This is a genomic window from Kineosporia sp. A_224 (assembly GCF_002198655.1).
In the GTDB taxonomy this organism is placed as follows: Bacteria; Actinomycetota; Actinomycetes; order Actinomycetales; family Kineosporiaceae; genus R-H-3.
This window is the reverse complement of record NZ_MWLN01000032.1, coordinates 1-56,981: the sequence shown is the minus strand read 5'-3', so window position 1 is coordinate 56,981 and position 56,981 is coordinate 1. Positions and strand designations below refer to the sequence as shown.

The 56,981-nt window shown below is 73.1% G+C and carries 51 protein-coding genes, 4 tRNA genes and 1 pseudogene; 18 read left to right on the top strand and 38 right to left on the bottom strand.

Translation table 11 applies throughout. The features are described from left to right. From ruvC to EDJALFJO_RS01540, 5 genes are all read right to left on the bottom strand, one after another. Positions 1-600, bottom strand: a 600-nt coding sequence (ruvC, locus tag EDJALFJO_RS01560) for a crossover junction endodeoxyribonuclease RuvC (protein ID WP_088281505.1), incomplete at its 3' end; no start/stop codon positions are given. A gap of 4 nt (positions 601-604) precedes the next feature. After that, entirely contained in the window at positions 605-1,252 is a 648-nt protein-coding gene (locus tag EDJALFJO_RS01555) for a rhomboid-like protein (RefSeq protein ID WP_088281503.1), read from the bottom strand. Between the two features lie 16 nt (positions 1,253-1,268). After that, positions 1,269-2,024: a YebC/PmpR family DNA-binding transcriptional regulator gene (locus EDJALFJO_RS01550; protein ID WP_088281501.1), complete on the bottom strand. Its 756-nt coding sequence runs from the start codon at positions 2,022-2,024 to the stop codon at positions 1,269-1,271. A 78-nt stretch (positions 2,025-2,102) separates the two neighbouring features. Further along, a complete protein-coding gene (pdxT, locus tag EDJALFJO_RS01545; RefSeq protein ID WP_198949908.1) occupies positions 2,103-2,711 on the bottom strand; it encodes a pyridoxal 5'-phosphate synthase glutaminase subunit PdxT in 609 nt (202 codons plus the stop codon). An 11-nt stretch (positions 2,712-2,722) separates the two neighbouring features. Further along, a complete protein-coding gene (locus tag EDJALFJO_RS01540) occupies positions 2,723-3,649 on the bottom strand; it encodes an ABC transporter substrate-binding protein (protein ID WP_088281523.1) in 927 nt (308 codons plus the stop codon). Between EDJALFJO_RS01540 and kynU the strand changes: the two genes are divergently transcribed. Next, the gene (kynU, locus tag EDJALFJO_RS01535; protein WP_088281497.1) at positions 3,639-4,955 is read left to right on the top strand and encodes a kynureninase; all 1,317 of its coding nucleotides are present in this window, start codon (positions 3,639-3,641) and stop codon (positions 4,953-4,955) included. The genes EDJALFJO_RS01540 and kynU overlap by 11 nt on opposite strands. A 229-nt stretch (positions 4,956-5,184) precedes the next feature. Then, on the top strand, positions 5,185-5,553 hold the full coding sequence (locus tag EDJALFJO_RS33170; RefSeq protein ID WP_143448225.1) for a hypothetical protein: 369 nt from the start codon (positions 5,185-5,187) through the stop codon (positions 5,551-5,553). Positions 5,554-5,745: 192 nt separating this feature from the next. On the opposite strand, the gene EDJALFJO_RS01530 is transcribed toward EDJALFJO_RS33170, so the two are convergent. Further along, positions 5,746-6,732, bottom strand: a complete 987-nt coding sequence (locus EDJALFJO_RS01530) for a matrixin family metalloprotease (RefSeq protein WP_088281495.1) — start codon at positions 6,730-6,732, stop codon at positions 5,746-5,748. Positions 6,733-6,855: 123 nt separating this feature from the next. Then, positions 6,856-7,788 carry a pyridoxal 5'-phosphate synthase lyase subunit PdxS gene (pdxS, locus tag EDJALFJO_RS01525; RefSeq protein WP_088281493.1) on the bottom strand — a complete coding sequence of 311 codons (933 nt, stop codon included), beginning with the start codon at positions 7,786-7,788 and terminating at the stop codon, positions 6,856-6,858. 83 nt (positions 7,789-7,871) lie between these two features. On the opposite strand from pdxS, the pseudogene EDJALFJO_RS36230 reads away from it, so the two are divergent. The 3 genes and pseudogenes from EDJALFJO_RS36230 to EDJALFJO_RS01515 all read left to right on the top strand — a co-directional run. Beyond that, a pseudogene (locus tag EDJALFJO_RS36230) lies at positions 7,872-8,214 on the top strand (GntR family transcriptional regulator); the annotation flags it as partial. 1 nt (position 8,215) lies between these two features. Then, positions 8,216-9,343, top strand: a 1,128-nt coding sequence (locus tag EDJALFJO_RS01520) for a PLP-dependent aminotransferase family protein (protein WP_233149617.1), incomplete at its 5' end; no start/stop codon positions are given. Between the two features lie 209 nt (positions 9,344-9,552). Then, positions 9,553-11,958, top strand: coding sequence for an immune inhibitor A domain-containing protein (locus tag EDJALFJO_RS01515; RefSeq protein ID WP_088281489.1), 2,406 nt, complete (start codon positions 9,553-9,555; stop codon positions 11,956-11,958). 58 nt (positions 11,959-12,016) lie between these two features. Here EDJALFJO_RS01515 and EDJALFJO_RS01510 read toward each other — a convergent pair whose 3' ends face one another. From EDJALFJO_RS01510 to pgsA, 5 genes are all read right to left on the bottom strand, one after another. Beyond that, positions 12,017-12,586 (bottom strand): VanZ family protein, encoded by a 570-nt coding sequence (locus tag EDJALFJO_RS01510; protein ID WP_088281487.1) that lies wholly within the window; start codon positions 12,584-12,586, stop codon positions 12,017-12,019. 88 nt (positions 12,587-12,674) lie between these two features. Next, a complete protein-coding gene (locus EDJALFJO_RS01505; protein WP_198949905.1) occupies positions 12,675-13,271 on the bottom strand; it encodes an NUDIX hydrolase in 597 nt (198 codons plus the stop codon). Then, positions 13,261-14,439, bottom strand: coding sequence for a glycosyltransferase family 4 protein (locus EDJALFJO_RS01500; protein ID WP_088281485.1), 1,179 nt, complete (start codon positions 14,437-14,439; stop codon positions 13,261-13,263). Before EDJALFJO_RS01500 ends, EDJALFJO_RS01505 begins: the two co-directional genes overlap by 11 nt. A gap of 23 nt (positions 14,440-14,462) precedes the next feature. Beyond that, positions 14,463-15,443 (bottom strand): phosphatidylinositol mannoside acyltransferase, encoded by a 981-nt coding sequence (locus tag EDJALFJO_RS01495; protein WP_088281519.1) that lies wholly within the window; start codon positions 15,441-15,443, stop codon positions 14,463-14,465. After that, the gene (pgsA, locus tag EDJALFJO_RS01490; protein WP_088281483.1) at positions 15,436-16,116 is read right to left on the bottom strand and encodes a phosphatidylinositol phosphate synthase; all 681 of its coding nucleotides are present in this window, start codon (positions 16,114-16,116) and stop codon (positions 15,436-15,438) included. The genes EDJALFJO_RS01495 and pgsA overlap by 8 nt, the downstream gene beginning before the upstream one ends. A gap of 130 nt (positions 16,117-16,246) precedes the next feature. Between pgsA and EDJALFJO_RS01485 the strand changes: the two genes are divergently transcribed. Beyond that, a complete protein-coding gene (locus EDJALFJO_RS01485) occupies positions 16,247-18,412 on the top strand; it encodes an elongation factor G-like protein EF-G2 (protein ID WP_088281481.1) in 2,166 nt (721 codons plus the stop codon). Positions 18,413-18,516: 104 nt separating this feature from the next. Here EDJALFJO_RS01485 and EDJALFJO_RS01480 read toward each other — a convergent pair whose 3' ends face one another. From EDJALFJO_RS01480 to EDJALFJO_RS01465, 4 genes are all read right to left on the bottom strand, one after another. Next, entirely contained in the window at positions 18,517-18,990 is a 474-nt protein-coding gene (locus tag EDJALFJO_RS01480; RefSeq protein ID WP_088281517.1) for an HIT domain-containing protein, read from the bottom strand. A gap of 114 nt (positions 18,991-19,104) precedes the next feature. Beyond that, positions 19,105-19,536 carry a thiol-disulfide oxidoreductase DCC family protein gene (locus tag EDJALFJO_RS01475; protein ID WP_198949904.1) on the bottom strand — a complete coding sequence of 144 codons (432 nt, stop codon included), beginning with the start codon at positions 19,534-19,536 and terminating at the stop codon, positions 19,105-19,107. A gap of 95 nt (positions 19,537-19,631) precedes the next feature. Next, positions 19,632-21,647, bottom strand: a complete 2,016-nt coding sequence (thrS, locus tag EDJALFJO_RS01470; protein WP_088281513.1) for a threonine--tRNA ligase — start codon at positions 21,645-21,647, stop codon at positions 19,632-19,634. Between the two features lie 138 nt (positions 21,648-21,785). Next, positions 21,786-22,442: an MOSC N-terminal beta barrel domain-containing protein gene (locus EDJALFJO_RS01465; protein WP_088281479.1), complete on the bottom strand. Its 657-nt coding sequence runs from the start codon at positions 22,440-22,442 to the stop codon at positions 21,786-21,788. A 378-nt stretch (positions 22,443-22,820) separates the two neighbouring features. On the opposite strand from EDJALFJO_RS01465, the gene EDJALFJO_RS01460 reads away from it, so the two are divergent. Together EDJALFJO_RS01460 and EDJALFJO_RS01455 are read left to right on the top strand one after the other, a co-directional pair. Continuing rightward, positions 22,821-24,782 (top strand): DUF1800 domain-containing protein, encoded by a 1,962-nt coding sequence (locus EDJALFJO_RS01460; protein ID WP_158220253.1) that lies wholly within the window; start codon positions 22,821-22,823, stop codon positions 24,780-24,782. Positions 24,783-24,901: 119 nt separating this feature from the next. Beyond that, positions 24,902-26,242 (top strand): DUF1501 domain-containing protein, encoded by a 1,341-nt coding sequence (locus tag EDJALFJO_RS01455; protein WP_088281475.1) that lies wholly within the window; start codon positions 24,902-24,904, stop codon positions 26,240-26,242. 102 nt (positions 26,243-26,344) lie between these two features. Here the strand turns inward: EDJALFJO_RS01455 and EDJALFJO_RS01450 are convergent, their stop codons facing one another. The 4 genes from EDJALFJO_RS01450 to EDJALFJO_RS36225 all read right to left on the bottom strand — a co-directional run bounded on the left by EDJALFJO_RS01450 (position 26,345) and on the right by EDJALFJO_RS36225 (position 32,040). Beyond that, on the bottom strand, positions 26,345-27,967 hold the full coding sequence (locus EDJALFJO_RS01450; protein ID WP_198949902.1) for an alkaline phosphatase: 1,623 nt from the start codon (positions 27,965-27,967) through the stop codon (positions 26,345-26,347). A 78-nt stretch (positions 27,968-28,045) separates the two neighbouring features. Then, on the bottom strand, positions 28,046-29,689 hold the full coding sequence (locus tag EDJALFJO_RS01445) for an alkaline phosphatase (protein WP_088281473.1): 1,644 nt from the start codon (positions 29,687-29,689) through the stop codon (positions 28,046-28,048). Positions 29,690-29,878: 189 nt separating this feature from the next. Further along, a complete protein-coding gene (locus tag EDJALFJO_RS01440; RefSeq protein WP_198949901.1) occupies positions 29,879-30,676 on the bottom strand; it encodes a class I SAM-dependent methyltransferase in 798 nt (265 codons plus the stop codon). Beyond that, positions 30,673-32,040 (bottom strand): sulfatase-like hydrolase/transferase, encoded by a 1,368-nt coding sequence (locus EDJALFJO_RS36225; RefSeq protein WP_369812476.1) that lies wholly within the window; start codon positions 32,038-32,040, stop codon positions 30,673-30,675. Before EDJALFJO_RS36225 ends, EDJALFJO_RS01440 begins: the two co-directional genes overlap by 4 nt. 469 nt (positions 32,041-32,509) lie before the next feature. Between EDJALFJO_RS36225 and EDJALFJO_RS01430 the strand changes: the two genes are divergently transcribed. Next, positions 32,510-33,376: a cyclopropane-fatty-acyl-phospholipid synthase family protein gene (locus tag EDJALFJO_RS01430; protein WP_088281469.1), complete on the top strand. Its 867-nt coding sequence runs from the start codon at positions 32,510-32,512 to the stop codon at positions 33,374-33,376. 16 nt (positions 33,377-33,392) lie between these two features. Here EDJALFJO_RS01430 and EDJALFJO_RS01425 read toward each other — a convergent pair whose 3' ends face one another. Beyond that, positions 33,393-34,043 carry a type VI secretion system tube protein Hcp gene (locus tag EDJALFJO_RS01425; protein WP_088281467.1) on the bottom strand — a complete coding sequence of 217 codons (651 nt, stop codon included), beginning with the start codon at positions 34,041-34,043 and terminating at the stop codon, positions 33,393-33,395. A gap of 226 nt (positions 34,044-34,269) precedes the next feature. Here EDJALFJO_RS01425 and EDJALFJO_RS01420 point away from each other — a divergent pair, with 226 nt between their 5' ends. Next, on the top strand, positions 34,270-35,505 hold the full coding sequence (locus tag EDJALFJO_RS01420) for a PP2C family protein-serine/threonine phosphatase (protein WP_088281465.1): 1,236 nt from the start codon (positions 34,270-34,272) through the stop codon (positions 35,503-35,505). A gap of 118 nt (positions 35,506-35,623) precedes the next feature. Continuing rightward, the gene (locus EDJALFJO_RS01415; RefSeq protein ID WP_088281463.1) at positions 35,624-37,408 is read left to right on the top strand and encodes a GAF domain-containing SpoIIE family protein phosphatase; all 1,785 of its coding nucleotides are present in this window, start codon (positions 35,624-35,626) and stop codon (positions 37,406-37,408) included. A 33-nt stretch (positions 37,409-37,441) separates the two neighbouring features. Here the strand turns inward: EDJALFJO_RS01415 and EDJALFJO_RS01410 are convergent, their stop codons facing one another. From EDJALFJO_RS01410 to EDJALFJO_RS01395, 4 genes are all read right to left on the bottom strand, one after another. Then, positions 37,442-40,078 (bottom strand): EAL domain-containing protein, encoded by a 2,637-nt coding sequence (locus EDJALFJO_RS01410; protein ID WP_143448223.1) that lies wholly within the window; start codon positions 40,076-40,078, stop codon positions 37,442-37,444. A gap of 153 nt (positions 40,079-40,231) precedes the next feature. Beyond that, positions 40,232-40,507: a hypothetical protein gene (locus EDJALFJO_RS01405; protein ID WP_088281459.1), complete on the bottom strand. Its 276-nt coding sequence runs from the start codon at positions 40,505-40,507 to the stop codon at positions 40,232-40,234. A 69-nt stretch (positions 40,508-40,576) separates the two neighbouring features. Next, a complete protein-coding gene (locus EDJALFJO_RS01400) occupies positions 40,577-42,364 on the bottom strand; it encodes a S8 family serine peptidase (RefSeq protein ID WP_088281457.1) in 1,788 nt (595 codons plus the stop codon). 223 nt (positions 42,365-42,587) lie between these two features. After that, positions 42,588-43,277 carry a hypothetical protein gene (locus EDJALFJO_RS01395; protein WP_143448222.1) on the bottom strand — a complete coding sequence of 230 codons (690 nt, stop codon included), beginning with the start codon at positions 43,275-43,277 and terminating at the stop codon, positions 42,588-42,590. 62 nt (positions 43,278-43,339) lie between these two features. Here EDJALFJO_RS01395 and EDJALFJO_RS01390 point away from each other — a divergent pair, with 62 nt between their 5' ends. Then, positions 43,340-43,792, top strand: coding sequence for a hypothetical protein (locus tag EDJALFJO_RS01390; RefSeq protein WP_088281453.1), 453 nt, complete (start codon positions 43,340-43,342; stop codon positions 43,790-43,792). Between the two features lie 111 nt (positions 43,793-43,903). Here the strand turns inward: EDJALFJO_RS01390 and EDJALFJO_RS01385 are convergent, their stop codons facing one another. From EDJALFJO_RS01385 to EDJALFJO_RS01360, 6 genes are all read right to left on the bottom strand, one after another. Beyond that, positions 43,904-45,151, bottom strand: coding sequence for a hypothetical protein (locus EDJALFJO_RS01385; protein WP_088281451.1), 1,248 nt, complete (start codon positions 45,149-45,151; stop codon positions 43,904-43,906). A gap of 653 nt (positions 45,152-45,804) precedes the next feature. Continuing rightward, on the bottom strand, positions 45,805-46,074 hold the full coding sequence (locus tag EDJALFJO_RS01380; RefSeq protein ID WP_088281449.1) for a hypothetical protein: 270 nt from the start codon (positions 46,072-46,074) through the stop codon (positions 45,805-45,807). Between the two features lie 258 nt (positions 46,075-46,332). Next, the gene (locus tag EDJALFJO_RS01375) at positions 46,333-47,136 is read right to left on the bottom strand and encodes a HEAT repeat domain-containing protein (RefSeq protein ID WP_158220252.1); all 804 of its coding nucleotides are present in this window, start codon (positions 47,134-47,136) and stop codon (positions 46,333-46,335) included. Positions 47,137-47,255: 119 nt separating this feature from the next. Then, positions 47,256-47,705 (bottom strand): hypothetical protein, encoded by a 450-nt coding sequence (locus EDJALFJO_RS34780; RefSeq protein ID WP_198949900.1) that lies wholly within the window; start codon positions 47,703-47,705, stop codon positions 47,256-47,258. 94 nt (positions 47,706-47,799) lie between these two features. Next, a tRNA-Val gene (locus EDJALFJO_RS01365) sits at positions 47,800-47,871 on the bottom strand. 109 nt (positions 47,872-47,980) lie between these two features. Beyond that, the gene (locus EDJALFJO_RS01360; protein ID WP_088281507.1) at positions 47,981-48,541 is read right to left on the bottom strand and encodes a TIGR02611 family protein; all 561 of its coding nucleotides are present in this window, start codon (positions 48,539-48,541) and stop codon (positions 47,981-47,983) included. Between the two features lies 1 nt (position 48,542). Here EDJALFJO_RS01360 and EDJALFJO_RS01355 point away from each other — a divergent pair, with 1 nt between their 5' ends. Continuing rightward, entirely contained in the window at positions 48,543-48,953 is a 411-nt protein-coding gene (locus EDJALFJO_RS01355) for an SsgA family sporulation/cell division regulator (protein ID WP_088281446.1), read from the top strand. Positions 48,954-49,100: 147 nt separating this feature from the next. On the opposite strand, the gene EDJALFJO_RS01350 is transcribed toward EDJALFJO_RS01355, so the two are convergent. Both EDJALFJO_RS01350 and EDJALFJO_RS01345 read right to left on the bottom strand, forming a co-directional pair. Then, the gene (locus EDJALFJO_RS01350; RefSeq protein ID WP_088281444.1) at positions 49,101-49,952 is read right to left on the bottom strand and encodes an aminotransferase class IV; all 852 of its coding nucleotides are present in this window, start codon (positions 49,950-49,952) and stop codon (positions 49,101-49,103) included. After that, positions 49,949-51,028, bottom strand: a complete 1,080-nt coding sequence (locus tag EDJALFJO_RS01345; RefSeq protein WP_088281442.1) for a chorismate-binding protein — start codon at positions 51,026-51,028, stop codon at positions 49,949-49,951. Before EDJALFJO_RS01345 ends, EDJALFJO_RS01350 begins: the two co-directional genes overlap by 4 nt. Positions 51,029-51,221: 193 nt before the next feature. Here EDJALFJO_RS01345 and EDJALFJO_RS01340 point away from each other — a divergent pair. The 3 genes from EDJALFJO_RS01340 (at position 51,222) to EDJALFJO_RS01330 (ending at position 51,508) form a co-directional block, all read left to right on the top strand. Beyond that, a tRNA-Gly gene (locus tag EDJALFJO_RS01340) sits at positions 51,222-51,294 on the top strand. Positions 51,295-51,327: 33 nt separating this feature from the next. Then, a tRNA-Cys gene (locus EDJALFJO_RS01335) sits at positions 51,328-51,398 on the top strand. A 35-nt stretch (positions 51,399-51,433) separates the two neighbouring features. Beyond that, positions 51,434-51,508: transfer RNA gene (locus EDJALFJO_RS01330), tRNA-Val, on the top strand. Here EDJALFJO_RS01330 and EDJALFJO_RS01325 read toward each other — a convergent pair. From EDJALFJO_RS01325 to EDJALFJO_RS01305, 5 genes are all read right to left on the bottom strand, one after another. Continuing rightward, positions 51,487-52,527, bottom strand: coding sequence for a site-specific integrase (locus tag EDJALFJO_RS01325; protein WP_198949898.1), 1,041 nt, complete (start codon positions 52,525-52,527; stop codon positions 51,487-51,489). The genes EDJALFJO_RS01330 and EDJALFJO_RS01325 overlap by 22 nt on opposite strands. Before the next feature lie 47 nt (positions 52,528-52,574). Further along, positions 52,575-53,258: a hypothetical protein gene (locus tag EDJALFJO_RS01320; RefSeq protein WP_143448220.1), complete on the bottom strand. Its 684-nt coding sequence runs from the start codon at positions 53,256-53,258 to the stop codon at positions 52,575-52,577. Further along, on the bottom strand, positions 53,146-53,559 hold the full coding sequence (locus EDJALFJO_RS36220) for a helix-turn-helix domain-containing protein (protein WP_088281436.1): 414 nt from the start codon (positions 53,557-53,559) through the stop codon (positions 53,146-53,148). The genes EDJALFJO_RS01320 and EDJALFJO_RS36220 overlap by 113 nt, the downstream gene beginning before the upstream one ends. Before the next feature lie 63 nt (positions 53,560-53,622). Then, the gene (locus EDJALFJO_RS01310) at positions 53,623-54,516 is read right to left on the bottom strand and encodes a DUF4238 domain-containing protein (RefSeq protein ID WP_233149615.1); all 894 of its coding nucleotides are present in this window, start codon (positions 54,514-54,516) and stop codon (positions 53,623-53,625) included. Between the two features lie 155 nt (positions 54,517-54,671). Further along, positions 54,672-55,595, bottom strand: a complete 924-nt coding sequence (locus EDJALFJO_RS01305; protein ID WP_088281432.1) for a caspase family protein — start codon at positions 55,593-55,595, stop codon at positions 54,672-54,674. A 443-nt stretch (positions 55,596-56,038) separates the two neighbouring features. On the opposite strand from EDJALFJO_RS01305, the gene EDJALFJO_RS01300 reads away from it, so the two are divergent. Further along, positions 56,039-56,305, top strand: a complete 267-nt coding sequence (locus tag EDJALFJO_RS01300; protein ID WP_088281430.1) for a hypothetical protein — start codon at positions 56,039-56,041, stop codon at positions 56,303-56,305. Positions 56,306-56,598: 293 nt separating this feature from the next. Further along, on the top strand, positions 56,599-56,928 hold the full coding sequence (locus EDJALFJO_RS01295) for a hypothetical protein (RefSeq protein WP_143448218.1): 330 nt from the start codon (positions 56,599-56,601) through the stop codon (positions 56,926-56,928). The last annotated feature ends 53 nt before the right edge of the window (positions 56,929-56,981 follow it).

Genomic DNA, 56,981 nt, shown 5'->3' with positions numbered 1-56,981 from the left:
CTGGCCGGAGGCCCCGGCGGGCACCCGGCGCCCGCGACCGGCCCGGCCGGCGACCTCGGCGGCCTCGCGCCACGCCTGCTGAGCGGCGGTCTGGCTGCCGGGCAGGCCGGACGTCATCGCCGAGGCGGGGGCGCCGCGCCACAGGTGGCAGATCGCCAGGGCGAGGGCGTCCGCGGCGTCGGCCGGCTTCGGGGTCTCGGCGAGGTCGAGGATCCGGGTGACCATCGCGGCGACCTGCTTCTTGCCGGCGCGGCCGTCGCCGGTGACGGCGGCCTTGACCTCGGACGGCGTGTGGACGGCGACCGGGATGCCGCGCTGGGCGGCCGCGAACACCGCGAGCCCGGCGGCCTGCGCCGTCCCCATGACCGTCGAGACGTTCGACTGCGCGAAGACCCGCTCGACGGCGACGACGTCCGGGCGCACCTGGTCGAGCCAGCCGGCGAGCGCCTCCCCGACCCCGAGCAGGCGGGCCCCCAGGTCGTCCGTGGCGGGGGTCGTGATGACGTCGACGGCGACGAGGACGACGTCCCGGCCGCGGCGGCCCTCGACGACGCCGACGCCGCAGCGGGTCAGCCCCGGGTCGACCGCCAGCACGCGCACGTGCTCAGCGTCGCACGCCGGACGCCTGCTGCGGCCGCGCGGCGCGGCGGGTCGCGAGGAAGCCGGCCCCCGCACCGACGGCGACGGCCGTCGTGTGCCCGACCGCCGTGACGTCGAGTCCGGTCAGCCCGTCGAACAGGTACGGCGCCAGGAGCCCGAAGCAGACCAGGGCCGGCGCCCGCTCGAACCGACGGCCGCCGACCACCCCGGCGACGAGCAGCGCGACGACGACGTACGAGGGCCCGATGTCGAGTGCACCGCGCAGCGCCTCGTCCGCGTCACCGCGACCGATCCGCACCGCGAGCAACCCCTCGGAGAGCAGCGTCCCGACCACCTGCCCCGACACCCCCACGAGCACGGCCCGGCGCACCCCGACGGCCCGGCCGGTCACCCAGCACCCGACGAGCGCGAAGACGGCCCACCACCCGGCCGACTCCTCGGGCACGAACGCCGACAGCACGAGCGCCCCGACGGCGTGCAGCACCCCGCCCGTCAGGGTGTCGAGGCTCGTCGACGCCCACCCCCGCACCGCCGCTCCCCCGTCGTCCGGCACGGAGCGCACCAGCAGATCGACGACGAGGAGCAGGACCGCGTAGCCGACCCCGAACAGGACCGGCCCGACGGGGCTGGCGACCCGACGGAGCCGGGACACGCGCTGGAGCAACGGGTCAGTCGGCGTCCAGAGCCTCCAGGACGTCGTCCGGCACGTCGAAGTTCGCGTAGACGTTCTGGACGTCGTCGCTGTCCTCGAGGACGTCGATGAGGCGGAAGATCTTGCGGGCACCGTCCTCGTCGAGCGGGATCTGGGTGCTCGGCACGAACTGGGCGTCGGCGGAGTCGTAGTCGATCCCGGCCTCCTGGAGCGCCGTCCGGACCGCGACGAGGTCGGTGGCCTCGCTGACGACCTCGAACGACTCCCCGAGGTCGTTGACCTCCTCCGCCCCGGCGTCGAGGACGGCCATGAGGACGTCGTCCTCGCTCTGGCCGTTCTTCGGGACGACGACGACTCCCTTGCGCGTGAACATGTAGGACACGCTGCCCGGGTCGGCGAGGCTGCCGCCGTTGCGGGTGAGCGCCGTCCGGACCTCGGCCGCCGCGCGGTTGCGGTTGTCGGTGAGGCACTCGACGAGCAGCGCGACGCCGTTCGGGCCGTACCCCTCGTACATGATCGTCTGGTAGTCCGCGCCGCCGGCCTCGGCACCCGAGCCGCGCTTGACCGCGTTCTCGATGTTGTTGTTCGGCACGGACGACTTCTTCGCCTTGGTGATGGCGTCGTAGAGCGTCGGGTTGCCCGCCGGGTCACCGCCACCGGTGCGCGCCGCCACCTCGATGTTCTTGATGAGCTTGGCGAACATCTTGCTGCGCTTGGCGTCGACGACCGCCTTCTTGTGCTTCGTGGTGGCCCACTTGGAGTGGCCGGACATCAGTGCCTCCTGGTCAGGCGTGCGGGTGGCTCGGGCCGTGGTGCGCGTCGGCGGGCGACCGCCTCGCGGGGCGGTGCGTCAACCGGCGCTGCGGACCATCTCGACGAAGAGCCGGTGCACACGGATGTCCCCGGTGATCTCGGGGTGGAACGACGTCGCGAGCAGGTTGCCCTGCCGCACCGCGACGATCCTACCTGCGGCGGGCCCCTCGGCCACGGTCGCGAGCACCTCGACGGCGTCCCCGACCTCCTCGACCCAGGGGGCACGGATGAACACGGCCCGGACCGGCTCCCCGTCGACACCGGTGACGCGCAGGTCCTCCTCGAAGCTCTCGACCTGGCGGCCGAAGGCGTTCCGGCGGACCGTCATGTCGATCCCGCCGAACGTCTGCTGGCCCTCGATCGCGTCGACGACCCGGTCGGCGAGCAGGATCATCCCGGCGCACGACCCGTAGGCCGGCATCCCGGCCTTGAGCCGGTCGAGGATCGGCTCGCGCAGGTCGAAGGCCCGGGTGAGCTTGTCGATGGTCGTCGACTCGCCCCCGGGCAGGACGAGCGCGTCGATCTCGGCGATCTCCGTCGCGCGCCGGACGGGGCGGGCGACGACGTCGCACTCGGCGAGCGCCGCGAGGTGCTCGCGGACGTCGCCCTGGACGGCGAGGACGCCGATCACGGGGTCGGTGGGCACGAAGGACAAGCCTAGGCGGGGCGGACGGCGGCCACGACGCCGGGGCGCGGCGTCACCCCTGCGGCGGACGCGGCCGCCGGATGCCAGGCCGCGGCGAGCGCCTCGACGGCGTCGACGACCCGCGGCCCGGGCCGGGTGACGAACCCGCCGGCGTCGACCGCGTGGACGGCGCAGCCGGCGGGCAGGTCGGCGCCGAGCACGTCGACGACCGTGTGCGCCTGGGTGACCGCGTCGGCGAGGCCGTACCCGCACGGGGCGACGAGCACGGCGTCGACCGCGCGGACGGCAGGGCGGACGTCGTCCCAGGACATCGCGACCGAGCGTTCCCCGGCGCGGGCGAGGACCGGGACGCCGCCGGCGGCTGTGACGAGGTCGGGCACCCAGTGCCCGGCGACGAACGGCGGGTCGGTCCACTCCAGGACGAGCACGCGCGGCCGGGGCTTCCGGTCGACGGCGGCCGCAACGGCGTCGAGCCGGGCCTGCAGGGCGCCGCGCAGCGCCGTCCCGGCGTCGGCGGCACCGCACGCGGCGGCGACCTCGGTGGCCCCGTCGAGCACCTGCGCGAGCGTGTGCGGGTCGAACGTGAGGACCGTGCCCGGGCAGCCGATCGCCTCGACGGCCTCGCGGGCGGCGTCCGCGGGGAGCGCGCAGACCCGGCAGAGGTCCTGCGTGAGCACGACCTCGGGCGCCAGCCGCGCCATCGCGTCGGCGTCGAGGGTGTAGAGGTCCTCCCCCGCGGCGACCTTCGCCCGGACGAGCGCGTCGATCTCGCCCGGCGCCAGCCCCGCGGTGTCGAGGCCGCCGACGACGACGGCCCGCCCGACCCGCGGGTCCGGCGGGGTGTCGCACTCGAAGGTCACGCCGACGAGGTCGGACTCCAGGCCGAGGGCGTGGACCCACTCGGTCGTCGAGGGCAGCAGTGAGACGATGCGCGGCACACCCCGACCCTGCCAGAAGGAGCCTGCCGTGAGCGCGCCGGACGACCTCACCCCGCGCGCGGCGTCCCTCGACGCCGCCGACCCGATCGCCGCCGCCCGCAGCCGGTTCACCCTGCCCGAGGGCCTCGTCTACCTCGACGGCAACTCGCTCGGGGCGCTGCCCTCGCACGTGCCGGACGCCGTCGCGGACGTCGTGCGGCGGCAGTGGGGCCACGACCTCATCGCCTCCTGGAACACCCACGACTGGTGGGGCGCCCAGACCCGCGCCGGGGACGCCGTCGGCCGCCTCGTCGGGGCGGCGCCGGGCCAGGTCGTCGTCGGGGACTCGACGTCCGTCAACCTCTACAAGTGCTACCGGGCGGCGGCCCGGCTGCGGCCCGGGCGCCGCGTCGTCGTCACCGACCCGGCGTCCTTCCCCACCGACCTCTACGTGCTGGAGTCGGCGTCGAGGGACGACGGGTTCGAGGTCGTCCACGCGTCACCGCCGGACGTCCCCGCGCTGCTCGAGGAGCGCGGCCACGAGGTCGCGTTCGTGTCGCTGTCGCAGGTGGACTACCGCACCGGCGAGCGCTGGGACGTGGCCGGCCTCACCGCGGCGACGCACGCCGCCGGGGCGCTCGCACTGTGGGACCTGTGCCACTCGGCGGGCGTGATGCCCGTCGACCTCGACGCGCTCGGCGTCGACCTCGCGGTCGGCTGCGGCTACAAGTACCTCAACGGCGGGCCGGGTGCGCCGGCCTTCGTCTACGTCAGGCGCGACCTGCAGGCCGACGTCCGCAACCCGCTGTCCGGCTGGCACGGCCACGCGGCACCGTTCGACTTCGGCCCGGAGTACGCGCCCGCGCCGGGGGTGACCCGGATGCGGGTCGGCACCCCGCCGCTCATCTCGCTGCTGGCCCTGGAGTCGGCCCTCGAGGCGTTCGACGGGCTCTCGCCGGAGCAGGTGCGAGCGAAGTCGCTGTCGCTCACCGGGTTCTTCGTCGAGTGCCTCGACAGGCTCGGTCTGCTCGACGACGGGCCGGACGACGGCGCCGGCACGGGCCTGCGGCTCGTCACCCCGCGCGAGCCCGACCGTCGCGGCTCCCAGGTCGCGCTCACGCACCCCGACGCCTACGCCGTGGTCCGGGCGCTCGTCGCGCGCGGGGTCGTCGGGGACTTCCGCACCCCGGACGTCGTCCGCCTCGGCTTCGCGCCGCTCTACCTCTCGCACGCCGACGTGCTCACCGCGGCGCTCGCCCTGCGCGACGTGCTGGCCGGAGGCGAACACTTGCGCCAGGAGTTCCTTGAGCGGGCAAGGGTCACGTGACCAGTGCCCGCGCCTGACTATCGAACAGACGCATGTCGCCCGGCCGGGTTCCTGGGGACACTTCGCGGTCGTCACGCTCACGCATCGGATTCGACAAGACGGGGTCACCTTATATCTGACTGCCCCGTGATGATCTCTTGACGGGCCATCTCGCCCCTCCTAGCCTGTGGCAATGTCGAAACTAGCAAGGACAATCTCCCGACGCGGACCCGTCGTTGGCGTATCTACATTGCTGGCGATCATCCTGAGCGGCGTTGCGATTCCACAAGCCAACGCAGTTGTCAAGGATTTCAGTTGCGTCAAGGATGGATTCACCGGATACATTCGACTCTCGGATACCAGGACCAATGTTGTCGTCTCTTACAAGATCAACAAGGGAACCAACTCCGGAGGCAACCTGGCGAACGTTCTCACGTTCGACAATGGGACCGCACCTCGCACCGAACTGGTCAACAATGCCGCGCGTCAGGACAATGTCTGGCATGCGATGAACGCGAACTCGCCCTACCGCCGAGGGTCCGGCGGTTTCGACGCCTCATTCACCTTCGACAAGTCCGGCGCCCGGGACCCGTCGTGTACCGCCGGGGGCGTTGTCTGAGGATCCGCCCACGGACTCGACGAAATCGCGGTTCGCCAGCCACTTGCTATCAGCGACACGGCCAGGACAGCATTTCAGTCCCGACGGAATCGCCGAGATACGCATTCTCCTAGGTCCCTTGATCATGCGAACCCCGAAACTGGCCAACGTCAATGGCGCGCGGGCATTCAACTAAGCGAATCTGACGGTCGCTCACAGCCACGGCGCGCACGGGCCACGACCGAGGGCGGCCAGGCCGGTGCGGTCGCCGTCCCCCAGCGCGGTGATCTCGCCGGTCGCCGACGGGAACATGATCTGCGCCTTGTCGTTCACGTGGTCCAGCCCCACGAGGTGCCCCAGCTCGTGCATGAGGATGAGCCGGGCGAACGGGCGCGCCTTCGGGTCCGCGAGGAGCGTGGTGAACTTCTTCGCGTCGAGCACGACCGCGCCGGTCACGTACACGTCGGGGCGGCCCTCGAAGGACACCCCGGTGGGGCCGGCCTGGCCGGCGACGTCCGCGGCGAAGTCGGGGTTCTCGTCCGCGCTCTGCCACGCGACGAGCACCGGGGCCCAGCGGTCGCCGTAGCGCTCGGGCTGGAAGCTGCCGCGGCGGCGCGAGGGCGCCTCGTCGATCGTGCCGTCGGGCACGAACTTCAGCCCGGTGGCCTTCTCCATCGCCCGGAAGCCCTCGGCGACGAGCTCGGCGCCGCCGGGTGGGGCGCCGTCCGGCCGGACGACGTAGCGGATCGGCCGGCACGGGTCCCACATGACCGGCGTCGTCGTCGGCTTGCCGGCCGCGTCCACCTGCACGTCGAGCGGGCGCCAGGCCTTCGAGGCCTTCGGCGCGGTCGCGGGCGGCAGCAACCGGGTCGCCTCCGCCTCGTAGCCGGGCGTCGGGTAGTCCTTGCCCGCGGCGGGCATGCTCTGCCGCGCCGCGGGCGAGGCGCCGGCCAGCGGTGCGGTCGTGCCGCCCCCGCCGCCGAGGGCCAGACCCTGGACGGCGACCCAGACGACGACCGCGACGACGAGGAGCGCCACGACGGCGGGCAGGGACGCGAACCGGCGACGGGTGCGCACCGGGGCGAGCCGCGTCGGCGGCCGGAACTGGGTCTCCTCGACCCGCCCGCGGAGCCGCTCGTCGACGACCCACTTGGGGACCCGGCCCGACGGCGAACGGGGCAGGTCGTCCGGGCTCTCCACCACTGCCTCCCCGCAGCCGGCACCGACGCCTCCGGGCGTCGGTCGCACTGTAGGACCACGGGCCGACAGCGGTCAGGCAGAGCCGCCGAACGCGTCACCCGGACGGCGTAGCCGCCGCCGGGTTCACCAGCCGCGCTCGGCCAGCCGGTGCGGCTGCGGGATCTCGTCGACGTTGATGCCGACCATCGCCTCGCCGAGGCCGCGGGAGACCTTGGCGATGACGTCGGGGTCGTCGTGGTAGGTCGTCGCCTTGACGATCGCCTCGGCGCGGGCGGCCGGGTTGCCCGACTTGAAGATGCCCGAGCCGACGAAGACGCCGTCCGCGCCGAGCTGCATCATCATCGCGGCGTCGGCCGGGGTCGCGATACCGCCGGCGGTGAAGAGGACGACGGGCAGGCGACCGAGCTTCGCGACCTCGACGACGAGCTCGTACGGGGCCTGGATCTCCTTGGCCGCGACGTAGAGCTCGTCCTCGGACATGCTCGTCAGCCGGCGGATCTCGCCGTTGATCTTGCGCATGTGGGTCGTCGCGTTGGAGACGTCACCCGTGCCGGCCTCGCCCTTGGAGCGGATCATCGCCGCCCCCTCGGACAGCCGGCGCAGCGCCTCGCCGAGGTTCGTCGCACCGCACACGAAGGGGACGGTGAACTTCCACTTGTCGATGTGGTTCGTGTAGTCGGCCGGCGTGAGCACCTCGGACTCGTCGATGTAGTCGACGCCGAGCGACTGGAGCACCTGCGCCTCGACGAAGTGGCCGATGCGGGCCTTCGCCATGACGGGGATCGAGACGGCGGCGATGATGCCGTCGATCATGTCCGGGTCGCTCATCCGGGAGACGCCGCCCTGCGCGCGGATGTCGGCCGGGACCCGCTCGAGCGCCATGACGGCCACGGCGCCGGCGTCCTCGGCGATCTTCGCCTGCTCGGCCGTGACGACGTCCATGATCACGCCGCCCTTGAGCATGTCGGCCATGCCGCGCTTGACGCGGGAGGTGCCGACGACGCGCCCGGCGTCGGTCGTGCCGGCGGACAGGTCCTGCTGGTCGGGGGTGGTCATCGCTGGGTCCTTCGCGGGGTCGGTGGTCCTGGGGCCAGTGTTCACGCTACGTCCACAATGGCCCGCAGGTACAGTCCACCTCCATGCCGTCCGACCAGTCCAATCGCGTGACGGGTCTGCTCGTGCCCTGGCAGCCGGACGACGGCACGCACGGCCCCGCGCACCAGCGGCTCGCGGCGCTGCTGCGCGCGCAGGTCACCGAGGGCCGGCTGCGGCCCGGGGACCGGCTGCCGCCGAGCCGGGCGCTCGCCGAGGACCTCGGCCTCTCGAGGTGGGTCGTCACCGAGGCGTACGACCAGCTCAAGGCGGAGGGCTACCTCACCGGCCGGGTCGGCGCGGGCACCGTCGTCGCGCCGGGAGTCACACCCGCCGGGCCGGACGCCACCCCGCCCGCACCCGCACCGGCCGCCGGCGGTGCTGCCGACGNAAGGAGGTGAGGTCCGGCAGCACGAGCCCCGCCCCGCGCGCCGTGCTCGACCTGTCGCCCGCCCTGCCGGACCTCACCTCCTTCCCCCGGACCACCTGGCGGGCGGCGGTCGGACGGGCGCTCACCGACCTGCCCGACGCCGACCTCGCCCGCTCCGACCCGGCCGGTGCCCCGGCGCTGCGCGCGACGGTCGCCGACTACCTGCGCCGGGTCCGCGGCGTGCAGGCCGACCCCTCCCGGGTGCACGTCACGGCCGGGGTCCGCAACGGCGTGTGGCTCGTCTGCGACGCCCTGCGCCGGCGCGGGGCGCAGCGGGTCGCCGTCGAGGACCCGTGCTGGCCGCGACTGCGGGAGGCGGCGCGGGACAGCGGGCTCGAGGTCGTCCCGGTCCCGGTCGACGCCGACGGGATGCGCGTCGACGCGCTCGACGCGCTCGACGTCGACGCGGTCTTCGTGACCCCCACGCACCAGTTCCCGACCGGGGTGCCGCTGTCGGCGCCCCGCCGGCTGGCCCTCGCGGCCTGGGCCGCGAGCGGCCGCCGGACGGTCGTCGAGGACGACTACGACGCCGAGTTCCGCTACGACCGCCGCCCCGTCGGGGCCCTGGCGGCCCTCGCCCCCGAGCACGTCGTGTACCTCGGCTCGACGAGCAAGACCCTCTCCCCCGGACTGCACCTCGGCTGGCTCGTGGCCCCGGCCGGGCTCGCGGACGACCTGGACGCGGCCCGGCGCCGGCTCGGCTCGCTCGCGCCCACGCCCGACCAGCACGCCCTCGCCCGGCTCATCGGCTCCGGCGCCTACGACCGCCACCTCCGGCGGATGCGGCGGTCGTACCAGCGCCGCCGGACGGCGATGCTCGCCGGCCTGACGGCGTCCGTGCCGGGCGCGGCGTCGCCGAGCATGGACGCCGGCCTGCACGTGCTGTGGCTGCTGCCGGACGGCGCCGACGAGGCCGCGGTCCTCGCGGCGGCCCGCGCACGGGGCCTGGGGGTCCTGGGCCTGTCGCAGTGCCGGGTCGCGCCGGGGCCGGGCGGGCTCGTCGTCGGCTACGGCAACGTGCCCCCGCACCGGGCACCGGACGTCGCGGCGGCCCTGGGGGCCGCCGTCCGCGCCACACTCGGAGCGTGATGAGCCAATTGCGATGTTTGCCGCTTTGATAACGATTGGGTATCGCCCGCACGTCTTCGCGGCCTACGCCCGACACGACAGCAAATACGTCCGCGATGCGGCGGACACGCACCTGGTTTTGTCCCTAGAGTCCCCCCAAGCCGAGGACGACCTCCTCGGTGTTCGTGTGCCGCGCGCCTCGGGGGTGCCGGCGGATCTCTGGAGGATATGTGCGCCGACCACTCGTCGGACTTGTCGGGCTCGCCCTGGCGTGCACCGGTTCGCTCTACGGCGGTAGCCCCGCCGCGGCGAGCCCGGTGCAGGCCGTCACGGGCGGCCCCGGATCGGTCTCCAACGGCACGGTCCACGACCTGCCCAACCCGCTCGAGGACAAGCGCCGCGCGCTGCGGCAGCAGGCGCTCACAGGCGTCATCTCGGGCGACGCGACAGCCGTCACCAAGAACGGCAGCACCGTCGTCGACCTCGGCCCCGGCGCCACGGCGACGGCCGCCGACGCCGGCTCGCGCAGCCGGTCGGCGTCGAACAACCGCAACCGGACCCACAACTACGTCGAGCTCGGGCGCGAGAAGACGGACAAGATCTTCGTCATCCTCGCCGAGTTCGGCAACGAGCGGGACGCCGCGTACCCCGACCAGGACACCGACCCGGACACCCCGGGCCCGACGGTGTTCGACGGGCCGCTGAACAACGCGATCCCGAAGCCGGGTCCGAACGACAACTCGACGGTCTGGCAGCCGGACTACAACCAGGCCTACTACCAGAACCTGTACTTCGGCACCGGCAAGGGCGTCGAGTCGGTCAAGACGTACTACGAGCGCCAGTCGTCGGGTCGCTACTCGGTCGACGGCACCGTGAGCGACTGGGTCAAGGTCCGCTACAACGAGGCCCGCTACGGCCGCAGCGACGGCTTCCCGTGCGCGAGCAACGTCTGCTCGAACACCTGGGACCTCGTCCGCGACGCGGCGAACCAGTGGGTGGCCGACCAGTTGGCCGCGGGCCGCACGGACGCGCAGATCAAGACCGACCTCGCCGCGTACGACCAGTGGGACCGCTACGACGTCGACGGCGACGGCAACTTCGACGAGCCGGACGGCTACATCGACCACTTCCAGATCGTCCACGCCGGCGGCGACCAGGCCGACGGCGACCCGTTCCAGGGCGAGGACGCCATCTGGAGCCACCGCTGGTACGCGTTCCAGGGCGGCATCGGCTCCGAAGGACCGGCCGGCGCGCCGCTCGGCGGCACCCAGGTCGGCGACACCGGCGTCTGGATCGGCGACTACACGATCCAGCCCGAGAACGGCGGCCTGTCGGTCTTCGTGCACGAGTACGGCCACGACCTCGGCCTGCCGGACCACTACGACACGGCCGGCGGCCCGGACAACGGCGTCGACTGGTGGACGCTCATGGCGCAGAGCCGCGCCTGGGCGCCGGGCGACCAGGGCATCGGCACCCGTGCCGCGGACCTGTCCGCGTGGGACAAGCTCCAGCTCGGCTGGTTCGACTACAGGGTCGTCGCGGCCGGCACGAAGAAGACGCTGAACCTCGGCCCGCACGAGTACAACACCAAGGACCCGCAGGGCGTCGTCGTCACGCTGCCCGACAAGTCCGTGACCCGGGACCTCGTCCCGCCGAAGACCGGTGCCGCCTCCTGGTGGTCCGGTGCCGGTGACGACCTCAACAACACCCTCACCCGCAGCGTCGCGCTGCCGACGGGCCCGGCCACGCTGCGCTTCGCGGCCAACTGGGACATCGAGGACTGCGGCCCCGACCCGTGCGACTACGCGTACGTCGAGGTCGACGACGGCACCGGCTTCAAGGCCGTCGCGGGCAGCATCACGCAGCCGACCGAGAACAACGGCATCGACGGCACGAGCAACGGCTGGGTCGACGCGACGTTCGACCTGTCGGCGTACGCCGGCAAGACCGTGGGTCTGCGCCTGCGCTACTCGACCGACGGCGCCGTGGGCGGGATCGGCTTCTTCGCCGACGACATCACCATCACGTCGGGCACGACGACCGTCTTCACGGACGGCGCCGAGTCCGGTGCGAACGGCTGGACGGCGGACGGCTTCAGCGCCGTCGGTGCCACGACGACGCAGGACTTCGCGCACTTCTACATCGCGTCGTACCGGGCCTACACCTCGTACGACACGTACCTGAAGACGGGCCCGTACAACTTCGGGTTCGCCAACAAGTACCCCGACAAGGTGGAGCACTTCCCGTACGGCAACGGCCTGCTCGTGTCGTACTGGGACACCTCGTTCGGGGACAACAACAAGAGCGAGCACCCCGGTGAGGGCCTCATCCTCCCCGTGGACTCGCACCCGAAGCCGCTGCTGCGCAACGACGGCACGCCGTGGCGCGGTCGCGTCCAGGTCTACGACGCGCCGTTCTCGACGCACCGGACCGACGGGCTCTCGCTCCACCTCAACAGCGTCACGAACAAGATCCCGAGCCAGAAGGCGCAGCCGGTCTTCGACGACGCCCGCACCTACTGGTACGCCTCGGCCCCCACCGCCGGGGTCAAGGTGCCGAACGCCGGCGTCCGGATCACGGTGCTCAAGCAGAACAAGACGACGATGACCATCCAGGTCTCGACGTCGAAGGGCTGACGACAGCACCACCGCGTCACCGCGTCACCGCAGCACAGCACGCCGCAGGACCAGCACGTCAGGGCCGGGCCGGGAGCACTCGCTCCCGGCCCGGTCCGGCGTCCGGGGCGTCCGCCCGCGCCCGGCGCCGTGCCCGCGCCGCGCGGATCATCACGGCGCACCACGCGCCGAGCGCGGACCCAAGCGCGTTGAGCAGCAGGTCGTCGACGTCGAAGACGCGGCCGAGCCCGAGCTGGACGACCTCGATGACGACGGACACGGCCGTCCCGGCGCACGTGCCGGCGAGCAGGCCGCGGCGCAGGGCCGGCACGGCGAGCGCACCGGCCGGCGCGAACGCGAGGACGTTGCCGACGAGGTTGACGACGAGCAGGCCGGGATCCGGGTTGTGCGCCTGCCCGACGATCCCGCGCAGCGGCACGAGGTTGACCCCGGCCCGGTCGTCCGAGCCGCCGGTCAGCCCGAGCACGAGCATCGCCCCGACGCCGGCGGCCAGGAGCACCCGGGCGACCACGACCCCGGCGTCCGCGCCGCACCGCCAGGCGACGACGCCCGCGGCACCGAGCACGACGAGCGCCGTCCCGAGGACGGCGAGCGCGAGCGGGGCGTCGACGTAGCGCCAGATGTGCACGACCGGGACGCTACGCGCGGACCCGCCGCGCCGGTCAGCGGGCGCGGGCTCCCCCACGGTTCCTCCGCAGGACCTGCACGCCGCCTCCTCAGCGCGCGCGGGCCGCCGCCGCGTCGAGGCCGGCGCCGAGCCCGGACGGCGCACCGTCGTCGATCTCGACCGTCACCGGCCAGGCGGCGTGGCCCGCGAGCCGCGCCCACCGGACGACCCGCTTGCGCCGCACCCGTTGCGCCTGGGCCACCGCCTCGTTGTGGAACCGCCGGGCCAGCTCGACCCGCTCGCAGGCCTGCCGGAGCACCGCCAGGGCCTCCCGCGCGGTCGCGTCCCGGGCGAGCGCCGCCACGTGCCGGGAGTCGTCGAGGGCCGCCTCGAGCGCCCGCGTGAGGTCGCTCTCGGCCTCCTCGAGGTCCGGGCCGGAGACCCCCTGCTCGCCGGCCTCGAGGGCGGTCGCCGCGGCGTCCGCGAGGAGCAGCCCGGTCGCCGGGTCGAGGAAGGGGGCGAGCTCGAGGGCCGCGACGCACCGCCGCACGAGCTGGGCGTCGAGGGCCGCGCGCGAGGACTCGACCTTGTGGTGGAGCCGGTCGAGCCGGGCCGCCGAGTACGACAGGTACCAGCCGAGCACGAGCAGCAGGGCGAGCACGAGCGGCAGCCAGCCGGCCGCGCCCACGAGCCAGTCACGCGTCACGCCGGCCCTCCCGCCACCGGGTCAGCAGCCCGCGCGAGACCGGGTCCTCCCCGACCCGGTCGGTGCCGATCCGCACCGTCTCGTAGACCGACAGCACCTGCTCGGCGACCCGCGACCAGTCGTAGCGGCGGACGGCGATCGACGCCCGGTCGGCGACCGCGCGCCGTCCGGGCTCGTCGGCGAGCGTCGCGAGCAGCGCCGTCGCGAGCGCGGACGCGTCACCCGCCCGGAACAGGACGCCGAGGTCGCCGTCGTCGAGCACCCGGCGGAACGCCCCGAGGTCGCTCGCGACGACCGGCGCACCGGCGCTCATCGCCTCGACGAGGACGATCCCGAAGCTCTCGCCGCCGGTGTGCGGGGCGACGTACGCGTCGACCGAGCGCAGCAGGCGGGCCTTCGCGTCGTCGTCGAGCGCGCCGAGCATCTCGACCGCCACCGCGTGCGGCCCGAGGCCGGCGATGAGGTCGTCGGCGTCCCCGCGGCCGAGCACGAGCACCCGCAGCCCGGGGTGCACGGCCCGCAGCGCCGGGACGGCCTCGAGCAGCACGGGCAGGCCCTTGCGCGGCTCGTCGGTGCGGCCGAGGAACGCCACGGTCGGGCGGTCCGGGGTGCCGATCCACAGCGGGTCGGTCGGCGCCGCGGCGAACCGGTCGACGAAGACCCCGTTCGGGATGACGACGGCGTCCCCGCCGAGGTGCTCGACGACGGTGCGGCGGGCGTCCTCGCTCACGGCGATCCGCGCGGAGATCTTCTCCAGGCTCGGCCGGACGAGGGGCTGGGCGACCTGCATCGCGCGCGAGCGCAGGTTCGCGGTGTGGAAGGTCGCGACGATCGGGCCCGTGGCGATCCACAGCGCGAGCAGCGACAGCGACGGCGCGACCGGCTCGTGGATGTGGAGGACGTCGAAGTCGCCCTCGTCGAGCCATCGGCGCACCCGCCCGGCACTCACCGGCCCGAACTGCAGCCGCGCCACCGAGCCGTTGTACTTCACGGGGACGGCGCGCCCTGCGGCCTCGACGTACGCCGGGACCGGGGTGTCGTCGTCCGCCGGGGCAAGGACGCTCACCGTGTGACCGCCCGCGAGGAGGTGCTCCGCGAGGTCCCGGACGTGGAACTGCACCCCGCCCGGCACGTCGAACGAGTACGGGCAGACGATCCCGATCCGCATCCCGGGTCCCGTCGTCCGGCGGGTCAGCCGGCGCGGCGCGGCCGCTCGGGGCCGCCCGTCGCGCCCGCGCCGCCGGGCGTCTCCGGGACGATGTCGGACACGTAGTCCGCGACGAAGACCCGCTGCAGCATGTGCCAGTCCTCCGGGTGCGCGGCGATCCCGGCGGCGAGCGCGTCGGCGCAGGCCTGCGTCATCGCCTGCACCTTCGTCGCCCGCTGACCGGTCGACGGGGCGACGACCTCGGGGTGGAAGTGGATGACCGTCCCCCACCGGGCCGGGGCGCCCGCCCGCTTGAGCCGCTCGTACCGGATCGACACCGGGAACAGCGCCGCGTCGGCGACGAGGGCCAGGGAGGCCGGCCCGGCGGCCATCCGGGCCGTGTCGCCGAAGATCTGCACGGGGACGCCGGACGCCGTGAGGTCGCGGTCCGCGAGGAGCGGGACGAACCCGCCGGTGCGCAGCCGGCGGACGAGCGTGCCGAAGACCTCGCCGCCGCCGTCGTGCGGGAGGACCTCCATCCCGAGCTCCTTGCGGAAGTCGAGGAAGCGCTCGTAGAGCTCCTCGGGCCGCAGGCGCTCGGCGACCGTCGTCACCCGCGCCATCGCGAGCGTCGACCAGGCACCGGCGTGGTCCCAGTTGCCGCTGTGCGACAGCGCCATGACGACGCCCCGGCCGGCCGCGAGCGCCTCCCGGACCGGGGCGTCGCCCTCGGCGCGGCACGTCGCGAGGATCCGGTCGCTCGACCAGTCCGGCAGCCGGAAGGCGTCGCACCAGTACCGCATGTACGAGTGCATCCCCTTGCGGGACACCGTCTTGATCTTCATCGGGCTGGCGCCCGGGAGGACCCGTTCGAGGTTCTTCTCGAGCTGCCGGACGCCCGCGCCCTGGCGCATCCAGGTGAACTCGGCGAGCACGGAGAAGACGAGGTAGGCGCTGCGCTCGGGCAGCGAGCGGACGAGGCGCCAGCCCGCGGAGTAGGCCCAGAGGACCAGGCGCTCACGCATCGGCGGGCCCCGGCGTCCCGCCCGCGGCGGCCTGCTCACGCAGCCGGGCGAGGGCCTGGGTCCGGACGGTGAGCATCCGCTGGACGACGGTCACGAGGCTCGCGACGGCGAGCGCCGCGAGGACGACGAGGAGGACGACCTCGGGCAGGCCGTACCCGGTCTTCCAGTACAGACCCACGAGGCCGGTCGTCAGGAGCACGGTGACGAGCCGGTCGGCGCGCTCGGCGATCCCGACGCTCGCGGTCATCCCGAGCCCCTCGGCGCGGGCCCGGGCGTAGGAGACGACGCTGCCGAGCACGAGGCAGGCCAGGGCCAGCGCGGCCATGACGGTGTCCCGGCCGCGGGAGCCGCCGGCGTAGTAGAGCACCAGCCCGCCGAAGACGGCGGCGTCCCCGACGCGGTCGAGGGTGGAGTCGAGGAAGGCGCCCCAGGCGCTCGACCGGTTCATCGAGCGGGCCATGATGCCGTCGACCGTGTCCGAGAACACGAACGCGGTGATGACGAGGGTGCCCCAGAGGAACTCGCCCCGCGGGTAGAAGGCCAGCGCCCCGAAGCAGACGCCGAGCGTCCCGACGAGCGTCACGACGTCCGGGCTGATCCCGACGCCGAGGAGCACCCGCGCGACGGGAGTCAGCAGGCGGGTGAAGAGCGCTCGTGCGAAGCGGTTGAGCATGGCAGGAAGCACTCTATCCGGGGCGCGCCGACGAAGGTCCCCCTTGCTCTGCGCGACGGGACGGGTACAGGTTTGTCAGCACACGAAGCGCACCGCTTCGTTGCGGGGGGACGTCGGACGAGGAGGTCTCATGGCGGGCAACGTCAGGCCACGCGGTACGGAAGCGTTCGAGCAGGTCACGCCGGACCGGATACGGAACGTCGTGCTCATCGGCCACGCCGCGGCGGGCAAGACGACGCTCGTGGAGGCCCTGCTCGCGGGCACCGGCGCCGTGTCCCGCGCCGGCCGGGTGGACGACGGCAGCACGGTCTGCGACCACGAGGACATCGAGCACAAGCTCGGCAGGTCGGTCTCCCTGGCGGTCGCCTCGGTGGCCGTCGAGGGGGTGACGGGGACCGTCAAGGTCAACTTCGTCGACACCCCCGGGCACGCCGACTTCGTCGGTGAGGTCCGGGCAGGTCTGAGGGCGGCTGATGCCGCCCTCTTCGTCGTCTCGGCCGTGGACGGCGTCGACGGCATCACCCGCATGCTCTGGGAGGAGTGCGCCTCGGTCGGGATGCCCCGGGCCGTCGTCGTGACCCACCTCGACCAGCAGCGCGGCGACTTCGACGAGTCGCTCGCGATCTGCCAGCGGGTCTTCGGCGAGGGTGTCCAGCCGCTCTACCTGCCGCTCCTCGGGGACGACGAGATGCCGGCCGGGCTCATCGGCCTGCTGTCGCAGAAGATCTTCGACTCCTCGTCCGGCACCCGCGTCGAGCGCGAGGCGGACCCGCAGCACATCGAGCTCATCGAGACCCTGCGGCAGGCCCTCATCGAGGGGATCATCCAGGAGTCCGAGGACGACACCCTGCTCGACCGCTGGCTCGGCGGCGAGGAGGTCGGCTTCGACACCCTCGTCGAGGACCTGGAGAAGGCCGTCGCCCGCGGGTCGTTCCACCCCGTGCTGCCGGTCGACGCGCTGACCGGGCTGGGCATCCCCGAGCTCGTCGAGGTGATCCTGCGCGGGTTCCCGTCGCCGCTCGAGCGCCCGCTGCCGACCGTGACCACGCCCGGCGGCTCGCCGCGCGAGGCCGTCGAGTGCGACCCGGCCGCCCCGCTCGTCGCCGAGGTCGTCAAGACGACGACGGACTCGTTCGTCGGCCGGGTGAGCGTCGTCCGGATCTTCTCCGGCACGCTCGCGCAGGACATGACCGTTCACGTCTCCGGTCACTTCGCGCAGTTCGCGGGCTCCGACCGCGGGCACCCCGACCACGACGTCGACGAGCGCGTGGGGGCCGTCTCGACGATCCTCGGGGGCACCCTGGCGCCGGTCACCCGCGGCGTCGCGGGCGACATCGTCGCCGTCGCCCGGCTCGGCCGCGCCGAGACCGGCGACACCCTGTCGGCGCCGTCCGCGCCCGCGCTCATGGAGCCGTGGGCGATGCCCGAGCCGCTGCTGCCGACCGCCGTCACCGCCCGCACGAGCGCCGACGAGGACAAGCTCTCGCAGGGCCTGGGCCGGCTCGTCGCCGAGGACCCGACCGTGCGCGTCGTGGTCGACCCGGACACCCGCCAGATGGTCGTGTGGTCGATGGGCGAGGCCCACCTCGAGGTGCTCCTGGACCGGCTGCGGAGCAAGTACAACACCGAGGTCGACACCCAGTCGGTCAGGGTGGCCCTGCGCGAGACGTTCGCCAAGCCGGCGTCCGGCCACGGCCGGCACGTCAAGCAGTCCGGCGGGCACGGCCAGTTCGCCGTCGCGGACGTCGAGGTCGAGCCGCTCCCCGAGGGCTCGGGCTTCGAGTTCGTCGACAGGGTCGTCGGCGGCGCCGTCCCGCGGCAGTTCATCGCGAGCGTCGAGAAGGGCGTGCGCGCGCAGATGGAGCGCGGCGTCGGCGCCGGCTACCCGATGGTCGACCTGCGGGTCACCCTCGTCGGCGGCAAGGCGCACAGCGTCGACTCCTCGGACGCCGCGTTCCAGATGGCCGGCTCGCTCGCTCTCAAGGAGGCCGCGGCCGCCGCCGGCGTCGCCCTGCTCGAGCCGATCGACGACGTCCGCGTCGTCGTCGACGACGAGTACGTCGGCACCGTCATGAGCGACATGTCGACCCGCCGCGGCCGGGTCACCGGCACGACGTCCGTCGGCAACGGCCGCAGCGAGGTGGCGGGCGAGGTCCCGGCCATCGAGCTCACCCGGTACGCCATCGACCTGCGCAGCCTCGCGCACGGCACCGGCGCCTTCACGCGCGAGTACGTGAAGCACGCCCTCATGCCGCAGCACCAGGTCGAGAAGGTGCTCGCCGCGGCCGCCGGCTGACCGTCGCCGGGGACGAGGTGCTCAGGCACCCGCCCTGCACATCGGAAGGGCCCCGACGGGGCCGTCGGACGTGCGGGACGGGTGCCTGGGTCGTCCTGTCCGGCTCAGTCCGCGGGCCAGGCCGCGGCGAGCCGCTCGCGGGTGTCTCCGAGCAGCTCGGGGAGCGCCTTCGTCTGCCCGATGATCGGCAGGAAGTTCGAGTCGCCGCCCCAGCGCGGGACGACGTGCTGGTGGAGGTGGGCGGCGATCCCGGCGCCGGCGACCGGGCCCTGGTTCATCCCGATGTTGAAGCCGTGGCAGCCGGAGATCTCGGTGAGCACCCGCATCGCGGTCTTCGTCAGCGCGGCGACCTCGGCAGTCTCGTCGGTGTCGAGGTCGGGGTACATCGCGACGTGCCGGTACGGGCAGACCATGACGTGCCCGGTGTTGTACGGGTAGAGGTTCATGACGACGAACGCGTGCCGGCCTCGGGCCACGATCAGCCCGGTGGCGTCGTCCCGCCCGGGGGCCCGGCAGAACGGGCACTGCGGCCCTGCGTCGCCGTTCTCCGGCTTGTCCTCACCCTGCAGGTACGCCATGCGGTGCGGCGTCCAGAGCCGCTCGAACCCGTCGGCGGCCCCGGCCAGCTCCCACGACGGCTCGACGGTCACGGGCACGATCCTAGGCCGAAGCCCCGGCCCGGATCCGGCAGGTCAGGCGGCGCGCTCCGGCTGCTGCGGCTCCTGCTGCGGCGGCGCGGGCATCGCGCACGCGGCGGTGCCCCCGGGCAGCCGGTACCGGTTGCGGGCCACGGCCCGGTAGAGCACCCCGGCGACGGCGTTGAGGCCGGGCACGAGCAGGACGGCGCCGAGCGGCTTCCACCACGGGGCGCCCGCGAGCAGCAGGTGCGCGACGGCGTCCTGGGCCGCGTGCACCCGCCCCCGGGAGTCGACGAACTGCAGCGCCTCCATGCACTCGTCCATGGTCAGCCCGAACGCGTCGAGGTCGAGGTCGTACGACGCGGCGACCGTGCCGCCGGCCGGCATGACGAACCGGCGCGCGACGAGGGCCGACCGCGTGCAGAAGCCGCAGTCGCCGTCGTAGACGAGGACGGGGGGCGCCGGGCGGTTCACGGAGATGGTCACAGGACCATGGTCCCCCGCTGCCGCGCACCGGGCACCTGCGGCGGGCTGTCTGCTCGGACACACGTCCGGGCGGTGCCCGCCGCAGGCCGGCGGCGTCAGACCTGCGCGCGCGTCCGGATCGCCTCGACGACCCGGGCGACCGCGTCGTCGACCTTGATGCCGTTGTCCTGCGTGCCGTCCCGGAAGCGGAAGGAGACCGCGTCGTTCGCGGCGTCCTCGGCCCCGGCGATGAGCAGGAACGGCACCTTGGCCTTCGTCTGGGTGCGGATCTTCTTCGGGAAGCGGTCGTCGGAGGCGTCCAGCTCGACGCGCACCCCGGCCGCCCGGAGCGTGGCCCGCACGCCCTCGAGGTAGGCGACGTTGTCCTCGCTCACGGGGATGAGGACGACCTGGACCGGCGCGAGCCACGGGGGGAAGGCGCCCGCGTAGTGCTCGGTGAGGACGCCGAAGAACCGCTCGATCGAGCCGAACTTCGCCGAGTGGATCATCACCGGCTGCTTGCGGGTGCCGTCCGCGGCCGTGTACTCGAGACCGAACCGGGCCGGCTGGTTGAAGTCGAGCTGGATCGTCGACATCTGCCAGGTGCGGCCGATCGCGTCCCGGGCCTGGACGGAGATCTTCGGGCCGTAGAACGCCGCGCCGCCGGGGTCGGCGACGAGCTCGAGCCCGCTCTCGACGGCGACCTGGCGCAGCACCTCGGTCGCGCTCTCCCACTGCTCGTCGGAGCCGATGAACTTGTCCGAGTCACCGCGGGTGGACAGCTCGAGGTAGTAGTCGTCGAGGCCGAAGTCGCGCAGCAGCGACAGCACGAAGTTCAGCAGGTGCCGGATCTCCTGCGGCGCCTGCTCGTCCGTGACGTAGCTGTGCGAGTCGTCCTGGGTCAGGCCGCGCACCCGGGTCAGGCCCTGGATGACGCCCGACTTCTCGTACCGGTAGACCGTGCCGAACTCGAAGAAGCGCAGCGGCAGCTCGCGGTAGGACCGCCCGCGCGACCTGAAGATCAGGTTGTGCATCGGGCAGTTCATCGCCTTGAGGTAGTACTGGCTGTTCTCCAGCTCCATCGGCGGGAACATCGTGTCCGCGTAGTACGGCAGGTGCCCGGACGTCTCGAACAGGTGCGCCTTCGAGATGTGCGGGGTGCCGACGTAGTCGAAGCCCTCCTCGATGTGCCGGCGGCGGACGTAGTCCTCCATCTCCCGCTTGACGACGCCGCCCTTGGGGTGGAACACCGGCAGGCCGGAGCCGATCTCGTCGGGGAACGAGAAGAGGTCGAGCTCGGCACCGAGCTTGCGGTGGTCGCGACGCTCGGCCTCGGCGAGCCGGTCGAGGTACGCCTTGAGCTCGTCCTTGGTCGCCCACGCGGTGCCGTAGACCCGCTGCAGCTGCGGGTTCTTCTCGCTCCCGCGCCAGTACGCCGCCGCGCTGCGCATGAGCTGCCAGCCGTTGGCGAGCAGCCGGGTCGTCGGCACGTGCGGGCCGCGGCACAGGTCCTTCCATGCGACGGAGCCGTCACGACGCAGGTTGTCGTAGATCGTCAGCTCGCCGGCGCCGACCTCGACGGACGCGCCGTCGGCGGCCGCCTCCACCTCGGCCTCGGACGTGCTGCCCTCGTTGCCGTCGTCGCTCCCCGCGCCGCCCTTGAGGCCGATGAGCTCGAGCTTGTAGGGCTCCTTGGCGAGCTCCGCGCGCGCCTCCTCGTCGGTGACGACGCGGCGCCGGAAGCCCTGCCCCTCCTTGACGATGCGCTGCATCGCCTTCTCGAGGGTCTTGAGGTCCTCGGGGGTGAACGGCTTCTCGACGTCGAAGTCGTAGTAGAAGCCGTCCCGGATCGGCGGGCCGATGCCGAGGCGGGCCTGCGGGTCGATCTCCTGCACGGCCTGCGCGAGCACGTGCGCGCACGAGTGCCGCAGGACGGCGAGGCCCTCGTCGGACGTCACCGGCACCGGCTCGACGACGTCCCCGTCCGCGAGCTCGTGGGCGAGGTCGCGCAGGACGCCGTTGACCCTGGCGACGACGATGCTCCGGTCGTCCGCGAAGAGGTCGGCGGCCGTCGTGCCCGTCGTCACCTGTCGCGCCTGTTCCTCCTCGGCGGACCGGACGACGATCGACAGCTCGGACACGGATCTCTCCTTCGTCGGGCGCGCGCCTGTGCGCCGCCGCGGACGGACCCGGACGGGCCCCGGCACGAGCCTACCGACGCCGTGGCAGGACCTTCGCGCGCATTACCGGCGCGGCGACGTCCCACTCGCTCAGGGCACGAGGACGGCGGCGTCGCCGGCCTGCACCTCTCCCGGGACGACGACCTGCGCGTAGACGCCGAGGCAGTGCCCGGGCTTGCGCTCGACCTCGACGACGGCGTCGCCGATCCGCATCCGGCGGCCGATCCAGTCCTCCTCGCGCCCCGCGGCACCGGTGTCGTCCCGGACGTCGACGACGAAGTTCGAGCGCGGCTCGTCGAGGCTGCACGCGCAGTCGGCGACCTCGTGCTCACCGCGCTCGGCGGCCTCGAGCGCCTGCACCGAGACGATGTGGACCGGGGCGTCGAGCGTGCGCGACGGGTCGACCGGCGTCACGTGCACCCAGCGGCCGAGGTACTCGGTGAGCGCGGCCCCCGCCGCCTCCACGCCGAGCCCGGGGGGTGCCCCGGGCACGTCCAGGCGGACCGCGCCGTCGGTGTCCAGCCAGGCGCTCACCGAGCGCAGCCGCGGCTCGGCGTCGGCGGTCAGCAGCGCACCTGCCTCGTCGACGACGGCGTGCCGGCGGTCGCCGACGACCCCGGCGCCGTCGAGGCGGACCGTGCGCGCTGCGGCGGCGTCCATCCCCTTGACCGGGAAGACCCGGACGGCGCGGACGAGGGCGACGGTCGGGCTCCCGGCACCGTCGGCGGGCGACTCCAGCGTGACCATGTCGTCACTGTATGCCCGACTGCCTGCGCGGACGCGGACGGCGCGGGCGCGCGCCGGGGCCGGTGACGGGCGCCGGCGCCGCACCACAGTGACATCACCCAGTGTCACCTGCCCAGAGTGCCCGGATCGTTACTGCCCGCTCAATTCGGACGCGACACACCCGCATGGCCTTGACAGTGCGTGATGAATCACGGAATGGTCACCGCCCATTGGATCTCGGGGGTCATCCGAACGGAGGACGTGCGGCATCGGGCGAACGACCGGCACGACGAGCGGCCCGGCCGCGCACCGTCCGGCAGTCCCACGCGTCGCACCGTCCCCTCCGTCAGGTGGCCACCGGGTACGTGACCGATGAGCGAACGAGTGAGGACGCACTTCGTGGGTCGACACGCACTCCGGCGGGGGCCGGGCGCGCAGCAGGTGCTCACCCCAGGAGCCGGGCCCGTCCCGGACGACCGGACCCTCCCCGCCCAGCACACCCCGTCCGTCCGCAGGCCGGACCCGGAGACCGGTCCGGGCCAGACGCATCCCCGTGCCGCCGACGACGTCTCCCCCTGGCCTCCCGGGGCGGACACCCCGGTCCGGCACAGCACGACCGGCTCAGGCCCCGGCCGGCGCGGCGTCGTCGCGGCGCTCGGCTCGGTCGCCGCCCTGGGCGCCGGCGCGCTGGCCGTCGGCCCGTCGGGGGCGGGTGACGTCGTCCGCGGCGTCGCCGGCAGCCTCGGGCTCGGCCTCGACGACGCCGCCCCGACCGCGGCCGCGCGGATCGCCGACACCGGCTCCACCGCACCGCTCGCCGTCGGCACGGCCCCGTCGAGCACGAAGCCGGCCGTCGAGTACCAGGGGTCGACGGGCGGCAAGGCGCCGACCATGACGACCGTGTCGGCGGTGACGCAGAAGCCGACGATGCTCGTGCTCGACCCGGCGCTGCACGTCGCCCGGCGCGCCACCTGGGGCCCGACGCCCACGCTCGTCGCGGCGATCAAGAAGGCCGGCCCGAAGGCCTGGGTCGAGGCGCAGCTCGCACCGTCGAAGATCGCGGACACCCGGGTCGACGGCCTCCTCGCGAAGCTCGACACCCTGAAGAAGACGCCCGCCCAGCTCAAGGCGATGAACCCGGCGCGCGAGAAGGAGGACTACTTCTACGCGCACACCCAGCTCGAGACCGCATCGGTGATCCGTGCGGCCTGGAGCAACCGGCAGCTCTTCGAGGTGATGGTCGACTTCTGGCACAGCCGGCTCCACGTGCCGGCCCACTTCGACAAGTCGCGGGACACGCTCAACGACTACGACCGCGTCGTCGTCCGCGGCCACGCCCTCGGGACGTTCGAGGCGATGCTCTGGGCGATGGTCACCCACCCGGCGATGATCCTCTACCTGGACAACCAGCAGAACACGAAGTTCGGCGGCAACCAGAACCTCGGCCGCGAGCTCCTCGAGCTGCACACGCTCGGCGTCGACGCGGGCTACACGCAGACCGACGTCCAGAACGCGGCGAAGCTGCTCACCGGCCTCTCGGTGGACCAGGCGACGCTGAAGATGGTCTTCCGCCCGGACCAGCACTTCGTCGGCAAGGTCAAGGTGTTCGGCACGACCTACGCGAACGCCACCGCCGGCGGCGGGCTCACGACGCTGCGCAGCCTCGTCAAGAAGCTCGCCAACCACCCGAAGACGGCCGAGTACCTCGCGGCGGACCTCGCGCGCCGGTTCGTCTCCGACGCGCCGCCGCGGGCGCTCGTCGCCCGGCTCGCGAAGACCTACCTCGCGAACGCCACGTCGATCAAACCCGTTCTGCGCCAGCTCTTCGCCTCGCCCGAGTTCCAGGCGAGCGTCGGCCAGAAGTACCGCCGTCCGCTCGAGAGCACCGTCGCGACGATGCGGGCGCTGAGCCTGCAGCCCTCGACGAACACGACCGAGCTCATGACGTCGCTGCGGAACCTGCGCTGGGGCCTGGACCAGATGGGCCAGTCCCCGCTCGGGCACACGGCACCGGACGGCTACGCCGACTTCGCGCAGCCCTGGCTGTCGACCGTCGGGACGCTGTCGCGCTGGAACATGCAGATGGCGCTCGCCGGCGGCTGGAACAAGGGCTTCACCAAGGCGAACGCCGCCGGGTGGATCGGGGACGCGACGACGTACGGCGTCGCCGTCGACCGGATCGCCAAGCGGGTGCTCTTCCAGAAGCCGACCGCCGCCCAGAAGGCCGCGATCCTCGCGTTCCTCGGGCACACGGCCGCGACGAAGATCCCCGCCTGGGCGAAGACCGGCAACGGCGACTACAACCTGCGCGTCCGCGCGGTCGCCCTCCTGCTCGGCGCCCCGCAGCACCAGCTGCGCTGACCCCCGCCGGCGCGGCCCCCCGCANGCGCTGACCCCCGCCGGCGCGGCCCGCGGGCCGCGCCGGCCTCCCCGGCCCCCCGCACCGACCGCGACATCACGCGAAGGACGGACACCCCCTGATGGACACCGGCTTCCTCGACCGGCTCCCGAGCGACACCCCCGGCCACGACGAGCGCCCCGACGGGTTCCACGACGGCTGCGACTGCGGCACGCAGGCCCCCGCCGACGACCCGTGGCGCAAGGGGTTCACCCGGCGCCGGCTCTTCCAGGGCTCGACGGCGATGGTCGCCGCTCTCGGCCTGCAGACCGTGTCGACCCGCTACGCCTACGCCGCAGCGACCGACACCGACACGATCGTCGTCATCAACGCGCGCGGCGGGATGGACGGCCTCAACGTCGTCGTCCCCGTCACCGAGCAGCGCTACTACGCGCTGCGGCGCAACATCGCCGTCCCCGAGGGAGCAGCGCTGCCGCTGGCCTCCGGGTTCGGCCTGCACCCCGCCATGCCCAAGCTGCACAAGCGGTTCCAGGCCGGGCAGTTCGCCCCGGTCGTCGCCGTCGGCACCCCGGACCGGACGCTCTCGCACTTCGAGGCGATGGACACCCTCGAGCGCGGGACGGCGGCCGGCAACAACACGTCCGGCTGGATGAACCGGGTGCTCACCGCACGCAGCCAGACCGGGGTGTTCTCGGCCGTCCAGTTCGGCAACCAGCTCCCGCTGTCGCTGACCGGCCCGGCACCCGCCCTCGCGATGGACGGCATCCAGTCGTTCGGCCTCGCCGGGTACGACGACGTCCGCGCCAAGGCCGCGACCGCATTCGCGGCGCTCTACAAGGGCGTCGACCACCCGATGGCGACGCAGGCGAGCCGTACGCTCAAGGCTGTCGGCACCGTCGACACGATGCGGGCCACGTCGTACACACCGGCGAACGGCGCCGTCTACCCCGACGGCGGGCTCGGCAACACCCTCGAGGACCTCGCCCGGATCATCAAGGCCAAGGTCGGCCTGTCGCTCGCGACGATCGACATCGGCGGCTGGGACATGCACACGAACGAGGGCCGCGTCGACGGCGGCGACCTGCGCAACCACCTCGTGGACCTCGACAACGCGCTCGACGCGTTCGCGGCCGACCTCGGGGACGGCTTCGGCGACGTCACCGTCGTCGTGCTCTCGGAGTTCGGGCGCACGGTGCGCGAGAACGGCACGGTCGGCACCGACCACGGCCACGGCCAGGTCGTCTGGGTGCTCGGTGGTGCGGTGAACGGCGGGCGGATCTACGGCACGTGGCCGGGCCTCACCGACGCGGCCATGTTCACGAACGGCAGCCTCGCCGCGACGACGGACTACCGCGACGTCCTCGGCGACGTCCTCGCCGCGCGCGGCGGCGTCTCGTCGTTCGCGAAGGTCTTCCCCGACCACACACCCACGCCGCTCGGGATCGTCAAGCCCCGGGCCTGACAGGCACCCGGCGGTGCGACGAGGCCTGTACCGCCGGGCAGGAGACGCCGCCTCGCGCCGTGCGCCCCCACGGCGCGGGGCGGCGCCTCACGTCCGGGCGGGTCAGCCGGGGACGACGCCCGGCCGCCCCGCGGCGACGACGAACGTCGCCGTCGTCCGCACCGGTGACGACCGGGTCGTCACCGAGTCGACCGTGCGCGCGCTGACCCGCCAGCGGTCCCGGTCCACGTCCATGAGCAGGTACCCGCGACGCGAGCCGTCGAAGTACCGGGTCCACGGGTTGAGCGTCGCGAGGCCCGCCCTCACCTCGGCCTCCCCGACGAAGTGGCTCGAGATCGCGGGCGCCACGAGCTCGGACGCGACGACCGGGGCGTCGGGGTCGTCCGGGTTCACGACGAGGTCGTTGAACCACGTCGAGTGCACGTCCGCCGAGAGCACGACCGGGTTGGCGATCCGGTCGGTGACGAACCGGCGCAGGATGCGGGTGCGCTGCGGGGCGTAGCCGTCCCACTGGTCGACGCTCGACACGTACGGCAGCGCCAGCCCGGCGAACGACGCGGGCCACCGGGTGCGCATCATCATCGTCTGCTGCGCGACGACGTTCCAGCGTGCCCCGCTCGTGAGGAGCCGGTCCCGCAGCCACGCCTCCTGGGCCGCACCGGTGAGCGTCCCCGCCGTGTTCGCCCGGCCGACCGCCTCGGCGGCGTAGTCCCCCGGGAACCCTCCGGGCTGCTCGGTGCGGTACTGCCGGGTGTCGAGCAGGCTGAGCCGCAGGAGGGTGCCGAAGTCCGCTCCACGGTAGACCCGGTAGGCCGGCGTGCCGAGCACCGGCCGGGGCCGCAGCGGCAGGTGCTCCCAGTAGGCCTGGTAGGCGGCGGCCCGCTGGGTCGCGAACACCACAGGAGGCTGCAGCCGGGCGCCGGTGTCGGCGACGTCGTCGACGAGGGCGGCGTAGTTGTTCTCGACCTCATGGTCGTCCCAGACCGCCATCCAGGGCGCCGCCGCGTGGGCCGCCTGCAGGGCCGGGTCGAGCTTGTACTGGGCGTGCCGGGCCCGGTAGTCGGTGAGGGTGCGCAGCTGGTTGAGGCCGAGGGTCTGCGGGGCACGGTGCCTGCGCCCGGGCAGCGCACTGCTCGGGTCGCTCTCGTAGAGGTAGTCCCCGAGATGGACGACGAGGTCGAGGTCCTCGGCGGCCATCGCCGTGTAGGCCGGCCAGTACCCCTGCTGGAAGTTCTGGCAGCTCGCCACGGCGAACCGGACGCGCGAGGGGCTCGTGCCGGCCGCCGGGGTCGTCCTCGTGCGGCCCGCCGGCGAGAGGTACGGGGCCGCCCGGAACCGGTACCAGTAGTCGGTGGCCGGGCTCAGGCCGCTGACGTCGACGTGCACCGAGTGCGCGTAGCGCCGCCGGGCCAGGGCGGTCCCGCGCCGCACGACCGTGCGGAACAACCGGTCCCGGGCCACCTCCCACCCGACCTCGACGTCGGCGTCCCCCATCGACGCGGCCGAGAAGGGGTCCTGCACGAGCCGGGTCCACAGGACGACGGCGGACGGCAGCGGGTCCCCCGAGGCGACCCCGAGGGCGAACGGGTACCGGCGCACCGTCCGGGCGTGCGCCGGGCGGACGTCGACGGCGGTGAGGGTCGCGGCGGCCGAGACGGCCGCCGCCGAGCGGAGGACCGTGCGCCGGCCGGGCGCGCGGTCCGGGGACGTCTGATCATGATCCACTTGCACTGTCCTGAGCCTGTCAGGCGCACAGATGTGACGCACCTGGCCTCGCCGGGCAGCGGGGGATCGTGACTGATGTCACGCTCTGACAATACCTGGACTACCGAGAGCGACGGCGAAGGCGGCGGTCGTGCGGACCGGGGAGGTCCGGCTCGTCACCGAGTCCACCGTCCGGGCCCGGACCAGCCATCGGTCCCGGTCGACGTCCATGAGCAGGTAGCCGTGGCGCGCACCGTCGAAGTAGCGCGTCCACGGGTTGAGCGACCGCAGTGTCCGCCGCACCTCGGGTTCCCCGACGAAGCGGCTCGAGATCGCCGGCGCGACGAGCTCGGAGGCCACCACCCGGGCGTGCGGGTCGTCCGGGTCCACGACGAGGTCGTTGAACCACGTCGAGTGCACGTCCGCGGAGAGCACGACCGGGTTCGCGACGCCGTCCGACACGATCCGGCGCAGCAGCCGGGCGCGCTGCGCCGCGTAGCCGTCCCACTGGTCGAGGCTCGACAGGAACGGCAGGTCGAGCGTCCCGAGCGAGGCCGGCCACCGGGTCCGGGCCATCATGGTCTGCTGCGCGACGACGTTCCACGTCGCCGCGCTCGTCGCCAAGCGCCCGGTGAGCCAGCGCTCCTGGGCGGCGCCGGTCAGGGTGCCGGTCGTGCTGCGCCGGCCGGCGCTCTCCGGGCCCAGGTCGTGGGTGTAGCCGCCCGGCTGGTCGGTCCGGTACTGCCGGGTGTCCAGCACGGTGAGGCGCAGCAGGGTGCCGAAGTCGGCGCCGCGGTAGACCCGGTAGGCAGGGGTGCCGAACGACGGCCTGGGTCGCAGCGGCAGGTGCTCCCAGTACGCCTGGTAGCCGGCGGCCCGCTGCGTCGCGAAGACGGACCTGCTCTGGTGCCGGGCACCGGTGTCGCCGACCTCGTCGACGAGGTCCGCGTAGTTGTTCTCGACGTCGTGGTCGTCCCAGACGGCGATCCAGGGCGCCGCGGCGTGGGCGGCCTGCAGCGCCGGGTCGAGCTTGTACTGGGCGTGCCGCGCGCGGTAGTCGCCGAGCGTCCGCAGCTGGTTGAGGCCCGGCATCCGCGGGGTCGTGTGCCGGCGGCCCGGCAGCGAGCTCTTGGGGTCAGTCTCGTAGATGTAGTCGCCCAGGTGCAGCACGAGGTCGAGGTCCTCGGCGGCGAGCGCGGTGTACGCGGGCCAGTACCCCTGCTGCAGGTTCTGGCAGCTCGCGACGGCGAAGCGGACCCGGGCCGGCCGGCTGCCGGCGGCGGGCGTGGTCCGCGTGCGGCCCGCGGGCGAGACGTACGAGGCGGCCCGGAACCGGTACCAGTAGTCGGTGGCGGGGCTCAGGCCGGTGACGTCGACGTGCACCGAGTGCGCGTAGCGGCGCCGGGCCAGGGCGGTCCCGCGCCGGACGACCGTGCGGAACGTCCGGTCCATTGCCACCTCCCAGCGCACCTCGACGTCGGCGTCCCCCATCGACGCGGCGGAGAACGGGTCGCGGACGAGCCGGGTCCACAGGACGACCGCGGTCGGCAGCGGGTCGCCCGACGCGACCCCGAGCGCGAACGGGTCCTCCCGGACGGCGACCGCGTGCGCCGGGCGGACGTCGACGACGGTCAGGGCGGCGGCGCCGGCGACCGCCGCCGCGGCGACCCCGCCGGTGCGCAGGACGGTCCGGCGGTCGGGCGGCGTGGGTGCGGCGATCCGGGGCTGTGCGATGTCGGACATGTCGGCAGCACAGCAGCGGCCGAGGGTGCATCGCGGTGACGCCGGGTGAACGACGCACACCCGGTCGGTGATGGTCCGGTGCGCCGGCGGGCTGCGTGAACGGGGCCCCGCTCCCCCGCGAACAGCCGCCGCGCGAGGTGACCTGCGGGCGTCCCGCGGCCGAACGCGCGGGCGTCGCCACCCGGCGGGCTACGGGCCGGTCCGCCGCGCGACGAGCGCGAGCTTCCTGACCCGGCCGCTGCGCAGCCAGTCGCCCCACAGCCGGTGCGAGAGGACGAGGTCGTCGACGACGCGGTCCCCGACCTGGGCCGCGATCCGGTCGCGGTCGGCGACGAAGGCCGCGGTGAGGGCGTCCACGACCTCGAGGTGGAGCGCGCTGTGCTCCGCCTGCCAGGTGACCTCGAAACCGGCGCGCGCGAGGCCCGCGAGCAGGTCGGGCAGCGGCACGAGGTGGACGGTGTCGGCGTCCGGCATGACCTGCTGCTCGGCCGTGGTGAGCGGCTCGCCCTCCTCGACGGTGAGCGCGAACCGGCCGCCGGGCGGCAGCGCCGCGGCGACGGCGCGCAGCAGCGGGTCCTTGTCGGGGAAGGCGAGGACGGTCTCGAGGAGCAGGACGACGTCGAACTCCCCGGCCGGCAGCGTCGGCACGCTGCCGGCCTCGAACCGGCACGGCAGGCCGGCCGCCCGCGCCTGCTCCCGCGCCACGGCGAGGGCGTCCGGGCTGCGGTCCACCCCGAGGTAGTCGCAGCCGAGCGTGCGGGTCACGAGCCGGCCCGGCCCGGCGACGCCGCAGCACAGGTCGAGCACCCGCGTCCCCGGGCCGATCCCGGCGCGGCCGGCGAGGTCGACGATCTCGCTCGCCCGCATGAAGCTCTCCTGCCCGGCGAACTCCCCCGCCGGGAACGCCGCGACGCGGGCGTCCTCGAGCGCGTCCGCGTACCGGGCCCGGTCGTCCTGACCGGCCGGCACCGGCCGCACGCTGCTCATGCCCCGCCGCCCGGGGTGAACGCGGTGAGGAACTGGTCGCGGAACTCCTGCATGCCCTCGACGGGGGCCCGCGGTCCCGGGCGCAGGCCGGCGTCCCAGCCCCAGCCGGACACCGCGTCGAGCACGGCCGGGTCCTTGGCGACGATCGTCACCGGGACGTCGCGGCTCGCCCCGACCCCCGACACGAGCGGGAGCGGCTGGTGGTCGCCGAGGAACACCATGACGGTGTCGTCGGTGCCGTACCGCTGCAGGAACGAGACGAGTGTCGAGAGCGTGTACTCGACCGACCGGCCGTACTCGGTGCGGACCCGGCCCTGGTCCGGCCAGACCTCGCTCTGCAAGTGACCCTGCTGCCGGATCGGCTCGAAGACCGTGCCGTCGCCGAGCGTCGTCCAGTCGACGACCTGCGGCAGCGGCGCCCACGGGGCGTGGCTCGAGGTGAGGGCGATCTCGGCCATGAGGGGCTTGCGGCCCGGCGCGCCGAGCGTGGTCTTCTGCAGCGTCTCCAGGACGTACTGGTCGGGCATCGGCGACCAGCCGAAGTTCGGGCCCCGGTAGCCGAACGTCGGCTTGTCGAGGACGGTGCCGTAGCCGTAGAGGTCCTTCTCCGGCCACGCGCCCTGCACCGACGGCAGCACCGCAGCCGTCTGCCAGCCGGCCTTCGCGAACGCCCGCGGCAGGGTGAAGCGGTCGCTCGCGAGCAGCCGCCGGTAGCGCTGCGGGTTGTCGACCTCGGTGCCGGAGAGCAGCGTCGAGTGCGCGAGCCAGCTCGCCCCGCCGAACGTGGACGACGTGAGCCAGGCGCTGCGCGCCTGGAAGCCGGCGGCCGCCAGGCTCGCGGTGCCGTCGTCGAGGACCCGGTCGACGCCGGGCGCGATCGTCGGGTCCTCGAGCGCCACCCGGCCGTAGCTCTCGACGACGGTCACGAGGACGTCCTTGCCGCGCAGCCCGGCGAGCAGCCGGTCGGCCGGGACGTCGCGGAACCGGTCGGTGCGCAGCTCGACGGCGTAGTCGTCGAGGTCGTGCAGCGTGCGGTCGACCTGCTGGGTCCGGGAGACGACGAGCCCGGCCGAGCTGCCGGCCGCGAACGGCACGTCGGGAGACGTCCGGACGCCGAGCAGCGCCGTGGCGAGCCAGACGACGGCGAGCGCCGCGACGACGCGCTCGGCGGCGACGCGGTGCCGGTCGAGCGCGCCCGCCGTACGCCGCGTGGCGCCGACGAGGGCCGCGACGAGGCCGCCGGCGAGCAGCCCGGCGCCGGCCCAGCCGGCGACGACGGCGAGGGTGCCGCCGACCGCGCGCAGGTAGTCGGCGGCGTTGCCGAGCAGGCTCCAGTCGAGGACGAGGTCGAACGGCCGGTTCATCGCGAGCAGGAAGCCGACGTCGAGCACCGCGAGCACCGCGAGCAGCCCGAGGACGACGCCGAACCCGGCGACGGCCCACCGGCGGGCGCGGCCGCGGAGCACGAGGAGCACGAGCGCGGCGGCGAGGGCCTCGAGCGGGAGCCGGGCCCACCACGGCGACGCGAGCACCTTGGCGTCGTGCGGTGCGACGAGGACGACGAGCACGAGGCCGACAGCGAGGACCGTCGCCAGCGCCCCGGCGGCCCGGCTCCCGCTCGAGNTCCCGGAGCAGGAGGGCGCGACGGCGGGGGCGTCGTCCGGCCGGCCGCCGGGGCCGTCGCCGTCGTCGCCGGGCTCGCCGCCCGCGCCCTCCTGCTCCGGGAGCACCCCGGTGTCGGTCGTCACGACGAGGTGAACGGGCCCGGCCGGGGCGGGGTTCGATCCCGCCGCCGCCCGCGCGTGTCCGTGCCGGCGCCGCTAGCGTGCCCGCGTGCTTCCGAACGAGGACGTGACCGACCAGGTCGGCCGGGTGCGCCGCTACTACGACAGCAACACCGCGCGCTTCCGGCGTCTCGGCCAGGGCGGCGCCTCGATCCACCGGGCGGTGCACGGCCCCGGCGTGACGAGCCGCGAGCAGGCGTTCCACCACGTCGAGGAGCGCATCCTCGCGCTGCTGCCCGAGCGCCGTCCGGACGGCGGCCCGCCGCGGGTCGTCGACCTCGGCTGCGGGGTCGGCGGCAGCCTCCTGCACCTCGCCGGACGCCGGCCCGACCTGGTCGCCGACGGGATCACGATCAGCCCGGCCCAGGTCGCGGTCGCCGCGGACCTGGTCGCCGCGGCAGGGCTCGGCGACCGGGTCCGCGTCCGGGAGGGCGACTTCCTCGCCCCGCCCGCCGACCTCGCCGGCGCCGACCTCGTGCTGTCGGTCGAGGCGTTCGTCCACGGGCCCGACCCGGCGGCGTACTTCCGGGCCGCGGCCGGGCTGCTCCGGCCCGGCGGCCTGCTCGTCGTGTGCGACGACCTCCTCGGGCCCGCCGGCGTCCGCCCGACGCCCGCCGGGGCCCGCCGGCTCGACGAGTTCCGCACCGGCTGGCGGGTCGGCTCGCTCGTCACCGCCGCGGCGGCGGTGCGCGACGCCGCCGCCGCGGGCCTGTCCCTCGTGACGGACGACGACCTCACCCCGTACCTCGAGCTGCGTCGTCCGCGGGACCGCTGGATCCGCGCGATGGTCGCCGCGACCCGCCCGCTGCGGCCCCGCGGGGAGTACTGGTGGTCGCTCGCCGGCGGCAGCGCGCTGCAGCGCTGCCTGGCCGACGGGCTCGTCGAGTACCGGCTGCTCGTGCTCCGGCGGTCATGAGCCGGTCATGAGCAGGTCATGACCCGGGCATCGTCCTCGAGTCGAGGGTGGCCGTGACGACCGGGCCGAGCGAGCCGTCCGGGTTGACCACCCGGGTGTCCAGCTGCGACGTGCGGCAGGTGAACGTCGCCTGGTCCTGCGGGTCGGCGGTCGCGGCTGCCGTGTGCTTGAGGCCGGTCACGAGGCAGCCGCCGAGCGTGTACGTCGCGTAGGTGACGGGACGGGCCACGGCCCGGGTCAGGGTCACCCGGACCTGCACCTCGGTCCGGCCGTTGTAGGCGGTCATGAGGGCGGGGCTGCCCGTGCCCACCGTGTGCGTCACCGTGATCCCGAGGCGGCGGGCGGCGGGGCTGCCCGTCGACGGCAGGACCTTCCAGCTGTAGGACGTGACGTCGAACGTCGTCCCGGCGTCCCCGCGGGCCGGCTGCCCGCCGACGAGCACGGTCATCGCCATCGTGCTGCCGTCCGGCGTCCGGGCGGCGAGGACGGCGGGTGCACCGGCGGGAGCGGCACTGGCCTGCTGCTGACCCGCGAGGGCCGCGGCGAGGGTCCCTGCGCCGAGGAGCGCCGCGGCAGCGGCCCCGCCCCTGCGGCGCCGGCGGGCCGCGCCGGCCGCGTGGTCCTGCGTGCCCGCGGGCGAGCGGTCGTCGTCGAGGCTGGGGTGCACCTGGTCCTCCTGCGATGTCGAGGCCGCCGCTCCGGTGGCGGTGGCGTGCCCCAGTGCAGCGGGCGGCGGTCACCGCACGGTCACCGCCGGGTCACCGGTCGCGCGGGGCGGTGCCGGACCGCGCCGGGATGCCCGGGATGTCCGGTCGGCCGCGTACTGTGCCCTGGACGTCCGCCCGCTCCGAGCCGGTGGCGGAGCACGGCCACCGGCCGGAGGGAGGGCAGGGATGGGCACGGACCCGGTCGAGGACCGGCTGCACGAGCGGATCGGCCGCCTGCTGCGCCTCGCGCAGCACGCCGACCCGCAGAGCGTCGTCGACACGCTGTCGCTGACGGCCGCCGAGCTCGACTGCTCGGACGTCGCGCTGTACCTCGTCGACTACCAGCACACCACGCTGCGGCCGGCCTCGACGGCCCGCGGCCGGGACGACGGGCCGCTGCGGCTCGACGGCACCGTGGCCGGCCGCGTCTTCGCGTCAGGGCAGCCGCTCTGCGTGGCCGCCGGCGACGGGTGGGACGTCTGGGTCCCCGTCACCGAGGGCGCCCAGCGGGCGGGGGTGCTGCGGGTCCGGATGGCGGAGCGGGACGACGTCCGGGAGGCCTTCATCGTCGAGCTCGGCCTCGCCGCCGGGCACCTCGTCGTCTCGGCCGGCGCCTACACCGACCACTGGGCGACGGTGCGACGCGGCCGTGAGATGTCCCTGCCCGCCGAGATCCAGTGGTCGATCCTGCCGCCGCTCACCTTCGCCGTCGGCGGGACGACGGTGGCCGGCCTGCTGGAGCCCGCCTACGACGTCGCCGGGGACTGCTTCGACTACAGCCTCAACGGCAACGACCTCGACATCGTGGTGTTCGACGCGATGGGGCACGGGCTGGCGTCGTCGGTGCTGGCGTCCCTGGCGATGTCCGCCTACCGGCACCGGCGCCGCAAGGGCGGGCACGACGACCCGCGGTCGCTCCTGCGGGCCGTCGACGAGGTGGTCGCGGACTACGCGCACGGCGACGCCTTCGTCACCGGCATCGCCGCGCGGCTCGACATCGTCACGGGCGCCCTGGTGTGGACGAGCGCCGGTCACCATGAGCCCCTCCACGTCCGGTCCGGGCACACGCTCGCCCCGACGGACGCCGAGCCCGCGCCGCCCTTGGGCCTGCTCGCCTGGGCCGGTGGTGACCAGGACCTGGGCCTCACCCGGGTCGACCTCGAGCCCGGTGACGGTGTGCTCCTCTACACCGACGGTGTCACCGAGGCCCGGGACGCGACGGGCGAGGAGTTCGGCGAGGAGCGCCTGCGCGACTTCCTCGAGCGGAGCACGGCCTCCCTGCTCGACCCGGCCGAGACGCTGCGGCACCTCATCCGCTCCGTCACCGAGCACAACGTCGTCCCGCTGCGGGACGACGCGACGACCGCGTACGTGCGCTGGGACGGCGCGGCCCCGGCGCGGCGGAGCCAGCCGCGGTCCTGACCGGCGGCGCGTCGGCGAGGGCGTTCCGTTGCAGCGCCGTAGGCGTACTGTCACACTCTGCTGGCGATCTTCACCCCGACGTGGTGTCAGGGGCGGGTTCCGGCTGGGTGAGGGCCTGATGACGAGCAACGCGGGCGAGGCCGGCGGTGTGCGCCCGGGCGCGGACCCCCTGGCCTGGATGGCCCGGGCGCTGTCCGCGACCGTGCGGCCCGGCGACGTGCTCGACGTCGTCGCGGACGCCGTCGGGTCGTTGGTCGGCGAGTGCTCGCTGAACATCTCGCTGCTCGACGACGGCGGCCGGACGCTCTCGACCGTCATGTCGCGTCGCACCTCGCCGCAGGTCCGGATGCAGTTCGCGGCGTTCCCCGCCGATGCCCCCTACCCGACCCGGGACGCCCTGCGCAGCCGCCGGCCGGTCGTCGTCCAAGGGCTCGCCGACCGCGACCGGCGCTACCCGGCGCTCGCCGCGGTCCCGGTGTCCCAGGTCGCTTGGGTGGTGCTCCCGCTCGTCGTCGACGACCGCCCGCTGGGCACCCTCTCCCTGGGCTGGACGACGCCGCAGCCCTTCGACGCCGCCCAGCTCCAGCTGTGCGAGGGGATCGCCGACGTCACCGCCGCCGCGCTGGCCCGGGCGCAGATGTTCGACCGCGAGGAGCAGGCCCGGACGGCCGCCGAGGACCTGGCGACCCGGCTGCAGGTCCTGCAGGACCTCACGGGGCAGCTGTCCGAGGCGACCGACCTCGCAGCCGTGGGCGACCTCGTCGTCGGGGCCGGCCTCCAGGCGCTCGCCGCGGACGCCGCCGCGATCGGCCTCCTCGACGACGACGGCCGCTCCGTCACGACGCTCGCGAGCGCCGGCCTGCCGGCGGACCTGCTCCCCCGCTGGTCCCGGCACGACGTCGGCGTCTCCGGCCAGGTCGCCGACCTGCGCGAGAGCCTGCGCCCGGTGATGATCGCCTCGCGGGCCGACCGTGACGCGCGGTTCGCCGACCGGGACCCCCGCCCGGAGGACGACCTCTTCGAGGCGACCGCGACGCTGCCGCTCGTCACCGCGGGCGCGCTCGTCGGCGTCGTCGCCTACGCGTGGCGGCATCCGCGCACCTTCGACGCCCACGACCAGGGCTACCTCACCGCGATCGCCGCGCACGCCGCCACCGCCATCGACCGGTCCAGGCTCCTCGAACGGACCCGGCAGATCGCCGAGACCCTGCAGCGCGCCCTGCTGCCGGAGGCCGTCTCCGACGTCGAGGGCTGGGACCTGGCCACCTGCTACGTGCCCGCCGTCCAGGACACCCAGGTCGGCGGCGACTGGTACGACGCCTTCGCCACCGACGACGGCCGGCTCGTCCTCGTCCTCGGCGACGTCGCGGGCAAGGGGGTCCGGGCGGCGGCGGTGATGGGCGCCGTCCGGTCGGCGCTGCGGGCCTACGCGACCCTCGACGCCGACCCGGCCACCGTCCTGCGCCGGCTCGACACGTACTTCGGCGCGTTCAAGGACGACGAGATGGTGACGGTCGCCGTCGCGCTCCTCGACCCCCGCACCGGCGAGGTGACGTACGCCTGCGCCGGGCACCTCCCGCCGCTGCTCGTCTCCGGGACGTCCGTCGAGTGGCTGGACGCGGCGACCAGCCCTCCGCTCGGCGCCAACCGGGGCGGCGACCGCCCGCAGACGACGACCCGCGTCGCCCCGGGGCAGGCGCTGCTGCTCTACAGCGACGGTCTCGTCGAACGCCGGCACGAGAGCCTCGGGCGCTCGCTCGGCACCCTCGCCGACCGGGCCGGGACGCTGTCGTCCGCGCCGGACCTCACCGCCGCCGCCCGGGCCCTGATCCGGACGATGGACGCACCGGACAAGGTCGTCGACGACACGGCGCTGCTCGTCGTCCGGCGGCACCCGGGCTGACGCCGCGTCCCGCCGGCGCGGTCGCGCGACCCGTCAGTGCCGGGGTGCCACGGACGGCGCCCGGCGCCCGCCCTGCGCCGGGACGGTCGCCGACCGCGGCGTCCGCCGGAACGTGTTGTACCCGTGCAGCCACGGGACGAGCTCCTCGACCGGCATCGGCCGGGCCAGGTGGTAGCCCTGGATGGTGTGCGCCCCGAGGGCTGCGAGGTGGTCCCAGGTCTGCTGGTCCTCGACCCCCTCGACGACGACGTCGAGCGCGAGGTTCGTGCCGAGGTCGATGATGCTGCGGGCGATGAGCAGGTCGTGGGTGTCGTGGGTCAGGTGGGCGACGAAGCTGCGGTCGATCTTCACCTCGTCGACCGGGAGCCGCCGCAGGTACGACAGCGACGAGTAGCCCGTGCCGAAGTCGTCCACCGACAACCGGACGCCCCGCTCGCGGAGCCGGTTGAGCAACGCGATGGCCGTCTCTGGGTCGCCGATGACGCTGTCCTCGGTGATCTCCAGGGTCAGCCGTCCGGCCGGCAGACCGCTGCGGGCGAGGGCGGCGTCCACCATGGCCAACGTGCGGTCGTCGCCCAGGGCCCGGGCGGGCAGGTTCACGGACACCGACAGGTCGAGCCCGCCGGCCCGCCAGGCCTGCGCCGCGGCGACCGCCCGGTCCAGCACGAGCGCTGTGACGTCCGGCATGAGCCCGTGCCGCTCGGCGAGCGCGAGGAAGTCGGCCGGGGGCAGGACGCCGAGGCGCGCGTGCTGCCAGCGCACGAGCGCCTCGACGCCGATGACGTCGCCGCTCGTGGCGTCCGCCTGGGGCTGGACGTGGATGTCGATGTGGCCGTCCGCGACCGCCTTGCGCAGGTCGGCGAGCAGCGCGAGGCGGGTGTGCGCGGCCGGGTCGGCGCTCGGCGGCCGCCGGCTGCCGTCGTCGTGCACCTGGGTGCCGCCCTGCTGGACCTTGGCCCGGTACATCGCGCTGTCGGCGGCGCGCAGGAGCGAGGAGACGTCGTCGCCGTGCACCGGCGCCAGCGCGACCCCGACCGAGGCCCGGACGCGGACCTCGATGTCCTCGATGAGCACCGGGGCGCCGAGCCGCTCGTGCACCCGGGACGCGACGAGGACGGCGTCCTCGACGGAGTCCGTCTGCGGGAGCAGGACGGCGAACTCGTCCCCGCCGAGCCGGGACACGGTCGCCGCCGGCGGGGCGGCCGCGACGAGCGCCTCCGCGACATGGACGAGGAGCACGTCCCCGTGGTGGTGCCCGAGCGAGTCGTTGACCTCCTTGAACCCGTCGAGGTCGATGAGCAGCACAGTGAAGCCGGTGACGGCACCGGCGGCGACCTGGTGCAGGCTCTGCTGGACGGCGTCCCGGAACTTCGTCCGGTTGGCGAGCCCGGTGAGGACGTCGTGCAGGGCCTCGTGCTGCATGCGGTCCAGGAGCCGGCCCTTGGCGAGCGCGAGCCCGGCCTGGTTGGCGACGGTCTCGAGGGTGGCGATGTCGTCGACCTGGAACGCCCGGACCTCCCCCATCCGCTCGGCGACCATGAGCGAGCCGAGCACCCGCGACTCGTCCCGCAGCGCGACGACGACCGCCTCGCGGTAGCCGAGGGCCGCGAGCTGCTCGGCGTGCGCGGCCTGCTCGTGCGCCGGGCCGCCCTGGGTCGTGAGCACCGGCCGGCCGCTGCGCAGCACCGAGTGCCAGAGCGCGGGGTGGGTGCCGTCGCCCACCTCGTCGCTGCGCACGATCGCCGACCCCGGTGCGAGCGTCCAGCGGCGCGGGAGCTGGCCGGGCTCGTCGCCGAGGAGCACGACCTCGGCGGCCTCCGCCTTGAGCAGCGTGCGGGCCCCGAGCAGCGCGCTCGCGAGGATCTCGTCGGCGGCGTGCGACCCGGTCACGGCCCGGCCGAAGTCGTAGAGCTGGGCGAGGCTGACGTGCCGGTCGTTGAGGGACGCGTGGGCCCGGTAGGCGATCATGATCGCCGCACCGACGACGAGCAGGAGCGGCGTCGTCCGGGGGTCCGCGTGCAGGGCCGTGACGATGAGGACGCCGGCGCAGGCGACGACCGCCGAGATGACCGGGTAGCGGACGAGCGCAGTGACGACCTCGCCGCGCTCCACCCGCCCTTCGTGCAGGCCGACGACGGCCAGCACGAGCAGCCCGTCCGCGGCACCGGCCAGCGAGACCCCGGCGAGCGCGGCCACCCAGCCGGCCGGGTGGTGGGCCGCCGCGGCGTCCGGCCCGACGACGGTGTGGAAGACGACGAGGGCGGCGGAGACGCCGAACACCCGCAGCGTCGTGTTGAAGACCGCCTTGACCGGCGACTGGCGCCGGTACACCGCGTACACGAGGCCGGTGCCGACGACCGTGGCGAGCAGCATGTCCGCCGGGGCGGCGAGGTACACGGCGAGGACGAGCGGGACCTCGCTCAGCGAGACCGCCTGGGCCTCGCGCCGGACCTGGACGTGAAGGACGACGACCTCGGCGAGCGCGAAGAGCGGGGCGAGCGCCCACCAGGGCAGCACCGGGGTGAGCGGTGCACCGCCCGCACCTGTGAGGCCCAGGGCCCAGACCAGGCCGGACACCGCGAGGAGGCCGACGACCATCGTGGCCACGCCCGCCCGGGGCGTGCGCCACCACGGCCGGCGACGTCGGGCGGTACCCGCTGCCTGGTCCACGCCCACCTCCTCGCCGGCCGCCGGGCCGTCCCGCCGGCGGGGAGGTCCGGCGACGACGGCAGGGCTCGTGATCTCACCTCACCTGTCGTCGCCGGCCCGGCGTTGTTGAGGGGTCCGCCGGGGCGGCCGGACGCTGCCGGACGCGGCCTGGGCTCAGGCCCAGCTGGACCCGCGGGCGTTCAGGCTCGCGCCACCGACCCGGCCGGTGACGCCCGCGGCCGGCAGCGCCCACGAGGAGCCGCGGACGACGGCGCTCGTCCCCACCCGGACGGTGCCGGTCGTCGCGGCCTGCTGCTGGTCCGAGGGACCCGCGGCGGGGGCGGAGGTGGCGAGGGCGCCGACGGCGAGGGCAGCGGTGAGGACGGCGGCCGAGACGGTCCGGCGCAGCCGGACGGTGCGGGCGGTGGTGGCGAGCGGGCGGGGGTTCATGGCAGGTCCTCCGTGGTGGGCGTGGTGGGTGTACGAGTGACGGGTCGGGCAGAGGTGTGCGCTGGAGGGTCAGCTCCAGGTAGCGCTGGACCAGCCGGCGTCGACCCAGGAGCGGCCCTGCCAGGAGTCGGCCACCCAGCTGCGGCCGTCCCAGCTGTTGTTCACCCAGGAGCGGCCGACCCAGGAGCGGCCGGACCACGCCGTGCCGGTCCAGGACGCCGCGACCCAACTGCGGCCCGACCAGTCGCCGGCGGCGTCGAAGCCCGCCCCGGTCCAGGCGTTGCCGTTCCACGAGCCGTCCGCGGTCCAGGCCGTCCCCAGGAGCGTCTTCGGCGCCCAGACGAGCGGGACGAACGGTGCACCGAAGATGTCGCGCTCACCGGACAGTGCGACGCCGTCCAGCCCGACGTGCGAGGAGCCGCGGGCGAGCTCGAGCGACCCGAGCCCGGTGCCGAAGGTCGCCGTCGTCGTCGACATGAGCGTGCGGATGAAGCTGTTGCCGGCCGCCGACATCGCGGCGCTCACGTTGACGATGCCCGCACCGGCGTTGGTCGTCGTCCCCTTCGCCATGAACTGGGCGGAGTAGCCGAGGATCATCTTGACCTGCTGCGGCGACAGACCCGGGTAGCGCTGCAGGAGCAGTGCGGCCGCGCCGGAGACGACGGCGGTCGACTGCGAGGTGCCGCTGCCGCGGAAGAACCGGGTGCCGACGCGGGCCGACGGGTAGGCCTGGTCGACGGCGCCGTTCGGGACCCGCAGGCCGAGGATGTGGACGCCCGGGGCGACCATGTCGACGTGCCGCTTGCTCGTGCCGCGGTTCGCGAACGCGGGGACCGTGTCGTCGCTCAGCGCGAGGGTGCCCATCGGGTCGCTCGCGCCGACGGCGAGAAGGTTGCCGTCGAGCGCCGGGTTCGCCAGGTCGACGTCCGCCGTGCCGTCGTTGCCGCCGGCCACGACGACGACGATCCCCTTGCGCCACGCGGCTTCCGCGGCGTAGGCGAGCGGGTCGAGGTGGGAGTCCTGCTTGCCGTCCGTGCCGTAGCTGAGGTTGAGGACGCGGATGTTCATGCCCGGGTCGTGGGCGTGCTGGGTGACCCAGTCGATCGCCGCGATGACCTGCGAGACGTCGGCGGCGCCGTCGCTCGCGCCGACCTTGAGGCTGATGATCCGCGCGTCGGGCGCGATCCCGTGGAACCGGTCGGGCTTGGCGTAGTCGGCCGGGCTCTCCACCTGGTCGCGGCCGGCGATGATGCTCGCCATGTGGGTGCCGTGCCCGTAGGCGTCCTTGTAGCGGACGTCGGCGTGCTGGCTGTCGAACGACAGGTCGGGGCCGTTGACGACGTTGCCCGACGTGAGGCCCTTGACCGGCGCGACGCCGGTGTCGATGAGCGCGACGTCGATGCCCTTGCCGGTCCACCCGGCCTGGTACGCCTTGGTCGCACCGATGATCGTCGCGACGTCGAGGATCGACCCGGTGTCGGCCGTCGGGTCGTAGCCGAGGTCGCCGTTGTAGGCCATGACGTGACCGGACACGTCCTCGGTCACGGACACGACGTCCGGGTCGGCCGCGAGCGCGGCCGCTGCCGCGGCCGACACGGTCGCGGCGACGCCGTCGACGATGGGGAGGTCACGGGTGACGTGACCGCCGAGCCGCACGACGTCCGCGCGGACGGCGGCGTGGTGCCCGGGCAGGCCGCGGACGACAACGGCGCCACCCCCGGGCGCGCCCGGCGCAGCGGCCGGACCTGCCGGCTCCGACGGCCGGGCCTGCGCGACTCCGGCACCCTGCGTCGCGAGCCCGACGGCAACCACACCGACGGCCAGCGACCGCAGCCAACCTCGACCTGTGCTCTGCACGCGATCGGTCCCTTCCCTGGGAGCGGCGCGGAAGACCCGCGACGCTTGGCCTCCATGGTGTTCGGCCCCGCAGAGGCACCGCGACGACCGCACGGGTCGCCTCCGCACTGCTCCGCAGGGGTGACGGGTCGTCTCTCGGTGACCGGATCGCACCCCGACGGCGTAGCGGGGCCGCCCCGTGCACCCGTCCGGCCCTGTGCGGGGTCGCTCGAACGGCGTCCGGTCAGGGGGTGCGGCGACCGCGGCGCACGGCGAGGACCACGAGGTGCAGCCCGGCCGCCGCGACGACGACGAACATCGCTGCCAGGACCCGGACCGCGGATGTCGCGGCGTCGTCACGCCCGCGCGCGGCGCGCTCGTACCGGTCCTCGAACGAGCCCAGCGCCGTGTCGACGCCCAGGAGCGGGTCGGTGCCGGGCAGCCGGGCCTCCTCGGCCGTGAGCGTCTCCCCCGCCCGCACCCGCGCCGCGGCCCGCCCGGCCTCGGTGGACCAGCCCGAGAACCCGGCCGAGAGGTCGGCGCCGCGGTAGGAGCCGCCGGCCCCGCCCCGCTCGAGGGCGGCCTCGTCGCCGTCGACCATCCGGGCCACGTCGCTCACCTGCGTCGCCAGCGGCCCTGCGGGGACCGCCCCCGGATCGACCTCCGGCCGCCCGCTGAGCAGGAACAGCGCCACCGATCGCTCGTAGGCGTCGAAGCGCCCGGCAACGTCCGAGACCACCCCGCCGCGCGCACGGAGCAGGACGGCGTCGTCGCGGGCCTGAGACGCCGACCGCCACGCGAAGAGCCCGACGACCAGGGCGACGACGATGACCGCGGAGAGCAGCGGCACGACGTCCCGGCGCAGGTCGGACTGCCGCTCCGACGCGGTGACGAGGTCTCCCGGGGTGTCGACGTCCGGCTGCGGGCCAGGCATGAGGCCGAGCCTAGACGCCGCGGCGATCATGGGCACGCTCGTTACGGGGCACAGTGGGACGCATGAGCGGACGTCCCCTGCTGTTCCTCGATGTCGACGGAGTCCTGGCGCTCTGGGACCCGGTCGTCGAGGTCGAGCGCATCCGACTGGCGGGCGCCACCGGCGTCCCGCTGCTGGTGCCGGTCGGCACCGCGGGCCGGCTCCACCGACTCGCCGGCCGCTTCGAGATGGTCTGGGCCACGGCCTGGGGCGAGGACGCCCCGCAGTTCCTGGCCCCGTGCCTGGGCGTCGGCGCCGCCTGGCCGGTGCTCGACTTCGACCAGTACAAGGGAGCCGCGGCCTGCGACTTCGCCGCGGACCGACCTTTCGCCTGGATCGACGACGAGGCGCACAGCGAGGCCGAGATCCTGCGCGACAACTGCCCGATCGCGCACCTGGTCGTCCACGCCGACCACCGGATCGGTCTGGACGACGATGCGGTCGCTCAGCTTCTCGGGTTCGCCGGCCGGCTGTGAGCTGTCGCAGAACGGCCGTCTGACGAGCGGGCAGGTCCTCGAACCAGGAGCGTGAAAGGCGCGGTGGCTGCGTCGACGTGGACGGCGGAGGTCGGGACGCTGACCCGGACGCTACTGATCCTCCTGCGGCCGGACGAGCTGTTCGAGGAGCGGGACGCGGTAGGGCAACGCGGGAAGAGCGGCGACCCGGAGGAGGTACTCCCGCGGGATCGGGGAGCCGGCGGCCTCCATCCGTTGCAGGAGGCCGAGGAGGAGCATCCGAGGCTCGGGCTCGTCCGGGAAGTCCCCGACGAGGTCGAGCATCCGGTCCAGGCGGTCCCGGCGCCGGTCGACGAGCTCGGGCCGCAGGCTTCCGATGCCGGCAAGGACCACAGGCAGGGCATCGCTGTACGCCGGCACGAGTCGTGCGACGACGCGCGCCGACGACGGCGGCGGGGCGTCCGGACGAGGATCGGCGCCGCAGACCGAGGCCAACCGGCGGAGCACCGCGGCGAAGCCCGCGCCGGGGCGGTCCCCGAGGTGCTGCTGGAACCGGACGTGCCTCCCCTCCGGACGCCAGACGTCGACGTCCAGCGTCAGCGAGCTGCCTCGCCCCAGGACTGCGCCGCCGACGAGGAACGCCGGCTGCCCGGCGAGACCCGTGAGGTCGAGCATGAGGTCGTGGGTGTGCCGCACGTGCAGGTCGGCCACCGGCCCGCGCAGGTTGCTCAGGACATGGCACGTCGCGTCGGCGTCGGTCCCGACGCGCAGGTTCGCCGACACCCAGAGCGCGAGGCCGCGCGCGATGTCCCGGTTCTCGGGGCGGTCCTCCTCGAAGGCCCAGGGCACGACGCCGATCCGCGGCCCGTCGGCCAGCGGCAGTTCCAGATGCTGCGGCCGCCACAGCGGCGTGGGCAGGACGCTGTCGACGAAGCGGTCGAGCTTGACCGTGAACGACAGCGCTACGTCCCTGGTGACCCGCAGCCCGTCCAGCTCGAACTCCTGGCGCCGCAGCTCCGACTGCCACGCGGCGCCGAGCTCGAGGTCCGAGGCGGCGAGCATCGCGAGCTCGTGGAGGACCTGCTCGGCACGGTCGATCTCCCGCAGCTGCAGAAGCGCCGCCATCAGGCCCGTTCCCGCGTGCGGCCCGTGCTCGGCCCGGTCCCACCGGTCACCGGCCACGTCCACGACGGCGCGCCACCAGCCGGCTCGCGCGAGCAGAGCCACGCCCTGGTCCAGGACCGACGCCGACCAGTGCGCGCTGGCGCACGCCCGAAGCACGAGCGCACTCGCTCCGTGCTCGTCGTCGTCCGCCACGGACGCCGCCGCGAGCCGGAGCATCGCGTCGGGCGAGCCCGCCGCCGCCTCGGCCCATAGCACCGGCAGCTCGTCATCGGAGGGGAGGGCTGGAAGAGCGGGTCGCGGGAGCGCTGCAGCCGGCGCGGGCTCGACGTCCCGTTGCTGCCGGCGCCACGCGAACACGCGGGGATCATGGCACGTGGGCCTGGCTGAAGGGGAGCCCGACGGCCACGTGCTGTCGCTGGGCCAGCGCCGTCCCGGGGCGGCCCGCGCCCGGACCCGCTGCACCGGTTGCACCCGTTGCACGAGCCCGGCGCATCGCACGAGCGCCGCACTGATTCCCGACGGGCGGACACCGGCCGAATGACGCTACGGCCCACCGCTCAGCGCGTATGCACGGAAGGTCTCCGTCCCCGTGCGGAGCCACACGCCCGTCCCGCAGCCGGCAGCCGCCGAGTGGTTGACGAGGACACCCCAGATCCCTCGGTGCCCGAAGCGCACCGGCGCTCTGTCCACGACTCGCGCACCAGTCGCCTCAACCTGCACTCGTGAGTACCTGTCCCCCGGCCCTACGTACTCGCGGCCACAGGCATGCAAGAGGTCCGGAGTTCCCGACAAGCCGCCATGCCGAAATCCCTGAGCGCCCTCGAGGCCCACCACCCCGCCGACAAGAACCAGCAGCGCACCCACGGCGCCGAGCGTCCAACGCAGGCGGTGACCTCGGCGGCTGACATTCACATCGGTGAGTGTGCCTCGCGAAGGGCTCGGACGCCCTGCACCACTGCCGGGTCATCGTCGTCCGCCGCCGCATCGAGCGCCATGGCGAAGGCGCGCTCGGCGACCTGGGCCGCGACCGCACGCTGGAACACCCAGTCGTGGTACGCGCTGAGGAGGTCGTCCGCCGGATCCTGATGGTCGGGGACCGTCACCGTGCCGACCGCCCAGAGGATGTGACGAAAGGCCGAAGCGTCCTTCGCGGCGAGAAGCGCGTCCGCCGCGGCCACCGTGACAGTGGTGTCCTCGGCGTCAAGCAGCAGTCGGCGTAGGGCGGCGTCCGCGTCGGCGGCGCCGACGTGGGCACATAGTTGCTCCGCAGCGACAGCACGGATCTCCCAGCACGGTTCATCCGCGCGACGCAGGAGCTCCTGGAGCTGTTCCTTGACCTGTCGAGTAAGGCAGACACGACCCTGCGGTGCACCTGAGATCCTGTGTCAACCTGCCCGGGCTCCGATCGAGCGAGTCCGTCGCCGAATCCTGGCCACTCATTGCGGGATCCGCCGGCGCACGTACTGCTGTTCCCGTGCGGCCCGCGCCCGGACCATCGGGTCACGGTCCTTCGCGGCCTCCCTGCAGCGTTCTGCCCAGCCGGGGACATCGATCAGTCGCACGAGGGCGAGGGAGATCTCGCGGCGGTACGGACTCGCGCTGCGAAGCCCGTCCTGAGCGATCCTCACGACGTCGTCGCGCGTCGGGCTGCCCCGCCGTCCGAGTTCGCGAGCACTGCCCAGGGCTGCACTGCGCACGACGGTGCTCGAGTCAGCCAGGCAGTCCTCGAACGTCGCCCAGCCGGTCGCCGTGATCACCGGGGCGTGCCGAAGGGCGGTCAGCGCCGCCGCCCGCACCGACTCGGGGCCCTCCCGCGCCCGGGCGCAGAGGGCGTCGCACGCGCCGTACGGGTCAAGGGCCACGACAGCCCGGCCGGCGGCCTCGGCGATGGCGTGCTCATCGCCGAGAGCAGCCAACGCACCCGGCAACGCGTCGGGCACCGGCAGGCATGCCAGGGCGGCGACCGCACCCATCCGGACCCGGGGGTCGTCGTCCGCGAGGGCAGCGAGCAGTGCTCGTTGCACCGCCTCGCGGGTGAGCGGCTCCAGCTGCCGGCGGGCCAGCCGCCGCAGACCGGTGACAGCCGAGGCGCGCAGCGCCGGATCGCCGCTCTTCGCCCCCTCGAGGAGGTCGACGACCTCGTGGCGGATCATTCGGCGTTCCCTCCACGGCCCCTGCCCGGCCCCGCCTGCCCGTCGAACGCCCAGAGCCGGTCCAACGCTTCGCGCGAACCGGCCCACGCCGACCGATCCTCGCGCGATGTGTTCCACTGCCGCCGGAACCATCGCTTCCCCACCCGCGCAGCCTGCGATGTTCGAACGCCATCGGCAGGTGTCGGGGCTCTGCAGCCGGACGAACGCTACGGAGAGAACCGAGCCAGGACCTCATCGATCTCGGCGTCGCTCGCCGCCCATGGACGCCGGAGCTCGACCAGCTTCACGAGGCCGAGCAGGGCTACGGGGTCTTCGGCGACGAACCGCGCGTTGCCCAGCACCGCGACGAGGTCGTCACCGCTCCGCGTCACGGTGAGGCCGATCTGCTCCAGCGCCAGGATGGCGGGGACCACGGTGTTCCCCGCCTGGGCGACGTCGACACCTTCGGTCCGGACCCGGAGCGGGGCCAATCCCAGGCCGGCGGCCGGGCAGCCGCCGGCGTCGCACTCGACGTCGGGGTCACCTCGATGCTCGAACTCGTAGTGGAAGCACATGTAGTGCATCTGCTCGAACAGGTCGTAGTCCGCGGCGCCGGCCACGACCGGTCGGGCGCAGCGCCTGCACGCGGGCAGCCGCGAACCCTCCGGATCGATCACGCCGCCGATGCTAGAACCGACCACGGGCACCGGGCCGCACAGCTCAGGACAACGAAGAAGGACCGATCCTGAACGGATCGGTCCTTCTCGACGGTGGGCGATACTGGGATCGAACCAGTGACCCCCTCGGTGTGAACGAGGTGCTCTCCCGCTGAGCTAATCGCCCGGGACGGCCCCGCCGTACTGCTCGGGACCGCACGATCGTAGCGAACGAGGCACGGTCTCGACCAATCCGTTCACGCCGCGCCGCCCGGCGCGATCCGGACGCCGTCGGCCTACAACCCGGGCAGCGGCGGGATCACCTGATCGGGCACCCACTCGGGCACGCCGAGGACGACGAAGACGCCCCACAGGACGGCCGCGACGAACGCCGCCGTCGCGAGGCCGATGAGGATCCGGACCGGGATCGACCGTTGGCCGACCCAGTGCGTCCACGCGCGGACCTTCGCCCGGACGACGTGCAGGAGCCGCTGCGCCCACTCGAACTCGGTCGAGAGGATCGCAAGCCCCAGGATGACGACCAACCACCCCGGACCGGGGAAAGGCACCATGAACAGACCGGCAACGAGAACTGTCGTGCCGACCAAACCGGTGACGACCTTCCAGGCGAGGCGTGTCGCAGGGTTACTGCGGATACGCTCACGCCAGGCGAGTGCCCGTCGCAGGATCGGATGTGACTCTCGCCGAATGGCAGTGGATTCGCTACTGTGCGTGTTCGCGGGGTCTCCCACGGCACCACTGTAGGCAGATCGCTGCGCAGTGTTTCGCTTCGACGCTCGCGGGGAATGATGCGGGCACGGACCATCCGGGTGGGGGTCCACTGATTGAGGGAGCATCATGCAGCCGCACGTAGACGTCGAGTCGTCGGTCCAGCTACGGCTGGTCGTGGCCGACGCGGACGCCGTTCCGCTCCCCGTGAGCCTGAGGTACTCGGCCTCGGACCCGTACGCCGTCCGCGCCGTGTTCTCCGGCGACGGCATGGAGGTCGAGTGGGTGTTCGCCCGCGAACTGCTGCGCACCGGGCTCGCCTCGCCCGTCGGTGACGGGGACGTCCACGTCTGGCCGTCCTGGGGCACCGGTCGCGAGCTGCTCATGATCTCCCTTACGTCTCCTGACGGCCAGGCCGTCCTCGAGGCAACGGCCGATGACGTGCGGTCGTTCCTCGACCGCACCGCCGCCGTCGTCCCGGACGGCGACGAGAGCGCCTACCTCGACCTCGACGCCGCGCTGACCCGCCTGCTCTCCTGATCGACCGTACGACGACGACCTGAAGCCCGCGTCCCCACCCGCGCGGCACGCACACTCCGGAGGCCGGTCCCGCGGGACCGGCCTCCGCGGCGTCCTGCGGCACATCGTCCGGGCCCGGACGACGACAGGGCCGGACGGCGCGCCCGCCTACGGGTCGAGCCGCTCCGCGCCCCGGCGGGCGAACAGGTCCACGGCCGCCTTGCCGAGCGGGCTGCCGGGAAGCACCCGGCCGTCGACGACGTTGACCTGCTGGACGTCACGGGTCGAGCTCGTGAGCAGCAGGTCCTCGACGAACGCGAGCCGCTCGAACGGCACGTCCTCCTCGACGACGGGCAGCCCTTCCTCGTGCGCCCACTCGAGGAACAGCTCGCGGCTGATCCCCGCGAGGCACCCGGACGACAGCGGCGGGGTGACGAGCCGGTCCCCCTCGAGCACGACGACGTTCGACCCGGTGCCCTCGCAGAGCATCCCCGCGGTGTTCGCCAGGAGCGCCTCGTGCGCCCCCTTCTGCTTCGCGGCGCGCAGCGCGACGACGTTCTCGGCGTACGACGTCGTCTTGGCCCCCGCGACGGCGGACCGCTCGTTCCGGGTCCACGGCACCGACGCGACCTCGATGTGCCCGGGCCACGGTGCGGCCGGCGCGGCCGCGACGACGAGGGTCGGGGGCACGTCCGAGCGCTCCGAGCCGAGCGGGCCGGCGCCGGCGGTGACGGTGATCCGGAGCCGGCCCAACGGCAGCGGTGCCCCGGCGGCGGCGGACGCCGCGGCGAGGGTCTGCGCGACAGCCTCCCGGACCTGCTCGTCGTCCGGCGGCGTGATCGCGAGGATGTCCAGCGAGCGGCGCAGGCGCCGCAGGTGCCGGGTCAAGGCGTACGGCTGACCGTCGACGATCTTGCACGTCTCGAAGGCGCCGTCCCCGACGGTCACCCCGTGGTCGAGCGCGGCGACCCGGCCGCCGTCCGCCACGACGTGCCCGCCGACCCACACCGTCGTCGTCATCGGTCCTCCTGACCTGCCGCGGCGGCCGCCGTGGCCACCCGCCCGTCCCGTGGTTCTACACCGCTCGCCAGCCCGACGAGCCGGCGGGCCTTGAGCTCGGTCTCGGCCCACTCGGCCTGCGGGTCCGAGCCCCAGGTGATCCCGGCGCCGGTCCCGAACCGGAGCTCGCCGTCGTCCCACCAGAAGGACCTGATGCCCACCGCGAGCCGGGCCACGCCCCGGTCGGCGTCGACGAACCCGACGGCGCCGCAGTACGGGCCGCGTGGCACCGGCTCGAGGTCGGCGATGGCGCGCAGCGCGCTGCTCTTCGGTGCCCCGGAGACCGACCCGGGCGGCATCGTCGCGGCGAACAGGTCCGCCCAGCCGGCTCCTGGCCGCAGCCGGCCCTCGACCGTGGAGACGAGGTGGACCAGGCCCGGGTGCTGCTCGACGGCGAGCAGGGCGGTCACCTCGACGGTCCCGGGCACGCAGACGTGCTGGAGGTCGTTGCGGACGAGGTCGACGATCATGACGTTCTCGGCCTCGTCCTTGGGCAGCAGGTCGGCCGCGGTGCGCCCGGTGCCCTTGATCGGGGACGACGCGACGACGTCCCCGTCGCGCGCGAGGAACAGCTCGGGGGACGCGCTGACGACCCGCGTCGCCGGCAGCCCGCCGAACGCCGGGACGTCGACGACCCCGGCGTACGGCGCCGGGTTGCCGGCGGCGAGCGCGGCCGCGAGGGCCCACGGGTCGGCGTCCGGGTCGACGGGTGCGGAGAGCACCCGGCAGAGGTTCACCTGGTACACCTCGCCCTCGAGGACCCGGTGCCGGATCTCGCGTACCCCGGCGATGTAGGGGTCCTGGTCGAGGGCGCTGCGCCAGGCGCTGGGTGCGGGCCCGTGCCAGGGGCCGGACGGCGCGGGCAGGGGTGCGTCACGGACGTCGCCGAAGCGCCAGAACCGGTACTCCTCCTCGAACGTCGCGACGACCGCCCACCAGCCGCCCGCGTCCAGCCGGGCCGGGTCGGACGTCGCCTCGACGACCCCGGTCGCGCGGCGGCCGGCGAACCACGCGGCACCCTCGGGACGTCCGGTCACGGACCGGAACGCTACCCGCCGGGCGGCCCGCTCCCCCGGCGTCCGGGGCGGAGTTCCACGTGGCGTCGTGCGGCTGCGCTGGTGGGCCCGACACGCCCGCGCCACGCGTGAAGGAAGTCAGTTGGACTCACCTGCAAGACGTCGGCTAATGTTCAGAACGCGCTCAGGGTGGCGGAAGTCGCCAGGAGATCGTGCGGACGTGGCTCAGTTGGTAGAGCATCACCTTGCCAAGGTGAGGGTCGCGGGTTCGAATCCCGTCGTCCGCTCGGAGGCCCACCAGCCTCACGGTGGCAGCACCCGGTGGAGTGGCCGAGAGGCGAGGCAACGGCCTGCAAAGCCGTGTACACGGGTTCAAATCCCGTCTCCACCTCTCACGCTCCGGTCCCCACACCGGTGCGAGCACGAGGGCGATTAGCTCAGTGGGAGAGCGCTTCCTTGACACGGAAGAGGTCACAAGTTCAATCCTTGTATCGCCCACCAGAAGTACCCAGGTCAGAGCCCGGAACCTCCTCGGAGGAGCCGGGCTCTACCGCTTTCGGGTGACTAACTGAGTGACTACCGCCGTCAGCCGGCTCCGCGAACAGCCGATCCATGACGACGGCGCCGGCTTGGACGACGGGGCGCAGCTGCTTGCGATAGACCAGCTCGGTCACGAGCGTCGACTTGTGCCCGGCGAGCCGGGAAATCTCCTCGATCGGCACGCCGCTGTCCGACAGCAGTGACACGAACGAGTGCCGAAACTCGCGCGGCGTCCAGGCCTGGCCGTCGATGCCCGGCACGGCCGCGATAGCCGTCCGGAAGTCACGCCTCACATCGGCCGAGTCCAGCGGTGTGCCGTACCGGGTGGTGAACACGAGCCCGAGCTCGATCCAGCGGGACCCAGCCTCGGAACGCTCGACCTGCTGCCGCCCCCGGTGCGAGGTCAGGACCGACACGCAGCGAGCCGGCAGCGCCAGGGACCGGCGGGAGAGCCTGGTCTTGGTGTCCCCCGTCGCCCGGACCGACCGCCACACCGCGATGTGCGGCGGCACCGGCGGCATGGCATCGGGCTGGCCAACAAGGTCGACGTGATCCCAGGTCAGAGCTCGAAGCTCCTCGGTGCGCGCACCGGTGAGCAGCGACACCACCACGTACGCCTCCAACCGCCGGCCGATCACCGCATCGAGCACGGCGCCGGCCTGGTCGAGGGTGAGCGCCTTCGACGGGCGCCCGGGACGGCCCTGCGGCACGACGCACAGCTCGACGACGTTCCGCTTAACCAGGTCGCGTGCCATCGCCCTCTTCACCGATCGGTTGAGCACCGAGTGCGCCTTCTGCAGGCTGCTCGTGCTCAGCGCGACCGCACGGCCGGCCAACCAGGACTCGACGTCCCGGGCCGACAGGTCCCGCAGCCGCCGGGAGCCGAGCATCGGGATGATGTGGCCGACCACCAGGTACCGGTAGGTCGTGCGAGTGCGCTCCCCCGCCTTCCCCAGCCCGTGATCCAGCAGATCGTTCACGGCTTCGGCGACGGTGTAGCGGTCCGGGCCGATCGCCAGCCCGTCGTCTAGGTCGCGCAGCAGTGCCTTGAGCTTGTCCCGGGCCTCAGTCTTCGTCCGGCCGCTGGCCTTCTTAACGAGGCGCTTGCCCGCCGGGTCACGCTGACCCGGTGGATGGCGACGTTAGTTGGCCCGAACGCCGTCCAGGCATGGTTGGCGTCCTCACCAAGCAGGCCGGCGAGGGCCTCCGCCCGGTCCAACCGCGCCCACGCCTGGACACGGTCAGTGCGCCGGCCGGCGATGACGGCGGCGATGAGCCACAGCGCGCCAGCAACGGACACGATCGACGGATGATCAGACCGCGTCGGCTTCGTAAGCTCCTCGGCCAAGGCGATAGCCAGCCGCTCGGCGTCCTCGACCTGGTCGTCACGCAGTAAGGCGCATGCGACCTGGTAGCCGGCCATACCTCGAGCGGTGTCGCTGTCTGCCTCTACGGCCGCAGTGGCAGCGCGGTCGGCACACAGCATCGCGAGGTCAGCCGAGCCCAGCTTCGTTACAAGCTTGGCCGCCACGGCGTACGCAGAGACATAAGCCAGGAGTGCCTCCCGACGCTCGCCGTTACGCCGGCCGGGAAACCCCTCAACTGACGCCAGAACGCCTGGGAGTGCCCGCATCACGTCGTCGTATCGGGCGGCCTGGTAGATCCGATGTAGATCGGCCACAGAGACGCGAAGGCCGGCAAGGTCGGTCACGTCGGCGGCTGGTCGCCCTAGGAGCCCCGTTGTAGCTGGTGAGGGCGGCCCGGACTTCGGCCAGGCCCAGCGCGACGTTGTTGCCATTCGGCGCGAGCTGCCACGGCCTACCTGACAACGACTCCACATCGACATGCAGGATGCGGGCAAGGTCCAGGAGGACCGACATGCGGTCTACCGAACGAACGCCACGCTCAACCTGAGACAGCCAAGACTCAGAGCGACCCACCAGCCCAGCGAGCGCAGCCTGACTCAAACCGCGACGACGACGGTATGTCGCGATGCGCCGGCCAATCCCCAAGTCCCCTGCACCGGACTACGGTCTCACGGGCGCGTGCTGCAAACAACCCTGCCGGCCGGCCACTCACCCAGCGCTCGGACGAGTGCGCGATAGCCACGGTCCAAGCTGTGAGCCGGGCCGGTAATACACGAACTCCCGAGCTGATAGCAGTTGCAGTTCGTTCATGGTTCGCACCGCTTGGGGATCCATTACATCTTCTGACTGTTCCATCGCGACGCTAATGACGCAGTCACGAGCGATCGGCATCAGGAGCGTAGAGGCATCGCCGAGCGCAATATTCGGAACCACCTTAGTGTCGCCATCCACATATCGAACGGTTACACAAGGAACGTCCCCGATCAGGAACTCCTCAGACGGCGCGGCATGCCAAACCTGGATCGCCCATTGACTCACTGCATCTTGAATGCGCTCGAACATCGACTCAAGGCTTTCCCTGGCAATGACACCTCGATCAGCCAAGGAAAGCCACTTCTCAATGTAAGGGTCCATTACCGTCCGAAGACCCTCGTCCCCGCCGGGCAACAGGCCTCCGAAGCGCCTGCTGAATTCCGCTTCCAGCAACTCCCGTCTTTCATGCACTGTATTGCGCCGCACTTGGCGCGCAGCCTCGGTAACAGCTTCATCGTGTATCTGCATGAAGCGATGGCTTCTCACGAAGTGCAGCGCCAGGCAGGACTGGGCGGCACTCATGTTCGAGCGACTCTCAAACAGCCTGCCCGATCTTGCCGCGGCCACCATTTCAGGGATGCGGTCTTCTACAGCTTTCCAAAGGGCTTCGGCAGATGTGGATGCAGCACCGACGAAGTTGTCGACCTTGCCGCAACCCCTCAGACCACGCGCACGTAAGTGGCGATCGTGACGAACATCGAACGGAACAAGTTCCCAACCCTTGCCACCATGGCCAGGGGCAGCAAAGCCGCGTAAGACCGCCCGAGACACGACGTGCTGACTTCGCACGTGAGGCTCTACGGCGGCCGCAAGCTCAGCGATGCGAGCAGTGCTTAACGCCTCGGGGCGGGGCGGAGGGATCTTCCATCCGTTCACAGCCCACCACCGTACTCCGGGACACCCCAACAACTCAATCAATATGCGTGCGCACTCGGACTCAAGACCTAGCGCAGACTGATGTCTTGACCGTCCCCACCGTAAGCGTCCTTCATCCTTGACTGTCGACGCTTCGGAAGCTCATCAAGCGCAGCGACAAGCTCATCTAACGTCCAATCACGGCCAACGAGCTCCAAAGTGGCATCTTGATGCCCGCCCATCACCGAAATTGCGTGACCGTTTATCAGGTCAAGGGCGTGCTGCTTGCCACTAGTCAAGAAGTGAGGCGTCTCCCGGATAGCCTTCTTGACTTGGCGAAGCTTCTGCTCAGTAGGCTCACGACCGCCCTCCAGCTCTTCCTGGAAGACATCCAGCGGCGGCCTATTCATCATGTAGTGCGTAAGCACACCATGTCCTAGAGCCGGCAGCTCGAACGCCTCTTCACTTGGGAGCGCAGCCGCCCAAGCATCGCGAAGAACGAAGGTCCGCCAGTGTTCCGGATGAAGCAACATGCGGGCCAAAGTCATGCCGGCGAAGCAGGAGTCCAGGGCCAGCCGAATGTGCCTTCGCGGGTCCTCCGCAGCACCGTAGCTCCACGCGTCGGCCAGATCATTGGGCGAAAGCGGTCCATCAATGAGGCACATGTCGCCGTCGGGGAAGCCGTGCCCCGAGAAATAGAAGTCCAACGTCCCACCATTGGAATGATCGCAGTGGGAATTCAACGCTTCAGTAGCGACTCTCACGGCTGCCAGCACGTCGTCCCGCGTTGCCTCGCGGAGCAACGTCAACTCGCGCAAGCAGTCATCAGCGTCTGGCTCCAATCCGTAGAAATCCTTCCCGAACTCATTGACGTCGGCGATCGCGTAGCGCAGTTCCGCAGATGCCTTCGAGACGTACGCGCCCTTGGGCCCTACTTGAATCGGCGAAGACTCGACCGGACCCGAGCAAGCGACGAGAACGGCGAACCTGTGGGTGTAGTCGGGATGAGGCACCTGGCAAATCCTAGTTGTGGCACTTCCGCGGAGAGGCCTAGTGACAACTTTCTCTACGAGTTCAAGGCGCCGGCTCCGCCGGCGCGGGCCGCGCCGCTCTGCGGCTTCGCCGCCCGCGGCGCAGCCCCGACCCGATGCGCGTACTTGACAGACGAATGTCAAAACGACGACGGCGACCAGGACCAGCTCGACGGTCACCACCGGACACGCCCTCTACGCCCACCGTTCTCAGGCCATCGGCACCGCATCAAGGGCGCCTGCGGCGTCGCTACGCGATGGAGCACGCTCCACCCTTGACCCGGCACCGCCGTCCCGACGACCGGCAGCTACGAGGTCATGCCCTCAAAACGACGTACCTAGATCAGCCGCCCGGCGATCGTCTGGCGTCCTCCATGTGGGTGACGTCTGCCCAGACCCAGCGACGCCGTACCTAGCATGGTGATGTGCATTGGCTGTTCCGCCTGCTTATCATGGTGGGTGCGCTCGCTGTGGCGGCGGTCCTCGCCTGGATCGGTTACGCGTACGTCGACGACCGCCCACGCTCGCAGGCAGCTCAAGTAGAGCGCCGCCAGTTCGCGAAGGCGCACGCAGACCCTTCGGCCGTCCTGTTCTTGACGTCCTCACGCTGGGGCTCTTGGCTGCTGGCCATCGTGTCCTGGGAGGCCTCGGTGGCTGTGATCGTGGCGGGTTACGCCCTCGCCTTCCAATGATCCCGCGGACTGAGTGACTAACTGAGTGACAACGGCCCTCGAATCGCCCGCACGCCAGCGGACGCCGACGGACTGTTCATGCAGGTCAGCGGCCTTTTCGCGGTGACCATGAAGCGATTGACACGGAAGAGGTCACAAGTTCAATCCTTGTATCGCCCACCAGAAGTACAGGTCAGAGCCCGGTTCCTCCTCGGAGGAACCGGGCTCTGCTGCTTCCTGGACCGTCTGAGAGCCAAGCTGAGAGCCAAGGAGGATCGCGCCACCCGATCTAACACTCGGGCCACACTCAGATCGTGAGTGATCGCCGATGGCACCTCCTGGTGCAAGCACGCCCCGAGATCGTGCGCCGGTTGACCGACCTGGGCGTGGTCCGGGCCGAGTACGTGTCGGCCTTCCCCGAAGACGACTTCGCCATCTGGATCGCGACGGAGTCCGACGCGGACCTTGCTGCCCTCCAGCAGGTCGATGATCTCCACGACCGAGTTGCCCGGGTCCTTCGTGACATCGGTTTCGTCGACGCGGAGCTGCGCGGACTTTTGGTCTGCACACAATCTCAGGAGACCGTCGACCGGGACTACGCGGGCAGCTGGTTCTACGCCCCCCTCTCTGTCAGCCTCTCGTGAGACACCTCGGCAGTAGTGATTACTGAGTCCTGAGGGCGAGAGTTGGAGATCGA

What these genes read in the sequence shown, in the direction of transcription:
- pgsA (WP_088281483.1), bottom strand. Translation starts at nt 16,116, where the DNA reads ATGCTCAACCGCTTCGCACGAGCGCTCTTCACCCGCCTGCTGACTCCC.
- pdxS (WP_088281493.1), bottom strand. Translation starts at nt 7,788, where the DNA reads ATGACCACCCCCGACCAGCAGGACCTGTCCGCCGGCACGACCGACGCC.
- EDJALFJO_RS01480 (WP_088281517.1), bottom strand. Translation starts at nt 18,990, where the DNA reads ATGGCGTACCTGCAGGGTGAGGACAAGCCGGAGAACGGCGACGCAGGG.
- EDJALFJO_RS01350 (WP_088281444.1), bottom strand. Translation starts at nt 49,952, where the DNA reads ATGACGACGACGGTGTGGGTCGGCGGGCACGTCGTGGCGGACGGCGGC.
- EDJALFJO_RS01445 (WP_088281473.1), bottom strand. Translation starts at nt 29,689, where the DNA reads ATGTCCGACATCGCACAGCCCCGGATCGCCGCACCCACGCCGCCCGAC.
- EDJALFJO_RS36225 (WP_369812476.1), bottom strand. Translation starts at nt 32,040, where the DNA reads ATGAACCGGCCGTTCGACCTCGTCCTCGACTGGAGCCTGCTCGGCAAC.
- EDJALFJO_RS01455 (WP_088281475.1), top strand. Translation starts at nt 24,902, where the DNA reads ATGGACACCGGCTTCCTCGACCGGCTCCCGAGCGACACCCCCGGCCAC.
- EDJALFJO_RS01360 (WP_088281507.1), bottom strand. Translation starts at nt 48,541, where the DNA reads ATGCTCCCTCAATCAGTGGACCCCCACCCGGATGGTCCGTGCCCGCAT.
- EDJALFJO_RS01500 (WP_088281485.1), bottom strand. Translation starts at nt 14,439, where the DNA reads ATGCGGATCGGGATCGTCTGCCCGTACTCGTTCGACGTGCCGGGCGGG.
- EDJALFJO_RS01405 (WP_088281459.1), bottom strand. Translation starts at nt 40,507, where the DNA reads ATGAACCCCCGCCCGCTCGCCACCACCGCCCGCACCGTCCGGCTGCGC.
- EDJALFJO_RS01420 (WP_088281465.1), top strand. Translation starts at nt 34,270, where the DNA reads ATGGGCACGGACCCGGTCGAGGACCGGCTGCACGAGCGGATCGGCCGC.
- EDJALFJO_RS01485 (WP_088281481.1), top strand. Translation starts at nt 16,247, where the DNA reads ATGGCGGGCAACGTCAGGCCACGCGGTACGGAAGCGTTCGAGCAGGTC.
- EDJALFJO_RS01415 (WP_088281463.1), top strand. Translation starts at nt 35,624, where the DNA reads ATGACGAGCAACGCGGGCGAGGCCGGCGGTGTGCGCCCGGGCGCGGAC.
- EDJALFJO_RS01465 (WP_088281479.1), bottom strand. Translation starts at nt 22,442, where the DNA reads ATGGTCACGCTGGAGTCGCCCGCCGACGGTGCCGGGAGCCCGACCGTC.
- EDJALFJO_RS01495 (WP_088281519.1), bottom strand. Translation starts at nt 15,443, where the DNA reads ATGCGTGAGCGCCTGGTCCTCTGGGCCTACTCCGCGGGCTGGCGCCTC.
- EDJALFJO_RS01440 (WP_198949901.1), bottom strand. Translation starts at nt 30,676, where the DNA reads ATGAGCAGCGTGCGGCCGGTGCCGGCCGGTCAGGACGACCGGGCCCGG.
- EDJALFJO_RS01355 (WP_088281446.1), top strand. Translation starts at nt 48,543, where the DNA reads ATGCAGCCGCACGTAGACGTCGAGTCGTCGGTCCAGCTACGGCTGGTC.
- kynU (WP_088281497.1), top strand. Translation starts at nt 3,639, where the DNA reads ATGCGCGGCACACCCCGACCCTGCCAGAAGGAGCCTGCCGTGAGCGCG.
- EDJALFJO_RS01550 (WP_088281501.1), bottom strand. Translation starts at nt 2,024, where the DNA reads ATGTCCGGCCACTCCAAGTGGGCCACCACGAAGCACAAGAAGGCGGTC.
- EDJALFJO_RS01395 (WP_143448222.1), bottom strand. Translation starts at nt 43,277, where the DNA reads ATGCCTGGCCCGCAGCCGGACGTCGACACCCCGGGAGACCTCGTCACC.
- EDJALFJO_RS01390 (WP_088281453.1), top strand. Translation starts at nt 43,340, where the DNA reads ATGAGCGGACGTCCCCTGCTGTTCCTCGATGTCGACGGAGTCCTGGCG.